Genomic DNA, 54,554 nt, shown 5'->3' on the forward strand with positions numbered 1-54,554 from the left:
CCGGTGAGCCAGCGCAGGATCTCGTCCAGCTCCGCCCTGGTGCGGCCCTTCCGCTCGGCCTTGGCGACGTAGAGCGGATAGATGCTCGCGAAGCTGGCGCGATAGATCCGGTGGCCGGGTGCGGACATGGCCGAACGCTAGAGCGCATTCCGAAAGGTGGGAACCGGTTTTCGGATCGAAACGCGCTCAAGGTCTTGATTCAGGGCCTCATTCTCCCGTTCAGACGGTTCCCTCTGAACGGGAGAGGCTCTGGCGCGCCCGGCCGCCCGCGCCTGCGCGCCTCACGGCGCGGCGGCCGGCGCCGGCGCATTCGCCCGCGTCTTCCACAGCGACCAGCTGACGCCCGCGGCGAGCAGGGCCGCCGTGACGCCCAGCGACACCGGCGCGGGGAACTTCTCCCAGCCCATCAGCTCGGCGAAGAACACCTTGCCGCCGATGAAGATCAGCAGCGCGGCCAGCGCCTGCTTCAGATAGGCGAAGCGGGCCACCACCGCCGCCAGCGCGAAGTACAGCGCCCGCAGGCCCAGGATCGCGAAGATGTTGGATGTGTAGACGATGTAGGGGTCGGTGGTGATCGAGAAGATGGCCGGCACCGAGTCCACCGCGAACACCACGTCGGCCAGTTCGACCATCACCAGCGCCATGAAGAGCGGGGTCGCGAACCACACCAGCCTGCCGCCGGGCCCGGGCAGCTTCACGAAGAAGCGGTGCCCGTGGAAGCCCTCGGTCAGGCGGATCCGCTTGGCGAGCCAGCGGTAGACCGGGCTGTCGTGCGGATCCTTGGGGGTCGAGTCCGCCTTGAACATCTTCACGCCCATGACGATCAGGAAGGCGGCGAAGACCCAGAGGACCCACTCGAAGTTGGACACCATGGCCGCGCCGAAGCCGATCATGATCCCGCGCAGCACGATCACGCCCAGCACGCCCCAGAACAGCACCCTGTGCTGGTAGGCCCGCGGCACGGCGAAGGCGGCGAAGATCGTGGCGATGACGAAGACGTTGTCGAGCGCCAGGCTCTTCTCGATCAGGAACCCGGTCACATATTCGAGCCCGGACTGCCGCCCGAGCTCGAACCAGACCCAGCCGCCGAAGGCGAGGCCCAGCGAGAGGTAGCCGGCGGACAGCAGCAGGCTCTCGCGCACGCCGATCTCGTGCTGGTCGCGGTGAAGGACGCCCAGGTCGAGCGCCAGCAGAAGCGTGACCAGCCCCGCGAAGGCCAGCCACATCCAGAGCGGCTGGCCGAGCACGGCCGCCGTGAGAAGTTCGGTCATTGTCTATTCCGGATGAGGAAAGGGGGAGGCGCGGCCGCGCCGCGCCTCCGGGCCGCGTCAGGCGCGGCCCATGCGGGCCGTCACCGGCACGAGACCCGCTTCCGCCATGAACAGTTCGTCCTTCACCTGCAGCTTGCGGCGCTTCAGGTCCTGGATCACCAGCTCGTCGGGATGCAGCCTGCGCCGCTCGTCCCGGATGCGCTGCTCCAGCTCCCTGTGCAGGCTGCGAAGACGCCAGATTCTGTAGTGGTTCATTGTGCTCCTCCGAATGGAGGCGCGCCCGGGAGCCGGCTGGGCTGCTTAGGGGGGAGAGGCGACCAGACCAGACCCCCAGGCGCACCTGTGCGGTCCGACATCACGATCGACTGCGATCGTCAGAGGGGCCCGGTCCCGCAGCGCCTGAGATTGGGAGGCCCTGTCGGCCCCGCAAGGCCTGCGCCGGAAAATAACCGCGCCCGCCGGGCGGCCGGCGCGGCAGGCGCGGATCGCTCCGCCCTCGACCGCGTTTCCCAGGCTCCACCCGGAGCTCCGCCATGCGCACGAATCTCGCGATCGCCGCCCTGATCTTCCCCATGGTCCAGGCGGTGGTCTTCGGCGCGGCCTTCCTGGCCCTCATGGCCTCGCGCGCCCCCGACGCCCTGTTCCCGCCCGTCATCGCCGGGACCTTCGCCGTGGCCGCGCCGATCGCGGTCGCCCTGGCCCCGCGGCTGCGGTCCCGCGCCTGGCGCCGCCGCCAGGAGTACCCGGCGCTGCGGCTCGTGCGCTGACGTTGGCCGCAGCGGCGCCTAACCCTGCGTGGGGTTCACAGACCCGCCGGCCGGGCCTAGATGCGCGCATGGCCGATTTCGTGATCGCCCCGCCGCCGCTCGCCGTGGTCCCCGTCGCGGGCGGCCAAGGCGGCTTCCCGGTGCGGCGGATCCTCTGCGTCGGCCGCAACTACGCCGCCCACGCGCGCGAGATGGGCGCCGACACGCGCGAGCCGCCGTTCTTCTTCACCAAGCCTGCCGACGCGGTGGTCGCGCCCGGCCGCGATCCCGCCTACCCCTCGCGCACGGCCAACCTGCACCACGAGATCGAGCTGGTGGTGGCGATCGGCCGCCCCGGGCGCGACGTCGCCCCGGAAGAGGCTCTGAGCCTGGTCTACGGATACGCCGTGGGCGTCGACCTCACGCGCCGGGACCTGCAGAACGCCGCCAAGGACAAGGGCCACCCCTGGGACGCGGGGAAGGCGTTCGACGAGTCCGCGCCGATCTCCGCCATCGCCCCGGCGGGCGCCGCGCCGCCGGCCGGCCGCATCTGGCTCTCGGTGAACGGCGACGTGAAGCAGGACGGCCGGCTGGCCGACATGATTTGGAACGTCCCCGAGATCGTGGCCGAGGCTTCGAAGCTGTGGGCGCTGGCGCCCGGCGACCTCGTCTTCACCGGCACGCCCGAGGGCGTCGGCCCGCTGCGGCCCGGCGACCGCGTCGAAGGCGGGGTCGAGGGCGTGGGAACCATCGGCTTCACGGTGGCCGGCGGATGACCTGGACGCTTCACTCGGCCTGGCGCGCGGGCGCGCCCTATCGCGTGCGGATTGGTCTGCAGCTGAAGGGCGCGGCCTACGACTACGCCCCCGTGGACCTGATCCGCGGCGACCAGCGCCAGCCCGGCTACCGCGCCGTGAACGCGCAGGGGCTGACCCCGGCCCTGGTCCTGGACGACGGAACCGTGCTGGCCCAGAGTCTCGCCATCCTCGAGTGGCTGGAGGAGACGATCCCCGAGCCCGCCATCCTGCCCAGGACGCCGCTCGACCGCGCCGTGGTGCGACGGATGGCCGGCATCATCGCCTGCGACATCCACCCCCTGAACAACACCCGCGTCGCCGCCAGCCTGCGCACGCTGGGCGTCCCGGACGAGGTGGTCGTCAGCGACTGGATCCACCGCTGGATCGCCGAGGGCTTCGACGCGCTGGAGCCGCTGGTGGCCGCGCACGGCGGCGCCTTCGCCTTCGGCGACAGCCCGACCATCGCCGACTGCTGCCTCGTGCCCCAGGTCTATTCGGCGCGGCGTTTCAAGCTGGACGTCTCGCCGTGGCCCAAGCTCGTCGCCGCCGCCGACCGGGCGGTCGCGCATCCGGCGTTCGTCGCCGCCCATCCCGACAACCAGCCAGACGCGGTGCCTGCCTGATGCCCCGATCCCTCGATGACCTGAAAGCCCGCAACAAGGCCTGGGCCGCCGGCAAGATCGCGGTGGATCCCGGCTTCTTCAAACGGCTGGAGGGCCAGCAGGCGCCCGAGTACCTGTGGATCGGCTGCGCCGACAGCCGCGTGCCGGCCAACGACATCGTAGGCCTCGACCCCGGCGAACTCTTCGTCCATCGCAACGTGGCCAACCTCGCGCCGCCGCAGGACGCCAACTACCTGTCGGTGCTCCAGTTCGCCGTCGACGTGCTGAAGGTGAAGCACATCCTGGTGGTCGGCCACTACGGCTGCGGGGGCGTGGCCGCCGCGGTCGACGGCCAGCGCCGCGGTCTCGTCGACCACTGGCTGCATCCGATCCGCGAGGTGCACCACGAGCACCGGCACGAACTCCAGGCGCTGCCCGACGAGAAGGCGAAGTGGGACCGCCTCGTCGAGCTGAACGTGATCCGGCAGGTGCGCAACGTCGCCTCGGACGTCTTCGTGCAGGAGGCGTGGAAGCGGGGCCAGTCGCTGTGCGTCCACGGCTGGGTCTACACGCTGGGCACCGGCATCGTCACCGACCTGAACGTCAGTGTCGCCTGCCCCGAGGACCTCGCCGAGTTCTCGGACTGACGCGGACGGCGCGAGGCCGCCGTCGTCTTGACGCCGGCGGACGGCGGCCATTCTTTTGCCGCCAGCGGCGGGTCTGAGGCCCGCCAAGACGGAAACGCTTGGAAAGACCGATGAAAGCGAAGCTCCTGGCCGCGGCCGCCGCGGCCGTCCTGATGTGCGCCGGCCACGCCGCCGCGCAATCCGCCCCCCGACCGGCCCCCGCCGAGCCCAAGGCGTTCATCGAGCGCGCCGAAGCCGAGCTCGCCGCGATGAACGAGTACGCCAACCGCGCCCAGTGGATCCGCGCGAACTTCATCACCGAAGACACCCAGTGGATCGAGGCCAAGGTGGGCGGCGAGCAGAAGGAGCTGTTCACCCGGCTCGCGAAGGAGGCCGCGCGGTTCGACGGGGTCGCCGCCGACGCCGCCACCGCGCGCAAGCTCAAGCTCCTCAAGCTGTTCCTGTCGCTGCCCGCGCCCGACCGCCCGGGCGCGGCCGCGGAGGTGGCGCAGCTCACCACCAAGCTGGATTCCATCTACTCGACCGGCAAGCTCCAGGTCGGCGGCAAGACGCTCACGCTGAACGACGCCGAGGACGTCCTGGCCGAGAGCCGCGACCCGGCCCAGCTCAAGGCCGTCTGGGAAGGCTGGCACGCCGTGGCCACGCCGATGAAGGGCGACTACGCCAAGCTCGCCGGCCTCCTCAACGAGGGCGCCCGCGGCATGGGCTACAAGGACCTCGGCGCCCTCTGGCGCGGCGGCTACGACATGGAGCCCGACGCCTTCGCCGCCGAGGAGGACCGGCTCTGGAAGCAGGTCGAGCCGTTCTACCGCAACCTGCACTGCTACGTGCGCGCCCGGCTCAACGCGAAGTACGGCGACGCCGTCCAGCCGAAGACCGGCCCCATCCGCGCCGACCTGCTGGGCAACATGTGGGCCCAGCAGTGGGGCAACATCTACGACGTGGTGGAGCCGAAGGGCGCGTCCAGCTCGTACAGCCTGGACAAGCTGCTTCCCGAGAAGGGCTACGACGCCGTCCGCATGGTGAAGACCGGCGAGGGCTTCTACACCTCGCTCGGCCTGGCCCCCCTGCCCGAGACCTTCTGGGAGCGCTCGCTGATCACGCGGCCGCGCGACCGCGAGGTGGTCTGCCACGCCTCGGCCTGGAACCTCGACGACCGGAACGACATCCGGATCAAGATGTGCACGAAGGTGAACGCCGAGGACTTCCAGACCGTCCACCACGAGCTGGGCCACAACTACTACCAGCGCGCCTACGCCGATCAGCCGTTCCTGTTCAAGAACGGCGCGAACGAGGGCTTCCACGAGGCCATCGGCGACTTCGTCGCGCTGTCGGCGATCACGCCCACCTACCTGAAGCAGATCGGCGTCCTCGACACCGTCCCCGGCGAGTCCGAGGACATCCCCTTCCTGCTCAAGATGGCGCTCGACAAGATCGCCTTCCTCCCGTTCGGCCTGATGGTCGACAAGTGGCGCTGGCAGGTCTTCGACGGCACGGTGCAGCCCGCGCAGTACAACGACGCCTGGTGGGCGCTGAAGCTGAAGTACCAGGGGATCGCCCCTCCGGGCCCGCGCCCCGCCGACGCCTTCGATCCGGGCGCGAAGTACCACGTGGCCGCCGGGGTGCCGTACGCGCGCTACTTCATGGCCCACATCTACCAGTTCCAGTTCCACCGGGCCGCCTGCGCCCAGGCCGGATGGAAGGGCCCGCTGCACCGCTGCTCGGTCTATGGCGACAAGGCGGTCGGCGAGAAGTTCGACCGCATGATGCGGCTGGGCCAGAGCCAGCCCTGGCCCGAGACGCTGAAGGTCTTCACCGGCGAGACCCGCTCGGACGCCAGCGCGGTGGCGGACTACTTCAAGCCGCTGGACGCCTGGCTCGTGAAGCAGAACCGGGGCCAGCAGTGCGGCTGGTAGCCTGACGGCTCAGGCCAGCTGGCGCTCCCGCACCAGGAGCGCCAGCTCGGTCCGGGACGAGACGTCGAGCTTCTCGTAGAGATTGTGCAGGTGCATCTTCACCGTGCCCTCGGAGATGCCGAGGTCGCGGGCGATCTCCTTGTTGCGGCGGCCCTGCGCCACGAGGCGGGCGACGTCGCTTTCCCGGGGCGTGAGCTCGGCGGCGCGCGCCGGCCCGCCCGCCGGCGTCGCGACGGCGGCCATGACCTGCTTCATCGCCTCGCGGTCGATCCACTGCTCGCCGTCCAGAACCCGCTCGATGCAGCGCATGAGCAGCTCGCCGCCGGCGTCCTTCAGCACCAGCCCGTCCACGCGCAGCGTCACCGCCTCCACCAGCGGTCCCTGGTCGATGCCCGCGGTCAGCAGGATCACCCGCGTCGGCCACCCCTCGGCCCGGGCCTCCCGCAGCAGATCCAGGCCGGACAGCTTCGGCATGTTCACATCGAGGATCGCCACGTCGGGCCGATGCTCGAGAATCGCCGCACGGGCCTGCAGGCCGTCGCCGCAGAGGGCGGCGAGCTCGTAGGGACCGCCCTCGAGGAGGCCGGCCACGCCCTTGAGCATCAGGGGGTGGTCGTCGGCGATCACGACGCTGGGCATCAGGCCATCTCCGCGATCGGAACTTCGATCGTAACGCTCGCGCCCTCGGGAGAGCTCTCGACGGTGAGCCGGCCCTGCAGCGCGCGGACGCGCTCCTGCAGCGAACGCGGCCCCACGCCCAGGGCGGCGAGCTCCTCGTCGCTGTGCAGGCCCGCGAAGCCGAACCCCTGCCCATCGTCGTCGATCTGGACCGTCAGGCCGCCCTCCGTCCCGAGCGTGGTGATGGAGACATGCGCCGCCTGGCCGTGCCGTACGGCGTTCGCCACCGCCTCGCGGACGATCCGGCCGATGTCATAGGCGGTGCGCTCGGTCACCGTCAGGGTCCGGGGAGTCACCTCGGCGGAAACGTGCGTGCTCCAGTGGCGGGACAGCCGCTGGGCCAGGGCGCCCAGCTCCTCGTCCAGCCGCACCATGATGGAGGCCTCGTCCGGACGCCGCGGACGCATGGCCGAGATGAACCCGCGAAGCTCGCGCTGCTCGTCGCCCAGGGCCACCCGGAGCGTCGCGAGCCGGGCCTGGGCCGCGTCCGGAAGCTGCCCGCTGCGAAGCATGGCCTCTAGCTGGAGGCTGGCTCCGGCCAGGAACTGCAGGACGCCGTCGTGGAGGTCGCGCGCCATGCGCATCCGCTCCTCCGAGGCGGCGCTCTCCCGGCGCACCCGCTGGGCCTGCCAGCGGCCGAGGCCGACCGAGACCTGGGCGCCGACCATCGCCCCGACGGCGAGGTCCTCGCTGGCCTGCTCCTCGTGGTCCAGAACCATGATCCAGCCGGATATGGGCTCCGCGTGCACCGGGATCACCAGGGCGTGGTCGAACGACGTCGCGCCGGTGACCGTGGCCGACAGCGGCGAGGCGCCGAGCCTCGCGAAGCCGCCCAGCCGCGACACCGTGCGGCCGGTGTTCCGATCGTAGAGGAAGACCGAGTCGGCCAGTTCGGGATGCACGAGCCACTCGTCCTCCGTCGGCGGCGCCCAGCGCTCGGTGAAGCCGTCGCCATCGGTCTGCACGGCCCGGACGTACGGCTCGTCGTCCTCGGCCCACAGGAAGACCCCGCGGCGCGCCCGGAACACGTTCAGCGCATGGGCGAGCCCTTCGCGGACTGGAGGGTCGGCGTCGTGCGCCGCATCGTTCATGGGATCGGAGAGCCGGGCCAGTTCCTCGACCACGCGCTCCTGGTGGCGCGCGAAGGCGGTGAGCAGGCCGATCACCACCGTGACGGTCCCCAGCCGCACCACGGTGGTCAGGGCGGCGCGGTCGCCGTCTCCCAGCGCGCCCAGCGCCGCGGGGATGAACGCGGCCACCGCGGCGGCGCCCATCGCCAGGGCGCCCCGCGAGCCCCACTGGACCGTGGCGCTCAGCACGAGGAAGAGCAGCGGGCTGAAGAACGGACTGTCCGCGCCCTTGGTCAGGTAGAGGAGCGCGGTGAAGACGGCGAGGTCCACGCAGGCGGGCGCGTAGGGCGCGACCGTGAGCCAGTGGCTGGCCATCCGGCTCCGCAGGGTGAGCAGCAGCGCAAGGCCGTAGACGAGGTAGAGGCCCAGCAGGAGCCGGACCAGCGCCCCGTGGTCGCCCTCCTCGAGGGCGCCCAGCGTCACCGACACCAGCAGGAAGGCGGCCAGCACCGCGCGACCCGCGGCCACCAGCCGCGCGCCCCGCACCGAATAGAGTTGCGCCCCGCTCACCCGCCAGCCCCTCGCGCACCCGGACCAAGGGACGCCTCGCCCCAGCATGACCCATCCGACGGCGCCTGGGCGCCTGACCGAACGATAGGGGTCCGCTCCCGCCGTCACGCCAGATTGTTCGCGCCGGTCCGTCCCAGATAATCGGCCGCCATGCGAGGCAGCAAACTGTCTCAGTCGACGCGCCGAGGCGCGAGGGGATCAGGATGTTGAAGTCTGCAAGGGTGCTTTCGGCGGCGGGGCTTGCCCTGGCCATCCTCGGCGGCGCGTCCGCATCGGCGGCGACGTTCGTGGACTTCACGAAGAAGCCCGGGTCCGGCGCCACGAACGTCCGCTGGATCAAGAACAACACCAGCGGACGGCTGATCACCGGCGGCGCGTCCGCGACGCAGCCCGTGGCCCAGGCCGTGATCTTCAACTTCCAGGAGCCGGACCTGCTGGTCGCGCTGGGCCTGTTCGGGCTGCAGGCCAACTTCGTGCTGGACGGCGCCGCGGTGAACAGCCCGGCCATGACGACCGCCGAAGGCTGGACCCAGGCCGGCGTGACCGGAACCTTCGCGTTCACGCTCAACCAGGCGCTGACGCCGACTCAGATCGCGGCCTCGGGCTGCCAGAACGCCTGCACGAACCTGCTGTCGGGGTCGTTCACGAACGGGATCATCAAGGGCCTCGGCAACGCCGGTTCGTTCACCGTGGCCGACTCGGGGACGCAGTCGGTCAGCTTCACCTCGGACTTCCTGCAGTTTCCGGGCGGCCTGGAGAACATGACGCTGACGCTGGGCTCGGTCGTCGGCTCGCCCAGCATCGGCCACCTGCCGGGCAAGGCGCTCAACACGTTCAAGGCCAGCGCGACCGGATCGTTCGGCTCCGACCCGGGCCCGACCGGGTACGTTCCCGAACCGGCCACCTGGGGGCTGATGATCATGGGCTTCCTGGGCGCCGGCGCGATGATCCGCCGCCGACGCGCGAGCCCGGCCGCCGCCTGATCAGCCCGTCGTCACCGCCTTCCAGATCAGCTGGACCCCGACCGGGATCATCAGCAGGTACACCAGGGTGTAGAAGCGCTCGGCCTGGACGCGGCGGACCAGCCAGACGCCGGCGAAGGTCGAGGCGATCGCCACGGGCAGCAGGACCGCCACCGTGAGGAGGTTCTCGCGGGTGAACTGGCCGAGCGCCGCATAGGCGGGGACCTTCAGCCAGTTCACGGCGGCGAAGAAGATGGCCGTGGTGCCCACCAGCGCCCCCGGCGTCAGCCCCCGCGGCATCACCCACATCTGGAACGGCGGCCCGCCGGCGTGGGCGATCTGGCTCGTGAAGCCGGAAACGACGCCGAACAGGACCCCGACCGCCGGAGGCGAGGACGCGGGCGCCTGGACCCGTCCGCCGCGCGCGATCCACAGCCGGTGCAGCGCGAAGAGGATCGAGATCGCGCCCAGCACGCCCAGGACGGCGGCCGCCGAGACCTTCGCCGCCAGCAGGTAGCCCAGGAGGATGCCGGCCGCCGCGCCCGGCAGCATCACCATCAGCACGCCCCGGTCCCAGTCCCGGCGGAAGGCCCAGACGCTGACGCTGTCCTGCACGATCAGGATGGGCAGCAGGATCGCCGCGGCCTGCACGGGCGAGACCGCCATGGCGAGCAGCGGCATGGATACCGCGCCGACGCCGGAGAACCCGCCCTTGGCGAGCCCCATCAGCGCCACGGCCGGCACGGCGAGCGCGTAGAAGATCGGATCCTGGATCATGCCCCGGGGCGGACGCCGCTCAGGTGAGCTTGATCTCCTTCAGGCGCTCCTGGAGGTAGCCGTCGGCCGTGATCGGCTCGGGGTAGCGATCGGGGTGCTCGGCGTCGATCGTCTCCGGCAGCGTCCGGATCAGGTAGTCCGAGTTGAAGTGCAGGAAGAAAGGCGTCGAGTAGCGCGGGAAGCCCCGCCGCTCGGGCGCCGGGTTGACCACCCGGTGCGTCGTGGATGGCAGCTTGTGGTTCACCAGTCGCTGCAGCATGTCGCCGATGTTGCAGACCAGGCTGCCGGCCGGCGGGTTGATGGCGATCCAGCGCCCGTCGTGGTCCTTCACCTCCAGCCCCGCCTCCTCGGCGCCGAGCAGCAGGGTGATGACGTTGATGTCCTCGTGGGCGCCGGCGCGGATGTGCGGACCGTCCTGCGGCACCGGCGGATAGTGCAGCAGGCGCAGGATCGAATTGCCCACGTCCACCTTGTCGTCGAAGAAGTGGCGCGGCAGGCCGAGGTAGACGCTGATCGCCTCCAGCACCTTCAGGCCCATGGCGTCGAGCGCGTCGTACAGCCACTGCACCGCCTCGCGGAACTGCGGCAGCTCGGCGTCGGGCCAGACGTTGTCGGCCATGTGGTCGCGGAAGCGGTGGCCGGCCGGCAGGTTGCGGCCCACGTGCCAGAATTCCTTGAGGTCGTAGTGGGTGTGGCCCTTGGCCGTCTCGATGCCGAAGGGCGTGTAGCCGCGCTGGCCGCCGACCCCCAGCTTGTACTTGAGCTTCGTCGCCTCGGGCAGGGCGAAGAACGCCTTGATCTGCCCCAGCGCGGCGTCAATCCGGTCCTGCGGCAGGCCGTGGTCGCCGATCACCGCGAACCCCCAGCGGGCATAGCTGTCGCCGAGGTTGCGGCTGAAGGTGTCGAAGTCCCTGTCGAACAGGGTGAAGGAGACGGGCTCGATAGAGTCCTGAAGGTGCAGGGCCTGGCTCATGGCCGCCTTCTACACCCGGGTCCGACCGTCGGCCACTGCGGTGTCGACGCGATGGAAGGGCTCTACACGCGACGGTTCGGCGCGGCGGGCTCCGCGAGCTGGCTCCGCGCCAGGATGCTGATCACGCAGGCGGCGGCGGCGGCGCGGGTGGGCGCCGCGCCCTGCTCGACGCGGCCATCGTCCTTCAGCGCCCGCCACGTCCAGTGCGAGGGGCCGTCAGGGCAGATCGAAAAGGCGAAGGGCTTGAGGTCGGGCATGCTCGTTACTCGCTTGCACAGGGGTCGGGCGCTGCGCCCGGTCACTCGGCTGCGTAGACCAGCGGGTGCGCGTGGGCCCAGAGGTAGGCCCGGTAGGCTTCGAAGCACTGCTCCCCGCAGATCAGCCGCATCATCGCCCCTTCGGCGAGCGGACGCGCGCGGCGTCCGTCCTCCTCGACCAGGGGCGCGAGGGCCTCGGCGTTCCAGGCCCGCGAATGCTCGACGTCCAGGTTGGCGTGCAGCTGGAAGTACTTTCGCGCGATGGGCGGGCAATCGAGGCGCTTCAGGCCGTCGGCGATGCTGGCGACCCGCGTGGGCGCGGTCAGCTCCACGACGCCCAGGGCCCCCACCGACTGGTAGGTGTAGCGGCGCGTCGTCGCGAGCGCGGTCATGGTGTTGGCGAGGGCCAGCGCCTGCCAGCAGGTGCCGTCGATGTCGGGCGCCAGCTCAAGCTCCTCGACGGTCCGCTCGAGCATCGGGCCATGCATGCCGCCGGCCGCGCCGCGCCCCATCTCGTCCCAGTAGTTGCGGGCGAGCTCCAGCTTGGGCCGCTGGGGCAGCTTGACCTGGGTGTACGCCACCAGGTCGTCGAACCCGGCTTCCCCGGCCGCCTCCTGGGTGAGGAACCACTTCATCTGCTCGCGGCTGGCGTTCGTCGCGAGCCAGTCGAACAGCGGATCCCACTGCCCCGGGCCCGAGTCCTTGAGGCTCTCGAACCAGGCGACGAAGGGTTCGGCCTGGGTGGGCACGTTGGCCACCAGCGGGGCGACGTGGCGGCGGAAGGCCTCGATGAAGGCCCCCTCCAGCCGCAGCATCTGGTGTTCCCGCTCCAGCTCAGCCTTCCAGTCGGGCGTGGGCAGGCGCGGCTCGAGCCGCTCGCGGTTCCAGTGTGCGAGGGCCCGGTGCAGGGCCTCGGCGTCGGGTACGCGGGGCGTGAACTCCCCCAGATTCGCCAGTCGCAGGGCCGGAAACATGGTCGTCCTAGAGCTGCTTCGAGGGCCGGTAGAACCCCCCTGGGCACGCCTTGTTCCGACTCTCACGGTCTCCGCGATCGTCAGGACGCCGTTGGCGCCGCCTCCTCTTCCTCGGCCTCCAGGCGGGCCATTTCGGTCTGGATCAGGCGCTCGAAGGTCTCGCGCGAGGCCCGGGTCGCCTCGATGTAGCGGTCCTCCTCGGCATAGGTGGGTTGCAGCCGGCGGAAGAGCGCCTCGTCGTGTTCGCGGAAGATCACCGCCGAGCGCAGCGCCCGCCGGTCCGTGAACCCGAGCCTCACCAGGGCGCGGCGCCCGAAGTTCAGCGCGCTCTCGTAGGTCTCGCGCTCCACATCGTCGGCGCCGGCGGCGAGCAGCTCGTAGGCGTGACGGCGGTCGTAGGCGCGCGCGATCACCGCCAGATCGGGGAAGGCCTCCTTGGCGAGTTCCACCACCTCCTGGGCCTTGGCGCGGTCGTCGATGGCCACGATCAGCAGCCGCGCCTTGTCGGCGCCGGCCTGGCGCAGGAGGTCCAGCCGGCTGGCGTCGCCGTAGTGGACCCGCCAGCCGAACCGCCGGATCAGGTCCAGCTGCTCGATCGAGGAATCCAGCAGGACGACCCGGAAGCCGTTGGCGATCAGCAGGCGGGTGGCGATCTGTCCGAAGCGGCCGAAGCCCGCCACGATCACCTCGGGCGCACCCTCGTCGAACGGCAGCCGCTCGGGCTCGGGCCGCGCGGTGGCCCGGCTCATCACCAGCCGGTCGTAGGCGGTGAAGGCGAGCGGCGTCAGGGCCATCGAGAGCGCGACCACCGCGGTCGCCAGCTCGGCCTCCCCGGCCGTGAACACGCGCGCGCCGGCCGCGAACCCCAGCAGCACGAACGCGAACTCGCCGCCCTGGGCCAGGGCCACGGCGACCATGCCGCATTCGCGCCGGTTCTTGCCCAGGAAGAACCCGGAGCCGAACATCGCCGCGAACTTCGCGACCATCAGGGCCAGGGTCAGGCCGAAGATGAGCACGGGCTGCGCGGCCACGAGGCCCAGGTTCAGCCCGGCCCCCACGGTGATGAAGAAGAGACCCAGGAGCAGCCCGCGGAACGGCTCGATGTCGGTCTCGATCTCGCGCCGGAACTCGCTCTCGGCCAGAACCACGCCCGCCAGGAAGGCGCCGAGCGCCGGCGAGAGGCCCACCAGCTCCATCAGGGCGGCCACCGCCACCACCAGCAGCAGGGCCGAGGCCGTGAAGATCTCGCGCAGGCGGGCCGCGGCGATGAAGCGGAACATCGGGCGCATCAGGTAGCGGCCCCCGACGACGACGATCGCCACCGCGCCGAAGGTGGCCAGCACCCGCACCCACTCCGGCTGGCCGCCCAGCACGCCGGCGTGCGCCGACGGGCCCGCCGCCGCCCCGTCGGCGCTCAGCAGGGGCAGCAGGGCGAACAGCGGGATCACCGCCAGGTCCTGGAACAGGAGGACGCCGAACGAGGCGCGGCCCACGGCCCCCTGGCGCAGGCCCCGCTCCTCCAGGTTCGACAGCACGATGGCTGTCGAAGACAGGGCCAGGATCAGCCCGGCCGCCACGGCCACCGCCGGCGTGGCGCCCAGGGCCAGGACGATCCCGCCGATCACCGCGGCGCTGGTCGTCATCTGCAGCAGGCCCAGGCCGAAGATCGCGTTCCGCATCTGCCAGAGCAGGGCCGGCCTGACCTCGAGCCCGATCAGGAAGAGCAGGATGACCACGCCGAACTCGGCGAAGGCCATCACGTCGGCCGGCTCGCCCACGAGGTCGAGGACGAAGGGCCCCACCAGGGCCCCGGCGATGAGGTAGCCCAGCACCGAGCCCAGCCCCAGCCGCTTGGCGATCGGCACCGAAAGCACCGCGGCCGCGAGGTAGACGAGGGCCTGGGTCAGGGCGTTGTCGGCATGCATCCCGCCACTCTAGACCGGAAAGCAGGCGGTCCGTCCCAAATCATCATTGGGTGAATTATTTTCCGCGACCGGTTCTCAATCGCGCCGTTGCGGCGTATTGGGCGGACATGGCGAACAAGGTGCGCAAGGACGCGGTCGAGGCGCTGCAAGGGCTGCTCTTCGACGGCATGACGATCATGGCGGGCGGCTTCGGGCTCTGCGGCATCCCGGAGAACCTGATCGCGGCGATCCGAGCTTCCGGGGTCAAGGACCTGACCGTGGTGTCGAACAACTGCGGCGTCGACGACTTCGGACTCGGCGTGCTGCTGGCCGGCGGTCAGATCCGCAAGATGATCTCGAGCTACGTGGGCGAGAACAAGCTGTTCGCCGAGCTCTACCTGTCGGGCAAGCTGGAGCTGGAGTTCAACCCGCAGGGCACGCTCGCCGAGCGGATCCGGGCGGGCGGCGCGGGCATCCCCGCCTTCTTCACCAAGACCGGCGTCGGCACCCTGGTGGCCGAGGGCAAGGAGGTCCGCGAGTTCGACGGCGAGCTCTATGTGATGGAGCGGGGCCTCACCGCCGACCTGTCGATCGTCAAGGCCTGGAAGGGCGACGCCGAGGGCAACCTCGTCTACCGGATGACCGCGCGGAACTTCAATCCGATGATGGCCACCGCCGGAAAGGTCTGCGTGGCCGAGGTCGAGCACCTGGTCGAGGTCGGCGCGCTGGACCCCGACCAGATCCACACCCCCGGCATCTTCGTCGACCGGATCCTGCAGGGGACGCACGAAAAGCGGATCGAGCAGCGCACCACGCGCAAGCTGGAAGGAGCGGCGTGATGGCCCAGGACAGCAAGGGTTGGACCCGCGACCAGATCGCCGCCCGCGCCGCGCGCGAGCTGCGCGACGGCTTCTACGTGAACCTGGGAATCGGCATCCCGACCCTGGTGGCCAACTACATCCCCTCGGGCGTCAGCGTCACGCTGCAGAGCGAGAACGGCATGCTGGGCATGGGTCCGTTCCCCACCGAGAACGAGGTCGACGCCGACCTCATCAACGCCGGCAAGCAGACCATCACGGCCCTGCCCTCCAGCTCGTTCTTCTCGTCGGCCGACTCGTTCGCGATGATCCGGGGCGGCCACATCGACCTGTCCATCCTGGGCGCCATGCAGGTGGCCGAGAACGGCGACCTCGCGAACTGGATGGTGCCCGGCAAGATGGTGAAGGGCATGGGCGGCGCCATGGACCTGGTGGCCGGCGTCAAGCGCGTGGTCGTGGTCATGGAGCACACCGAAAAGACCGGCGCGCCCAAGCTGCTGAAGGCCTGCACCCTGCCGCTCACCGGGGCCGGCGTGGTGGACCTGGTGATCACCGACCTGGGCGTCTTCGAGGTGAACCGCGGGAAATCGCCGCTGACCCTGCTCGAACTGGCCGACGGCGTGACCGTCGACGAGGTGCGCGCGAAGACCGAGGCCGCGTTCCGGGTGGCGGAGGGCGTCGGGGCCTAGGGGTCAGCCGCCGGCGCGGGCATCGCGTCGATGCGCAGGCCGCATCGCGGCCTCGCTTGAAGCCTTGCGGGCGCCGTCTCACGTATTGACGCATGGACTTGCCGGACCGGCGAGACGTGAGGAATGCTGCCGACCATGAAGACGCTGACCTTTGCCGCCACCTTGGCCATCGCGGGCCTGCTGGGCTCGACCGCGACCGCCGCCACCAAGACCGCCGTGTTCGCCGGCGGCTGCTTCTGGTCCGTGGAGAAGTTCTTCGAGGCGACCCCGGGCGTGACCTCGGCCGTGTCGGGCTACTCGGGCGGCACGAGCTCGAACCCCACCTACGAGAACCACGCGGGGCACCTGGAGGCGGTGAAGGTCACCTACGACCCGGCGAAGATCAGCTACGCCCAGCTGGTCGACACCTTCTATCACAACATCGACCCCACCGATCCGACCGGGCAGATGTGCGACAAGGGCCCGTCCTACCGGACCGCGGTCTTCACGGCGAACCGCGAGGAGCGCGCCATCGCCGAGGCGGCGCGGGTGAAGTACGAGAAGGAGCTGGGCCGCAAGATCACGGTGACGACCCGCAGCGCGGCGCCGTTCTGGACCGCCGAGGCCTATCACCAGGACTTCGCCAAGAAGAACCCGACCCACTATGGCCGCTACCGTCAGGGCTGCGGCTGGGACCGCACGCTCAGGGTGGTGTGGGGAGCCCGGTAGCCGCGTCGCGCGGCCGCGGGTCCAGGCCCTCGCCGACGAACATCTCGACCCGCCGCTTGCGCTTGTGGTCGAGCCGCACGCTGCCGATCTCGAGGCCCGAGGCGCGGGCGAAGTCGGCCTCCATCTCGGCGCGCCGCCAGCCCTCGTAGCTGACCATCAGCACGCGGCGTCCCAGCTCGCGCGTCAGCGGCGCGGCGGTTTCGGCCTGGTTGCGCGGGCCTTCCATCAGCAGCCAGGCGGTCAGCGGCGGCGCCCCGGCCGCGAAGCGGTCGCGGCCGTAGTAGGCGGTGGCGTAGAAGAGGAAGCGGTTGTTCACGGCGATGGCCGTCAGCCCTGGCTCGCGTTCGGCCCGGTCCAGGATCAGGTCGGCCGTCTGGCTCCAGCCGCGGAGACGCTTGAGGCCGTTGGACAGCCCCACCTTGTCGGCCAGCGCGGGCGAGACCAGCGCCGCGAGGAAGAACGCCGCGATCGCGCCCTGCAGCGCCAGCGCCCCGACCAGCCAACTTCGCGCCCGCCAGCGGACGAGCCAGGCCGCGGCGAGCACCGAACCGGTGAGGTACCCCGCGCCCGACCAGTTGGCGTTGGCGCGGCTGATGAAGGCCTGCGCGGTGACGATCAGGAGCGGCGGCAGCGTGAAGCACAGCAGGGTGATGTCGGCGTCCGACAGCCGCCGGCCGCGCAGGGCGAGGATCACGCCCGCCAGCAGGACGGCCAGCGGGATCGGGCCGAAGACCCCGAACTGCGAGCCCACGAACTCGGCGACCGTCGCGAGGTTGAACAGCTGGACGCCGTTCCAGGCGGCGTTGGAGGCGGTGTGCTGCACGGTGGCGAACTGGTGCGCGGCGTTCCAGAGCACGTTGGGCGCCAGCACACAGGCCAGCGTCGCCAGTCCAGCGGCCAGGGGCGCCCACCTCCAGGCGGCGCGGGCCCGCGTCGAGAGGGCGGCGTGCAGCGCAAGCCCGGCGACTGCGTAGACCGCGGCGTACTTCGACAGGAACGCGAGGCCGAGGGCCACGCCCATCGCCGCCGCGAGGGCGACTCGCCGCCGCCCGCCGGCGTCCAGGAGGTGGATGTAGGCCAGGACGGTTAGACCCAGGAAAAAGAGCAGCGGCGCGTCGGTGGCGGCCACGAGGGCCGAGACCTGCACGCCCGGCATGAGGCCGTAGAGGGCCGCCGCGGCCAGCCCCACGGCGCCGCCGTAGAGCCGGCGGCCGATCAGGAAGACGACGAAGGTGGCCGCGCCCTGGAACAGCACGGCCGACAGCCGCACCCAAGGTTCGGCGTCGCCGCCGATGGCCGTCGTCGCCCAGATCGCCCAGGCGATCATCGGCGGCTTGGAATAGTAGCCGAAGTCCAGCGTCCGCGACCAAAGCCAGTACTGGGCTTCGTCCGGATAGAGCTCGAGCGGCGTCAGGAACAGCGCGCCCAGCCGGGCGAGGGACAGGCCGATCACCAGGACCGCCGCCGCGCGCAGGTCGCTCGCCGCCGCGCGGCCGGCCTCAGGCTGCGTCATACCGCCACTCCGACAGGCCGCGGACGTTAGCGGCTGCCGCCGAAACGCACAAAGACTGATGCGTTTAGGCCGCAGTGTGACGGTCTCGGGCACACCGTAGCAAAACCGTCACCAACAGCCCCGATTTACGCGCTATATGGCGCCGCAAGATCCAGGGGCGCCGGAGGGGAGCCCCGTCGCAGGGATCTCTCTGAAGGGGCTACTGAATGCAGATCAAACTCAGCCGCGCGCTCTGCGCGACCACGGCGCTCGCCACGGGCCTGCTGATCTCGGGCGCGGCGTTCGCGCAGTCCACCGGCACCGCGATCGTCGAGGAACTGGTCGTCACCGGCTCTACCGGCCCGCGTAACCTCGACGGCGCCATCGTGGCGATCGAAGAGCCCAAGTCCCGTGCGGCGATCACCGCCGAGTTCATCAGCCGGCAGACGCCCGGCCAGTCGGTGCTCGACACCATCAACCTGCTGCCGGCCGTCAACTTCACCAACAACGACGCCTACGGCTCGGCCGGCGGCGACTTCGTCATCCGCGGCTTCGACTCGCAGCGGGTCGCGGTGCTGCAGGACGGCGTTCCGCTGAACGACAGCGGCAACTACGCCGTGTTCCCGAACCAGCAGCTCGAGTCCGACCTGATCGAGCGCGTGACGGTGAACCTCGGCACCACCGACGTCGACAGCCCCACGGCCGCGGCCGCGGGCGGCACGATCAACTACGTCACCAAGCGCACGACCCGCGAGTTCGGCGTCCGCGGCGAGCTGGGCTACGGCTCGAACGACATGCAGCGCTACTACGCGACCGTGAACAGCGGCGAGATCGGCCCGTTCGGGACCCGCCTCTGGATCTCGGGCATGTACCAGAAGTACGACCACTTCCGCCCGATCAACTCGCCGCTCCCGGCGCCGGGCGGCATCGAGAAGAAGCAGTTCAACGGCCGTATCGACCAGGACTTCGGCGACGTCGGCCAGGCCAGCCTGATCTTCAACTACAACGAAAACCGCAACAATTTCATCAACCGGATCAACCTGGCCACGTTCCAGCGCCAGGGCGTGACCACCGCGGGCGCGCCGGACACCTCGATCGTGTCGCCCTCGGTCTGCCTGCGTCCGACGCCGGCCGCCGGGACGGCCCAGGTGGACAACTCGGGCACGTTCACCTGCCCGAGCGGCTTCTATGAGTTCCAGATCAACCCCTCGAACACGGGCAACATCCGCGGCCTGTCGAGCTGGAACCTGACCGACCAGATCACGCTGACCTTCGACCCGTCGTTCCAGTACGTGCTGGCCAACGGCGGCGGCTCGCAGATCTTCCCCGAGAACGATCCGCAGCTGCGCGGCAATTCGACGGCGGCCGGCGTCGACCTCAACGGCGACGGCGACATCCTCGACCGGGTCTACCTGTATCGCCCGAACACGACCAACACCCGGCGCTACGGGGTCACCACCTCGCTGATCTGGAAGTTCGACGAGAACCAGAGCGTCCGCGTCGCCTACACCTTCGACCGCGCCAAGCACCGTCAGACGGGCGACGTCGGCTTCATCGACGCCAACGGCATTCCGGAGAACGTCTTCGCGGGCAAGGACGGCCAGGGCCGCCAGGTGACGCTGCCGGACGGCACCAACCTGCGTCGCCGCGACCGCCTCTCGGTCGCCATGCTGAACCAGGTGGCCGCCGAGTACCGGGGCCGCTTCCTGGAAGACAAGCTGCTGGTGAACGTCGGCGTCCGGGCGCCCTTCTTCAAGCGCGACCTGAACAACTACTGCTTCCAGCAGAACACCTTCAACGCCTACTGCACCACCCAGGTGGGCACGCCGGTCGCCGGCACCAACGACGGCACGGGCCGCCCGCTGGTGACCTTCCCGGCCGCCACGCTGAACTCCTCCGCGACGCTGCGCTACGGCAACCCGCGGTCGTTCAAGCGCAAGTACGACGACGTCCTGCCGAACCTGGGCGTCAGCTACGACTTCACCGACAACCTGTCGGCCTACGCCAGCTACGCCGAGACCATCTCGGTGCCGCGCACCGACGACCTGTACGACCAGATCCTGGTCGACCCGGGCCCGGAAACCTCGAAGACCTATGACCTCGGCGTCCGCTACCAGGACAGCATCTTCATGGTGTCGGCCGCGGTCTACATGACCGAGTTCAAGAACCGCATCGAGCGGGTTCTCGACGAGCCGTCCGGCGTGGCGTTCTCGCAGAACGTCGGCGACGTGGACAACAAGGGCTTCGACTTCCAGGTCGGCTGGAAGCCTGCCGACGAGTTCAGCTTCTACGCCTCGTACTCGTTCATCGACTCCGAGATCCAGAACGACATCCCCAACGCCGTGGCGGGCGTGCTGCCCACCAAGGGCAAGCAGGTGTACGAGACGCCGAAGCACCAGGGCGGCGCCCGCGTCCAGTACGACCCGATGGACTGGCTGAGCCTCGGCGCGCAGGTGAAGTGGGTGGGCGACCGCTACACCAACCTCGTGAACACCGAGAAATTCCGCGGCTACCAGCTCGTGGACTTCGACGTGCGCTTCAAGCTGACCAGCCTGCCGTCCATGGAAAGCGTGGGCCTGAAGGACACCTACCTGCAGCTGAACGTCCGGAACGCGTTCAACGAGCGCTACCTGGGCGACATCACGCCGAACCTGACCGGCACGGCCCTGGGCCAGCCGGGCTACCGCCGCAGCTTCATCGCGACGCTGCACTTCGAGTTCTAGGCTCGAAGCCGGATCGAAGCTGGAAGGGGCGGCCGCGGCGACGCGGCCGCCCTTTTCGCTGCGCGCTTGACGCAGGGGACGGCGGGGGCCATCTGCGCACGCCTTTGGGAGACGTGACCCACGATGAGCTTCGTCGTTCCGCCCGAGTGGGCGCCGCACCGCGCCATGTGGCTGGGTTTCCCCAGCCACGCGGAGCTGTGGCAGGACGACCTCGCGGCCGCGCAGGGCGAGGTCGCGGCGCTGGCGCGCGCCCTGGCCGGCCCGGGCGGGGAGCGGGTGCGCCTGATGACGGGGCATCCCGACGGCGAGGCGGCGGCCCGCGCGATGCTGGCCGGCGTCGACGGGATCGAGATCGTCCCCGGCCGCTTCGGCGACATCTGGCTGCGCGACACCGGCCCCATCTTCGCGGACGGCAGGGCGCTCGCCTTCCGCTTCAACGGCTGGGGCGGGAAGTACGCCCTGGAGCACGACGACACGGTCGCGCAGCAGATCGCCGAGGCGGCCGGCGCGCCGCTCGTCGCCCACGACTTCATCCTGGAAGGCGGGGCGGTCGACCACGACGGCCGCGGCACGGTGCTCACCACCGACCAGTGCCTGCTGAACCGCAACCGCAACCCCGGCTGGACCGCCGCCGAGGCCGAGGCCGCGCTGGCGCAGAGCCTCGGCGCGCGCAAGGTGCTCTGGCTGGGCGAGGGCCTTCGCAACGACCACACCGACGGTCACGTGGACAACCTGGCGCGGTTCGTCGCGCCGGCCACGGTCGCCGTGCCCGTGGCCTGGGGGCGGGGCGACCCGAACGCCGAGGCCTACGACGACGCCGCCCGCCGCCTCTCGGGCATGACCGACGCCGACGGCGAGACGCTGAAGGTGGTGCGCATCCCCTCGCCGGGCTGGATCGACGGCGAGGACGGCCCCATCCCCGCCAGCCACATGAACTTCCTCATCGCCAACGGGGCGGTGATCGTGCCGATCTACGAGAAGCAGCCGGGCGACTTCGCCGTGGGCGTGCTGAAGGAGGTCTTCCCCGACCGCGCGGTGATCGGCCTGCCCTCCTCCGCCATCCTCACCGGCGGCGGGTCCTTTCACTGCATCACCCAGCAGGAGCCGGCCTGATGCCCCGCACGATCAAGGTGGCCGCCATCCAGACCTCGTACGGCGAGGACCTGGCGGCCAACATCGAGAAGACGAAGGACTTCGTCCGCCAGGCGGCCGCCGGCGGCGCGCAGGTGGTCCTGCCGTCCGAGCTGTTCCAGGGGCCCTACTTCTGCGTGGCGCAGGAGGAGCGCTGGTTCGCCACCGCCCATCCTTGGCGCGAGCACCCCTGCGTGACGGCGCTGGCGCCGCTGGCGGGCGAGCTGGGGGTCGTGATCCCGATCTCGATCTTCGAGCGCGAGGGCCCGCACTACTTCAACAGCCTGGTGATGGCCGACGCCGACGGCTCGCTCATGGGCGTCTACCGCAAGAGCCACATCCCCGACGGCCCCGGCTACATGGAGAAGTACTACTTCCGGCCGGGGGACACGGGCTTCAAGGTCTGGGACACCCGCTTCGGCCGCCTGGGCGTCGGGATCTGCTGGGACCAGTGGTACCCGGAGTGCGCGCGGGCCATGGCCCTGATGGGCGCGGAGGTGCTGTTCTACCCCACCGCCATCGGCTCCGAACCGCACGACCCGACGCTGGACACCGCCGCCCCCTGGCGGCGGGCGATGCAGGGCCACGCCGTCTCGAACGTGATCCCGGTGGTGGGCGCGAACCGCACCGGCTTCGAGCCCTGGGCCGGCTATCCCAACGGCGGCCAGCAATTCTACGGCTCCAGCTTCATCGCCGACCACCGCGGCGACCTGGTCGCCGCTCTGGGCCGCGAGGACGAGGGGGTGCTCGCCGCCGAGTTCGACCTGGACTACCTGGCCACGCACCGCGCCGCCTGGGGCTTTTTCCGCGACCGCCGCACCGACCTCTACGGCGCGCTGACGCAAGCCCGCCCGGCATGATCGAGACCGATCGCCTGATCCTGCGCGCCTTCCGAGAGGAAGACCGCGCGCCCATGGCCGCGATCAACGGCGACCCGCGCGTGAACGAGTGGCTGGGCGGCCCGATCGGCCGCGAGCAGTCCGACGCCTTCGTCGACCGCGTGAACGCCCAGATCGCCGCCGACGGGTTCGGCTTCTATGCCGCCGAGCGGAAGGCCGACGGCCGGCTCATCGGCATGATCGGCATCCGCCGCAACGTCAGCCCTCCGGCCCCCACGGCCATCGAGCTGGGCTGGCGCCTGTCGCCCGAGGCGCAGGGGACCGGTCTCGCCACCGAGGGGGCGCAGGCCTGCCTGGACTGGGGCTTCGCCAATCTCGACACCGACGAGATCCTGGCCTGGACGGCGTCCACGAACGTCCGCTCCCAGGCCGTCATGCGCCGGATCGGCATGGCCGCCGATCCCTCGCGGGATTTCGTCCACACCGGCCTGCCCGAGGGCCATCCGCTGCGCCAGCACGTGGTCTTCGCCGCCAGGCGCCCCTGACGGCGCAAGCGCCGGACGGAGGGGGCCGGCCGCGCGTCGCATTTGCCGCCGAAACACGGATCGGCTAGAGGAGGCGACCTTGCCCGCAGGCCGCACGCCCGGCGCGGCGCACAGCAGATTTTCGAAGGTTCCCGATGACCACCACGACCCCGCAGGCCCCGGGCCAACTCTCCGGCAACGTCCTGTTCTATTCGAAGCCCGAGCCGCTGGCGAAGGAACTGCACTCCAACCTCGGCGTGAAGCGCATGGACGGGCCGTTCGGCTTCGCCAAGGCCGGCCACGCCATCCCGCTGACCGTGGGCGAGTTCCCGCTGGCCGCCGTCACCGGCCCGATCATCTTCGTGGGCGAGGAGAAGCTCCCGATCGCCGTCATGGGCCTGAACGCCGGCGAGAACATGTTCGTGAAGGACGACGGCACCTTCGAGAGCGGCATCTACATCCCGGCCTACGTGCGCCGCTATCCGTTCGTCTTCGCCAACGACGAGCAGAACAAGCAGATGGTGCTGTGCATCGACCGCAACGCCGAGTTCATCACCGACAAGGGCTATGACATGGCCTTCTTCGAGGCCAACGGCGAGCCGACCGAGTACACGAAGAACTGCATCGAGTTCTGCAACAACTTCGAGGTCGAGCGGCAGCGCACCATGAGCTTCGTGCAGCTCCTGAAGGACCTGGACCTGTTCGAGACCAAGGAAGCCACCTTCACGCCCGCCAACCCCGACGGCACGGCCGGCGAGCCGCAGAAGATCGCCGAGTACTTCGGCGTGTCGGAAGAGAAGCTGAACAAGGTGCCCGCGGCCAAGTTCGTGGAACTCCGCGACAACGGCGCGCTCGGCCAGATCTACGCCCACATCCACAGCCTCGTGGGCTGGGACCGCCTGATCGCCCTGGCCATGACCAAGGCCGCCGAGCAGCAGCCCGCCGCCAACCTGAACTAAGGGGCCGGCCGCCCTCTCCCTCCAGGCTTTCGAGCGCCCCCCAAGGGCGAGGTCGAAGCCGGAGGGGGCTTCAGCGCGTGAAGACGCTCCGCGTCAGGCAGGAGAAGACCAGCCGCCCGGCTTCGTCGAGCAGGTCGTGCTGGGCGATGACGATGCCCTTGTCTTCGCCCACGGGGTCCTTCGCCATCACCGTCATCCGCCCGCGGAGCAGTTCTCCGGCGGGCGGGTTGCGCATCCAGCGCAGGGCGTCCACGCCCAGCCGCTTGGTCTGGGGCCAGTCGGTCGCCGCGATCGCGTCGAGCCGCGCCCAGATCGCAAAGACCATGGCGTCGGGCGCGCCGCGGTCCGCGCTCCACCCCGGCGTGAACGCGGACACGAATGTCTTCAGCGCCTCGGGGTCGACGGCGGCGACGCCGAGGTTCTCGACCTGGCCGATCGAGAGATCGTCGAAGGATGCAGGCAACGGCGGACTCCAGCCGGGACAGGGATTCGCCGATCATGGCGGCCCCGTCTGCGCTGTCGAGCCGCTTTGCGTCCGGGCATCCGCAGGCCATATAGCGGCGGTACAATCGGGGTCCGGGCTCTGAGGTGACGATGCGCTTGCTGCTGGGCGGACTTCTCGCCCTTCTCTTCTCCGGCCTCGCGCTCGCCGCGCCCGTCAACACCGGCCACCTCGTGGCCGAGCTCGTGCCGGCGACCCAGGGCGTGGCGCCGGGACAGACGGTCCACATCGCGCTTCGCCAGCAGATCCAGAAGGACTGGCACACCTACTGGCGTAACGCCGGCGATTCCGGGGAGGCGACCTCGGCCGCGTGGACGCTGCCGGCCGGCTGGACCGTCTCGGACTTCACCTGGCCCACGCCCGAGCGCCTGCCGTTCGGTCCGCTCGTGAACTACGGCTACAAGGGCGAGGTCCTGCTCCCCGTCTCCGTGACGGCGCCGGCCAACGCGCGTCCCGGCGAGACGGCCCGGCTGACCGCCAAGGTCCAGTTCCTGGTCTGCGCCGACATCTGCGTGCCCGAGAACGCCACGCTCACGCTCGACCTTCCCGTCACCGAACAGCCGGCCCCCGCCGACGCCCAGTGGGGCGGCAGGATCGCCCGGACGCTGGCCGAGGCGCCCAAGCCGGCGGGCCTGACGGCCGCCTTCCGGAAGGAGGGCGACGTCGTGAAGCTGGCCATCGTCGGACCGGCCCTGAAGGGCGCCGATGTCGCCGGGGCCTACTTCTTCCCGTTTTCGGGCTCGGTCATCGATCACGCCAAGCCGCAGGCCGTGGAGCGCGGCCCCGAGGGACTGACGCTGACGCTCACGCCCGGGTTCGCCTTCCAGACCGGCGCGCCCGACCAGATCGGCGGCGTGCTCGCGCTCGAAGGGCGCGCCTACGAGGTCGCCGCCGCGGCCGGCCCCCTGCCGGCGGCCGCCGGCGGCCTGGGTTCGCCCGCGGCGAAGCCGGACGCCCCCGACCTCGGCCTCGTGGCCGCGGCGTTCGGCGCCCTGCTGGGCGGCCTCATCCTGAACCTCATGCCGTGCGTCTTCCCGGTGCTGGCCATGAAGGCGGCCTCGCTCGCGGGGCACGGCGGCGAACAGGCCGCGGCGCGAAGCCAGGGCCTGGCCTTCGGCGCCGGCGTGCTCACCACCTTCCTGGCGCTGGCGGGGCTGCTGATCGCGCTCCGGGCCGGCGGCTCGGCCGTCGGCTGGGGCTTCCAGCTTCAGGACCCGCCGGTGGTCGCCGCGCTCGCGCTGCTGATGCTGGCCGTAGCGCTCAACCTGTCGGGCGTGTTCGAGATCGGGACCTCGCTGCAGGGCGTGGGGTCGGACTTCGCGTCCAGGGGCGGCCTCGCCGGCTCGTTCTTCACGGGCGTGCTGGCGGTGGTGGTGGCGGCGCCCTGCACGGCGCCCTTCATGGGCCCGGCCCTGGGCTGGGCGCTGACCCAGCCGCCCGCGGCGGCCCTCGTGGTGTTCCTCGCGCTCGGCGTCGGCTTCGCCCTGCCGTTCGTGGCCCTGGCCTTCGCGCCCGCCCTGGTGCGCGCGATGCCACGGCCCGGTCCGTGGATGGACGTGTTCAAGAAGGTCCTCGCCTTCCCGATGTACGGCGCCGTGGCGTGGCTGGTGTGGGTGCTCACGGTGCAGGTGGGCCCCGACGCCGTGCCGCGCATCCTGGGCGCCGGCATCGTGCTGGCCCTGGCGCTCTGGATCGCCGGCGCCGCCCAGCGGCGGAGCGCAATCGGCGGGCGGGCCGCCGCGCTGGCGACCGGGGCGGCGGGGCTCGCGGCCGTGGCGATCGTCGGCGGCGCCTTCTGGCCCGCCTACGCGGTGGCGTCGGGCGAGCCGTCCGGCTCGGCGAAGCTCGAGGACCAGGGCTACACGCCCGAGAAGCTCGCGGCCCTCCAGGCGGAGGGGCGGCCCGTGCTGGTGAACTACACGGCGGCCTGGTGCGTGAGCTGCCAAGTCAACGACCGCGTGGCGTTGTCCACCCAGGCGGTGTCGGAGGCGCTGAAGCGCAACAACGCCGTCTACCTCAAGGCCGACTGGACGAAGCGAGATCCGGGCATCGCCGCCGAGCTCGCCCGTTTCGGCCGCGCGGGCGTGCCGCTCTATCTCGTCTATGGCGCGAAGGGCGACGAGCCCGTAATCCTGCCCTCGCTCCTCACCGAAGGCATGGTCGTCAAGGCCATCGACGCCGCCGGCCGGAGCTAGTGGCCGCCCGCGTTCCCGGAGCGAAGCATGTTCGACCGCCGCGCCCTGATCGTCGCCGCCATCGCGCTGACGGCCGCGCCGGGCCTCGCGGCCGCGGCGCCCGTCCTCGGGCAGCCCGCCCCGGCCTTCACCGCCCTCGACGCCGCCGGCAAGCGCCGGTCGCTGGCCGAGTTCCGCGGCCGGACCGTGGTGCTGGAGTGGACCAACAACGGCTGCCCCTATGTTCAGAAGCACTACAACTCGGGGAACATGCAGGCGCTGCAGAAGCGGGCCACCGCGGACGGCGTCGTCTGGCTGACCATCATCTCGTCGGCCCCCGGCTTCCAGGGGTACCTCACAGGCCCGCAGGCGCGCAGGTGGAAGACCAGCGCCGGGGCCCATTCCAGCGGCGTGCTGCTGGACCCGTCGGGCGCGGTCGGGCGCGCCTACGACGCCAAGGCGACGCCGCACATGTTCGTCATCGATAAGGCCGGCCGCCTGGCCTACATGGGCGGCATCGACGACCGGCCCTCCTCGGACCCGGCCAGCCTGGAGGGCGCGAAGAACTACGTGGCCGCGGCCCTGGCGGACCTGAAGGCCGGCCGCCCGGTGGCCGAAGCCGCCAGCCGGCCCTATGGGTGCGCCGTGAAGTACGCCACGGCCGAGTGACGGCCGCCGCCTGGAGCCTCACCCGTTCAGACGGAGCCGTCCGAGCGGGAAAATGAGGCTCTGGAATCAATAACTTGAGCGCGTTCCGATCCGAAAACCGGTTCCCGCTCTTCGGAACGCGCTCCAGATCGAGGTGACCGCTTGAGACAGATCGACGCCGCCTGGGGGGCCCTCGCCGCCGCCGCGCGGGGCGCTGCGGACCGCCGCATCGAGGGGCTGTTCGCGACCGAGCCGGATCGGCTGGAGCGCCTGACGCTGGAGGCGGCCGGGCTCATCCTCGACCTCTCGAAGCAGCCCTGGTCGCGGGCCGACGTGGAGACGCTGCTGGACCTCGCCCGGGCCGCTGACGTCGAAGCCGCCCGCGCGCGGCTGTTCGCGGGCGAGATCGTCAATGTGAGCGAGGGCCGGCCGGCGCTCCACATGGCGCTGCGCGCCCCCGATGGCGCGGACCTGAGGGCCGAGGGGGAGCCGATCTCGGGCGAGGTCGAGGCGGTGCGGAACGCCATGCGCGCCTTCGCCGAGGCCGTCCGGTCGGGCGCGAAGCGGGGCTGCACCGGCCGGCCGTTCCGCGCCATCGTGCACATCGGCATCGGCGGGTCGGACCTCGGCCCCCGGCTGGTGTGGGAGGCCCTGAAGCCGCTGGACCCGCAGATCGAGCTGCGGTTCGTGGCAAACGTCGATCCGGCCGAGCTCGCCCAGGCGCTGACCGGTCTCGATCCGGCCGAGACCCTGCTGGTCACCGTCTCCAAGACCTTCACCACCCTCGAGACCCTGACCAACGCCGAGGCCGCCCGGGCCTGGCTCCGCGCGGCCCTGGGAACCGCCTCGGATTCGCACCTCGTCGCCGTCTCGGCCGCGCCGGACAAGGCCCAGGCCTTCGGCGTTCCGGCGGACCAGGTCTTCGGCTTCTGGGACTGGGTCGGCGGACGCTATTCGGTCTGGTCGTCGGTGGGCCTGTCCTGCGCCGTGGCCCTGGGCTGGGATGCGTTCTCCGCCTTCCACGCCGGAGCGTGGGCGATGGACCGGCACTTCCAGTCGGCGCCGCTCCCGCGCAACGCGCCGGTGCTGCTGGCGCTGGCGCACGTGTTCAACCGCAACGGACTGGGCCGCCCGATCCGGGCCGTCGTGCCCTACGCCCAGCGCCTGCGCCTGTTCGCGCCGTTCCTGCAGCAGCTCGAGATGGAATCGAACGGCAAACGGGTGACGGCCGACGGCCGGCCCGTCGCGCACGCCACCGCCGCCAGCGTCTTCGGCGACGCGGGCACCAACGGCCAGCACGCGTTCTTCCAGCTGCTGCACCAGGGCACGGACGTCGTGCCCATCGACATCCTGGCGGTGCGCGAGGGTTCCGAGGGCGACCCGGCCGCCCAGCGCAAGCTGCTCGCGAACGCGGTCGCCCAGGCCGAGGCCCTGATGGTCGGCCGGCCCGCCGCCGAGACCCCGGACGCCCACCGCGCCTTCCCCGGCGACCGGCCCTCCAGCTTCATCCTGCTCGACCGCCTCGACCCCGCCCGCCTCGGCGCGCTCATCGCGCTCTACGAACACAAGACCTTCGTCGAGGGCGTGCTCTGGGAGATCGACAGTTTCGACCAGTGGGGCGTGGAGCTGGGCAAGACCCTGGCGACCCGCGTGCTGGCCGAGCTCGAGGGCGGCGCGGCGGGGGCGCACGACCCGTCCACCGCCGCCCTGATCGCGCGGTTGAAGTCCTGAGCCCTCACAGGCCAATCTCCCCGCCATGACCTTCGCCACGGCCGCGGCCGGCAACCGGACCGGCGCACGCGACCATATCGTGGACGTGCTGATCGCCGAGCGGGCTCCCCGGCTGTCGGGCAGCCCGGCGTGGCCGCTGCTCCGGCCGCTGCTCTACGCCCTGCTCGACTACGCCAAGGCGCGGCGGATGGCCGACGCGATCGCGCCCATGCCCGGCCGCGCCGCGCTGGACCACGTCTCGGACCTGCTGGCGCTCGACGTCAGGGCGACCGGCCTCGACCGCGTGCCCGCGGAGGGCCGGGTCGTCGTGATCTGCAACCATCCGACCGGCATCGCCGACGGCGTGGCCGTGTTCGACGCCCTGAAGCGGTTGCGCCCCGACATCTGCTTCTACGCCAACGCCGACGCGCACCGCGTCGTCCCGCAGTTCGGCGAGGTGCTGATACCGGTCGAATGGGTCGAGTCCAAGCGGACCCGCGACCGCACGCGCCTGACGCTGCAGCTCACCAAGGCGGCCCTCGACGCCGGACGCTGCCTGGTGATCTTCCCCGCCGGGCGGCTGGCGCGCCGCGCGGCGGACGGCCGGCTGGCCGACCCCACATGGATGTCCTCGGCCATATCGATCGCGCGCCGCCACGAGGCCCCTGTCGTGCCCATGCACGTGGCCGGTCCCTGGTCGACGCTCTTCCACCTGTTCCACGGCCGCTCGGACGAGCTGCGCGACATCACCCTGTTCCACGAACTGCTCAACAAGCGCGGGCGCGCCTTCTCGCTCACCGCCGGTCCGCTGATCCCGCCCGTGGCGCTCGAGGGCGACCCCGTGCGGGTCACCGAGCGCCTCAAGGCGTATGTCGAGCACACGCTGCCGGCCGATCCGGCGCGGCCGTTCGCATGAGGCTTCCCGACGAGGCGGCGACGTCGCGCCTGGGCGCGGCCGTGGCGGCGCGCCTTCGGCCCGGCGAGGCGGTCTGCCTCTCGGGCCCGCTGGGCGCCGGCAAGTCGACCCTGGCCCGCGCGCTGGTCCGAGCGCTCACGACCCCCGACGAGGATGTCCCCAGCCCCACCTTCACCCTCGTCCAGTTCTACGAGGGCCCGAGGCTTGCGGTCGCCCACTTCGACCTCTACCGCCTGACCTCGCCCGACGAGGCCTACGAGATCGGGCTGGACGAGGCGCTGGAGGACGGCGCGGCGGTGATCGAATGGCCCGAGCGGCTGGAGGGCGCCCTGCCGCCGGACCGACTCGATATAGAGATCGCCCTCGCCGCGGACGGCGGCCGTGAAGCCCGGTTCGTCCCGCACGGCGCCTGGGAAGGACGCGTGGAAGGATTGGCGACGTGAGTTCGGACCGCGAGGCCCTGAAGCGCGAGTTCCTGCGGGGCGCAGGGCTCGCCGACGCGCGCCGCGAACCCCTGAGCGGCGACGCCTCGACGCGCGCCTACGAGCGGCTGCACACGGGCCGGGGCACGCTCATCTTCATGGACCAGCCCCCGTCGCTGGAGACGGCGCCCTGCCCGCCCGACGCCACGCCGCAGCAGCGGGCGGCGCTGGGCTACAACGCGCTCGCGCGCCTGGCCGCCGGACGGGTCGACGCCTTCATCGCCACCGCCGGGTGGTTGCGCGCACAGGGCCTTTCGGCGCCGGCCGTCGTCGCCGCCGACGCCGCGGCGGGCCTGGCGGTCCTGGAGGACCTCGGGGACGACCTGTTCGCCCGGCTGATCGAGGGCGGGCAGGACGAGGCCCCCCTGTACGATGCGGCGATCACCGCCCTGGCGCGCCTGCACGAGGCCTCGCCCCCCGACGTCCTCAGCTACGACGGCGCCGAGTGGCCGCTTCTTACCTATGACGAGACGGCGCTCGCCACCGCGGACGGCATCTTCGTCGAATGGCTGCCGAAGCTGCTTCCCCGGCTCGCCTTCGGCGCCGACGCCGTCGACGACTGGAACGCCGTGTGGGCCCCCATCCGCGCGTACGGCGCCGCCAGCGCCAGCGTCTTCTGCCATCGCGACTACCACGCCGAGAACCTCCTCTGGCTGCCCGAGCGCGCAGGCCCTGCCCGGGTGGGCCTCATCGACTTCCAGGACGCGGTGAAGGCGCACCCGGCGTGGGACCTCTCCATGCTGCTGCACGACGCCCGCCGGCAGGTGACGCCCGAGCGCGAGGCGGCCTGCCTGGAGCTCTATTTCCGGCTTCGGCCCGAGCTGGACCGGGCGACGTTCCTCGCCGACTTCCACAGCCTGGGGGCGCTCAACATCGTGCGCATCCTGGGCATCTTCGCCCGCCTCACGACCCGTGACGGCAAGCCGCGCTACGCCGCCCTGATGCCGCGGCTCTGGGGCTATCTCGACCGCTGCCTGGCCGACCCGGCGCTGGGCGGGCTGAAGGCCTGGCTCGAGCGCCATGCGCCCGCCGAGGCGCGCGCGTGACCGCGGCGGGACCGACCACCGCCATGGTGCTGGCCGCGGGCCTCGGCACCCGGATGCGGCCGCTCACCGACACCCGGCCCAAGGCCCTCGTGCCGGTGGCGGGCAAGCCGCTCATCGACCATGTCCTCGACCGCCTGCGGGACGCCGGGGTCACGCGGGCCGTCGTCAACGTGCATCACTTCGCCGACCAGATGGAGGCGCACCTCGCCGGCCGCCGCGACCTGGAGGTGCTGATCTCGGACGAGCGGGCCCAGCTGCTGGACTCCGGCGGCGGCATCCGCCACGCGGCCGACAAGCTGGGGCGCGACCCCATCTTCCTGGCCAACATCGACTCGCTGTGGCTCAACCGCGGCCGGCCGCCGCTGGAGCTCCTCAAGGCCGCCTGGAACCCCGCGGAGATGGATCTCCTGCTGCTGCTGGTGGCGCGCGGCAACGGCATCGGCTTCGAGGGACCGCTGGGGTTCTTCATGGACGCGGCCGGGCGGCTTACCCATTCCGGCGATCCGGACGTCGTCACGCCCTACGTCAACATCGGCTTCGGCATCATGGACCCCAAGGTCCTCGACGGGGAGCCCGACGCGGCGTTTCCGATCCACCCCACCTGGCGCCGCCTCCAGGCCGCCGGACGGCTCCACGGCGCGGTGATGGAGGCGCCGTGGATGCACGTGGGGGATCCCGCCGCCCGCGACGCCGTGGAAGCCGAGCTCGCGCGGGAGGGCGGCGTCTCGTGACCGCCTTCTTCGAACAGCCGGGGCCACGGTGGTTCAACATCCCCGCGCACCGGCCGTTCGCGGAAGACCTGGCGCGCGGCCTGTACGAGGCGCTCATCCCCCAGGGGCCCGAGGCCCTGGCCGACGCCGTGATCCTCACGCCCACGCGGCGCGGCGCGCGCGCCCTGGCCGACGCCTTCCTGCACGCCGCCGGCGGCCAGGCCGTCCTGCCGCCGCAGATGCGCCCGCTCGGCGACCTGGAAGCCGGCGAGCCGCCGTTCGAGCCCGGGGATCTGGCGCTGGACCTGCCCGCCGCCATCGATCCCCTGCGCCGCCGCTTCGAGCTGGTGCGGCTGGTCGCCGAGCTGGCCGAGCATGTGCCCGGCGGGGTCGGCAGCGCGGGCCAGGCGCTCGATCTGGCCGACGCCCTGGGCGGCTTCCTCGACGGCCTCCAGATCGAGGAGGTGGATGTCCGGCGCGCCCTCGCCGGCGCCGCGCCCGCCGAGCTCGCCGCGCACTGGGAGGTCTCCCGGCGCTTCCTCGACCAGGCGCTGGCGCTCTGGCCCCGGCGGCTGGAGGCGCTGGGCGTCGTCGACGTGAGCGAACGGCGCGTCCAACTTCTGCGCCGCCTGGCCCAGGCCTGGACCGACCGGCCGCCGAAGGGGGTGCTCGTGGCCGCCGGCTCCACGGGGACCGCGCCCGCCACTCGCGCGCTCATGATCGCCATCGCCGCCGCGCCGCGGGGCGCCGTGGTGCTGCCGGGGGTCGACCTGAACCTCGCCGACAGGGCCTGGGCCAAGATCGACGTCCAGCACCCGCAAGGGGCCCTGAAGCGCCTGCTGGAAACCGCGGAGGTCGCGCGGGGCGACGTCCGAACGTGGCCCGCCTCGGCGTCCGAGACGCCGGCGCAGCGCTGGCGGCGCCGGGTGGTCAACGAGGCGCTCCGGCCGGCGGAGGAGACCGCCGACTGGCTGCACGTGATCGAGGACCTGCGCCGCGAGGACAGGGACGCGGTGGCCGAGGCGCTGAGGGGCCTCTCGCTCATCGCGGCGCGCACCGAGGAAGACGCCGCGACCGCCGCCGCCCTCCTGCTGCGCGAGGCGCTCGAGACCCCGGACCGCACCGCCGCCCTGGTGACGCCCGACCAGCGGCTGGCCCGCCGGGTCACCGCCAAGCTCGCCCGCTGGGGCGTGGTCCCGGACTCCTCCGCCGGCGAGAGCCTGGCGGGCTCGCCCTGCGGCGCCCTGGCCGCCCTGCTCGCGCGCGCCGCCGTGGATCCCGTCGACCCGGTGGTCCTGCTGGGCCTTCTGAAGCATCCGTTCAGCCGCCTGGGCGATGCGGCGCGGCTGGAGCGCTACGGCCTTCGCGGCCCGCGGGCCCGCACCTGGGACGCCCTGTTCGAGCGCCTCCGCGGCAGGGCCGACGAGGCGATCCCCCTGGCCGAGCGCCTCGCAGCCCTCGTCGGCGGCCTCGCCTGGCCCGGCGAGGTCGACGCGCCGTCGGCAGCCGCGCGCCGGATCGTCGCCGCCATGGAGGCGCTGGCCGCCGACGGGGAGGGACGCACGGGAGACCTCTGGGGCGGGCACGCCGGCGAGGCGATGTCGCGCCTGCTCTCGGGCCTGATCCGGGAGGGCGAGGACCTGCCGCTCGTGACGCCGCGCCAGTTCGCCGATCTGCTGCAGCGCCTGATGGACGGCGAGACCGTCCGGATCGGGGGCGCGACGCACCCGCGGCTTCGAATCCTGGGCGCCATCGAGGCCCGGCTGGTGCGCGCCGACCGCCTCGTCGTGGCGGGCCTGGAGGAGGGCGTCTGGCCCGCCGCCGCGCCGACCGACCCCTTCCTCTCGCGGCCCATGCGCAGCGACCTTGGCCTGCCCTCGCCCGAGCGGCGCATCGGGCTCGCGGCCCACGACTTCGCCCAGGCGGTCTGCGCGCCCGAGGTGGTCCTGCTGCACACCGAACGGCGCAACGGCCAGCCCACCGTGAAGTCGCGCTGGCTCTGGCGGCTGGAGACCCTGGCCAAGGGTGCGGAGCTCTCCATACCCGGCCGGCCCGAGGTGATGGAGTGGGTCCGGGCGCTGGACGCGCCGGGCCCCTACGAGCCGGTGAAGCGCCCCTCGCCCAAGCCGCCCGTCGAGCATCGGCCTCGCGAGCTCTACGTCACGCGGATCGAGACCCTGACCCGGGACCCCTACGCCGTCTGGGCGCGCGACATCCTGGGGCTTCGCCTGCTGGAACGGCCCGACGAGGAGATCGAGGCCCGCGCGCGGGGCACGGCGATCCACGCGGCCTTCGAGCGGTTCGTCACCGACTGGCCGGGCGACCTGCCGCCGGACGCCGCGGCGATCTTCCGCGATCTCTATCTGGACGAGCTGAAGGCGGCCGGCATGCCGCTCGACGCCCTGGCGCGCGAGGGCCCGCTGGCGGGCGAGGCCGCCGCCTGGGTCGCGGACCTGGAGCGCCGCCGGCGCGCCGACGGCCGCGTCCTGCACGTGGAGCGGCGGGGTCAGGCCACGCTGGACATCGACGGCCGCCCCTTCGTCCTCGCCGCCAAGGCCGACCGCATCGAGGTCTCGCCCGACGGCCTGGCGCACGTGATCGACTACAAGACGGGACGCGCGCCGACGAAGAAGATGGTCGAGACCGGCTTCTCGCCGCAGCTCACCCTCACGGCGGCCATCCTGGAGCGCGGCGGCTTCGCCGACATCGGCCGCGCGACGGCCGGAGAGCTCACCTACCTCGAGATCAGCGGCCGCCGTCCCCAGCCTGGGCGCGAGGAGGTGCGGGCGGCGCCGCATGGCGACGGCGACAAGGTGCTGGTGACCCGTCAGGCCGTGGACGACGCCGTCGAGGGCCTGGAGCGGCTGATCCGCCGCTACGACGACCCTTCGGTCGGCTACACCTCGCGCACCGCGCCGCAGTTCGTGAAGAGCTACGTCTCGGACTACGATCACCTGGCCCGGGTCTTCGAGTGGTCCACCAGCGGCGAGGACGACGACGAATGACCGTGGTCGATCTCTTCCCGCCGGAACGCGACGACCAGCTGGAGGCGGCCGACCCCACGCTGTCGGTGTTCGTCACCGCGAACGCCGGGTCGGGCAAGACGAAGACGCTGATCGACCGGGTGGCCCGCCTTCTGCTGGCCAAGGCGAAGCCCGAGACGATCCTCTGCGTCACCTACACCAAGGCCGCCGCCTCCGAGATGCAGCGGCGGCTGTACGACACGCTCGGCGGCTGGTCGGTGGCGAGCGACGCGAGGCTGCGCCAGGAACTGGGCGAGCTGCGCTCGCGCCCGCCGGCCAGCTTCGACGCCCAGGACCTCTCGGAAGCCCGCAGCCTGTTCGCCGCCGCGCTCGAGACCCCGGGCGGCCTGAAGATCCAGACCATCCACGCCTTCTGCGAGAAGGTCCTGAAGCGCTTCCCGCTCGAGGCCGGCGTCCCGCCGGGCTTCCGGGTCATGGACGACGCCGACTCCGCGGCGGTCGCCGCCGCCGCGCGCAAGCTCGTGGCGCACCACGTGCTGAACGTGCCGGGCGACCTCGCCGACGCCTATGGCCGCCTGGCGGTCTCGCTCGACTTCCGCCGCTTCCAGGCGATGTTCGCCGAGTTCGAGGCCCGGCGCGGGGAGCTGCGCGAGTTCTTCGAGGGCCGGGGCGGCCTGGACGGCGCGGTCGCCTGGGTCTGGCGCACGGTCGACGTTCCCGAGGGCACGGATCCCGAGGCGCTGGCGGCCCAGGCGATGGCCCGCATCGACCGCGACCTCTACCGCCGCTGCGCCGAGGCGCTGCGAGGGGGCGGCAAGCCGGGCAAGCAGGATACCGACCGGGCTGCAGCCCTGGCGGCGCTCGCGGCCGCAGAGTCGCCCTCGCTGGAGGACGCCGTCGCGCTGCTGTTCACCAAGGACGACGAGCCGCGGAAGTGGGTCGAGACGGCCAAGCGCCTGCAGGACGAGCCGGCGCTGCGCACCTTCCTGCTCGCCGAGCAGGAGCGCCTGCACGCCGTCCGGGAGCGCATGCGCGCGGCCAAGGTGGGGCACGACAGCGTCGACGCCCTGAAGCTCGCCCACGCCTATCTCGAGGCCTACCGGATCGAGAAGGACGCCTGGGGCGCGCTGGACTTCGCCGACCTCGTCGAGAAGACCTGCGCCCTGCTGCGCGACAGGCCGGCCGCCGCCTGGGTGCTCTACAAGCTGGACGGCGGCGTCGATCACATCCTGCTGGACGAGGCGCAGGACACGGCGCCGGAACAGTGGGCGATCATCGACGCGCTCACCGAGGAGTTCTTCTCGGGCGAAGGGCCGCGCGAGGCCCGGCGGGTCGACCGCGGCGTCTTCGTGGTCGGCGACCGCAAGCAGTCGATCTACTCGTTCCAGGGGGCCCGGCCCGAGCTCCTGTCCGAGAAGTACCTGGCCTACCGCGAGCGCGCGGCCGGGGCGGGGCGGCGGGTGCGGCGCATCGACCTGCTGAAGTCCTGGCGTTCCACCCGCGAGGTGCTGCGCTTCGTGGACGCGGTGTTCACGCCGCCGCACCTGTCCGACGCCGTGCAGCCGGGCGATCCCGTCCGCCACCAGGTCGCCCCGCCCCGTGCGCCCCACCACGGCTGCGTCGACCTCTGGGACATGGAGGTGGACCGCAAGGGGCCCGAGCGCGACGCCTGGGACCTGCCGCTGGACGTGGAGGCGGAGGACAGCGCGAACAAGAAGCTCGCCCGCCGCATCGCCGGCGAGATCCGGCGGCTGATCGCCGACGGCGAGGCGGTCCACGACCCGCGCCTGCGCGAGCTCAGGCCGGCCACCGCCGGCGACGTGCTGATCCTGGTCCGCCGCCGGGGCGCCTTGTTCGAGGAGATCCTGCGCGCGCTCAAGCAGGCCGGATTGCCGGTGGCCGGCGCCGACCGGCTCTCGCTGTCCAGCCACATCCTGTTCGACGACCTGCTGGCGCTGGCGCGCTTCGCGCTCTTCCCCGGCGACGACCTGACCCTCGCCGCGCTGCTCAAGAGCCCCTTCTGCGGCCTGGACGACGACAGCCTGTACCGCCTCGCCCACGGGCGCGAGCGCCGCCTGTGGAGCACGCTGCGCGCGCGCGCCGGCGAAGACGCCCGCTGGTCCGAAGCCGCCGGCTTCCTGCGCCTGGTCCTCGACACGGCGAAGTCGGCGAGGCCGTTCGAGTTCTTCGTGCGGCTGATCGACCATGTCGGGCCGGACGGCCGCTCGATGCGGCAGCGGCTTCTGACCCGCCTGGGGCCCGAGGCGGCCGACGCGCTGGACGAGTTCCTGAGCCAGGCGATGGCCGCCGAGGAGCGGGGCGCGCACGACCTGGAGAGCCTGGCCGACGCGCTCTCGGGTCTCGAGATCGTGGTGAAGCGCGAGATGGAGGGCGCGCGCGACGAGGTTCGCGTGATGACCGCGCACGGCGCCAAGGGCCTGGAGGCGCCCATCGTCATCCTGCCCGAGACCAATCTCGCCAACACCCAGCGCGGGTCGCCCCTGCTGCGCGTCGACCGGGGCGCGGAGGGCGTGGGCTTCCTGTGGTGCCCCCGTTCGGCCGGCGACTGCCCGCCCACCGGGGAGGCGCGGCGCCTGCGCCGCGAGCGCGAGGAGGCCGAGGCCTACCGGCTGCTCTACGTGGCCCTGACCCGCGCCCGCGACCGCCTGATCCTCTGCGGCCGGCGGGCCGAAAGCACGAACGAGGCCAAGCTCGCGGGCTGGTGGGGCGCCGTGCGCGACGCCCTGGGCCACGCCGGCGTCGCCGAGGAGGTGAGCGAACTGCAGCACGAGGACGGCGCCCGCTTCCGCCGTTTCGGCCCCGACCCCGAGCGCCTTCGCCCTGCGCCGGCCTCCGGGTCGTCCCTGGCCCCGGCGCCGGCCTGGACCGCCGCGCCGGCCGCGCCCGAGGCCTTCGCCCGCTACGCCTCGCCGTCGGACCTCGGCGCCGACGCCACGTCGGCCTCCGCCTCCCCCCTCGCGGAAACCGCCGGCCTGGGCCGTTTCCGCCGGGGCGACCTGATCCACCGCCTCCTGCAGCTCCTGCCCGACCTGCCGCCGGGCGAGTGGGCCGCGGGGGCCCGGGCCCTGCTCGCGCGGGAAGCCGATCTCACCGACCCGCAGCGGGCCGAGATGGCCGCCGCCGCCCTCTCGGTGCTCGAGGACCCCCGCTTTGCCGAGGTTTTCGGGCCGGGCTCGCGCGCCGAGGTGGCGATCGCCGGGACCGCCGCCGCCCTGCCGCCCAACCTGCGCATTTCCGGCCGCATCGACCGACTGGTCACCCTGGCCGACCGGGTGCTGGTGGTGGATTTCAAGACCAACCGGCCCTCGCCGGCGGCCATCGAGGCCGCCGATCCCGCCTACCTGCGGCAGATGGCGCTCTACGCCGCGGTGTTGTCCGAGATCTTCCCCGGCCGCCTGATCGAGGCCGCCATCGTCTGGACCGACGGGCCGAAGCTGATGCCGGTTCCAGAAAAGCTGATCGCCGACACCCTTGCCGAGCTCCGCCGTGCCGGTTGATACAGGACCTGACCCCGCCTACATGGCCGAACCTAGAGGCGGATCGGCGTTGCCGTTTCAGCCGCGCGACAGGAGTTTCCCGATGAGCACCGTGAAGGTCACCGACGAATCCTTCCAGACCGACGTCCTGGCGTCCGAGCAGCCCGTGCTCGTCGATTTCTGGGCCGAGTGGTGCGGCCCCTGCAAGCAGATCGCCCCCGCGCTCGAGCAGCTCTCCGACGAGCTGGCCGGCAAGGTGAAGATCGCCAAGCTCGACATCGAGCAGAGCCCCACCACGCCCTCGCGCTACGGCGTCCGCGGCATCCCCACCATGATGCTGTTCAAGGGCGGCCAGATGGCCTCGATGAAGGTCGGCGCCATGCCCAAGCAGAAGATCCTGGAGTGGCTCACCGAAGCCGGCGTCGCGGCGTAAGGCGCGAAGCACTCTCCACCGTGGTGCGCAGGGTCCCCCTTCCCTGGTAGGAAGGCAGGGGTCTGCGCTCCGCCCTCGCCGACGATCAGCTCGGCCAGGTCTCGGGGCTCATGGCGAGCACCTCGCCGGCGAAATGCAGGCCGCCGCAGATCAGGACGTGCGGCGCAGGGCCCTCGATCTCCAGCGCCCGCGCCACCCCGTCCGACACATTGGCCGCCGTCTCGGGGCTCAGCCCGGCCCGCACGGCCGCGGTGACGAGCTCGTCGGCGCTGGCCGCGATGGCCGAGTCGAAGGTGGTGCAGATCACCCGCGGCCGCATCTCGGCGAAGGGCCGGAAGAAGCCCTCCGCGTCCTTGCGGGCGAACATGCCCGTGACCAGCACCAGCGGGCGTGGGTCGCGATCGACGATCCGGCTCGCCGCCTCGGCCAGCGCCCGGCCGGCGTGCGGGTTGTGCCCCCCGTCGAGCCAGAGGTCGGCGCCGCGCGCCTTCGCCAGCTCGGCCAGCGGTCCCGCGGTCAGCCGCTGCATCCGCGCGGGCCAGACCGCGCTCGCGACGCCGCGGCCCAGCACCTCGTCCGACAGGCTGGGGTCGAAGGTCAGGGCCGCCGCCACGGCCACGCCCGCATTGCCGAACTGGTAGCCGCCGAAGAGGCTGGGGGCCGGAAGGTCCAGCAGCCGCTCGGGCATCTGCACCAGCAGGCGCCCCCGTTCTTCCCAGGCGTCGAAGTCGCGGCCCATCAGGAGCATGGGAGCCATGCGGTCGTCGGCCTCGCGCTCGATCATCTCCAGCGCCTCGTCCATCTGGCGCGCCACCACCACCGGACGGCCGTGCTTGACGATCCCGGCCTTTTCCCATGCGATCTTCGGCAGTCCCGGCCCCAGCATCTCGAGGTGGTCGTAGTCCACCGGCGTGATGACGCTCACCGCCGGCGCGTCGAACACGTTGGTGGCGTCGAAGCGGCCGCCCAGGCCCACCTCCACCACGCAAAGATCCGCCGGCGTCTCGGCGAAGGCCAGGAAGGCCAGAACCGTGGTGATCTCGAAGAAGCTGATCGGCTCGCCGCCGTTGGCCGCCTCCACGCGCTCGGTCAGCGCCAGCAGGTGCTCGTCGGTGATGAGGTTGCCCGCCAGGCGGATCCGCTCCGCGAAGCGGACGAGATGGGGCGACGTCAGGGCGTGCACGCGCAGGCCGGCCGCCTCGCCGATGGCGCGCAGGTACGCCACCGTCGAGCCCTTGCCGTTGGTGCCGGCCACATGGATCACCGGCGGCAGCCTGCGCTCGGGATGGTCCAGCGCCGCGAGCAGCCGCTCGACGCGGCCCGTCGAGAGGTCGATCAGCGTCGGGTGATTGGCCCGCAGCCGCTGGATCACCGCATCCGAGGCGCGGATCGGATCGTGGCCGGGGTCGGACGGAAGGGTCATGCCGCGATCCTTCCTCTCTGGGGGAGGCGCAGGGCGTCGCAGGTCCGATGGGAACGGGGTGTCGCCCCGGACGCGAGCCGCCGGGGCCATGGGCCCCCTCCCGCTTCGCGAGCTCCCCCAGGGGGGGAGCGTTCACACGTCATCACGCCGCCCTGGAACGCTCGCGCCCCATCATGAGGGTGCCGAGGATCGAGCTCAGCTTTTCGGGGATGTCCTTGCGCTCGACGACCTGGTCGATCATGCCGCGCTCCACGAGGAACTCGGACTTCTGGAAGGTCGGCGGCAGGGTCTCGCGGATCGTCTGCTCGATCACGCGCCGGCCCGAGAAGCCGATCGTGGCGTTGGGCTCGGCCAGATGGACGTCGCCGAGCATGGCGTACGAGGCGGTCACGCCGCCCGTGGTCGGATCCGTCAGCACGACCACGTACGGCAGGCCGGCCGCCTTCACCTCGTTCAGCGCCAGGGTGGTGCGGGCCATCTGCATCAGGCTGAGCGTGCCTTCCTGCATGCGCGCGCCGCCCGAGGCGGTGAAGATCACCAGCGGGACCCCCCGCCTCACGGCTTCCTTGGCCGCCACCACGAAGGTCTCGCCCGCGGCCATGCCGAGCGACCCGCCCATGAAGGTGAAGTCCTGCACGATCACCACGGCCGGCTGGCCCTGGATGTGGCCGTAGCCGCTGGCCATCGAGTCCTGCTCGCCGGTGGCCTTCCGCGCCGCCGCCAGGCGCTCGGCGTAGGGGGTGGTGTCCGGGAACTTCAGCGGGTCGTCGGCGATCACCGGGGTCGCGATCCGCTCGTACTTGCCGTCGTCGAAGGTGTAGGTCAGGCGCAGCTTGGCGCCGATGCGCATGTGGTTGCCCGAGGGCGTCACCCAGAGCGCCGCCTCGAGGTCGGGGCGATACAGCATCTCGCCGGTGTCCGGGCACTTCACCCAGAGGTTCTCGGGCGTGTCCTTCTTGGTCAGCCCGCGCACGCCGGGCGCGATCCGCGAGAGCCACCCCCGCCGACGCTCGGTGTTGGGCGCTCGGCCCGGCTTGTCGTTTCGCTGTTCCGCCATCGCCATGGTCTTCAGGCCGGGACCCGCCGCGCGAGGCGCACAGCCTTAGCCAGCGCACCCACTTTGGAAAGCACCCGGCCGGTCACGTCTTCGTTCAATTCCACTGCTTCGGCCACCTCGTCCACAAGCGCCGAGCCCACCACGACCGCGTCGGCGACCCTGGCGACCGCCTCGGCGCGCTCGGGCGTCTTGATGCCGAAGCCGACCGCCACGGGCAGGCCGCTGGCCTTGCGCACGCGCTCCACGTGAGGCGCCACGGCCGCCGCGTCGGCTTCCTTCACCCCCGTCACGCCCGCCACCGACACGTAGTAGACGAAGCCCGAGGTGCGCCGCACGACCACCTGCAGCCGGGCGTCGTCGGTCGTGGGCGTCGCCAGCCGGATCAGCGAGATGTCGTGGGCGTCGAGCGCGTCGGCCAGGGGATCCGCCTCCTCGGGCGGGCAGTCGACGATGATCAGGCCGTCCACGCCGGCCGCCGCGGCGTCCCGCGCGAAGGCCTCGACGCCCCAGGTCACCAGCGGGTTCATGTAGCCCATCAGGATGACCGGCGTGTCGGCGTCGGCGGCGCGGAAGGCGGCGATGGCCCCCAGCGTCGCCTTGAGCGTCATGCCCTTCGACAGGGCCCGCTGGGCCGCGCGCTGGATCGGCGGGCCCTCGGCCATGGGATCCGAGAAGGGGAACCCCACCTCGATGAGGTCGGCGCCGGCGGCGGGCAGCCCCTTCAGGATGGCCAGCGCCGTCTCGGCGTCGGGATCGCCCGCCATCACGTACGGCACGAACGCCGCGCGTCCTTCCGCCTTCAGGTCGGCGAAGCGCTTCTCGATCCGCGACTTGCTCAAATCGTCCGCCCCAGGTGCGCGGCGACGGTGTTCACGTCCTTGTCGCCGCGGCCCGACAGGTTCAGCACGACGACCCCGCCCTTGCCCACCTCGCGGGTGATCTCGGGCAGGCGCGCCAGGGCGTGCGAGCTCTCGATCGCCGGCAGGATCCCCTCCAGCTTGGAGAGCAGCATGAAGGCGTCCAGCGCCTCGGCGTCGGTGGCCGTGAGATAGGTCGCGCGGCCCACGTCATGCAGCCAGGCGTGCTCGGGGCCGATGCCGGGATAGTCCAGCCCGGCCGAGATGGAATGCGCTTCCTCGATCTGCCCTTCGCGGTCCTGCAGCAGGTAGGTCATGTTCCCGTGCAGCACGCCCGGGCGGCCCCCGTTGATCGCCGCCGCGTGCCGGCCGCTGTCCATGCCGGACCCCGCCGCCTCGACGCCGAAGATCTTCACGCCCTCGTCGTTGAGGAACGGATGGAACATGCCGATGGCGTTCGAGCCGCCGCCCACGCAGGCGACCAGCGCGTCGGGCAGCCGCCCCTCGACCTCCAGGATCTGCTCGCGCACTTCGCGGCCGATGATCGACTGGAAATCGCGCACCATCACCGGGTACGGGTGCATGCCCGCGGCCGAGCCGATCAGGTAGTAGGTGTCGTGGACGTTCGTGACCCAGTCGCGGAGCGCCTCGTTCATGGCGTCCTTGAGGGTCGCCGAGCCGCTCGTCACCGGCCGCACCTCGGCGCCCAGCAGGTTCATGCGGAAGACGTGCGGCTTCTGCCGCTCGACGTCGACGGCGCCCATGTAGACCACGCAGGGCAGCCCGAAGCGGGCGCAGACGGTGGCGGTGGCCACGCCGTGCTGTCCGGCGCCGGTCTCGGCGATGATCCGGGTCTTGCCCATCCGCATGGCCAGCAGGATCTGGCCCATGCAGTTGTTGATCTTGTGCGAGCCGGTGTGATTCAGCTCCTCGCGCTTCAGGTAGATCTTCGCGCCGCCGAAGTGCTCGGTCAGGCGGGCGGCGAAGTACAGCGGCGAGGGCCGGCCCACGTAGTGGCTGAGGAAGCCCGCGAGCTCGGCCTGGAAGGCGGCGTCCGCCTTGGCCGCCGCGTAGGCCGCGTCGAGGTCGTGGACCAGCGGCATCAGCGTCTCGGGGACGTATTGCCCGCCGTAGTCGCCGAAGCGCCCGCGGGCGTCGGGGTAGGCGGCGTAGTCGTTCGGGCGAGTGGGCGCGTTCATGGTCGGCGGAGGCGTCTCAGGCGCGGCGGACAGCGTCGAGGAACGCCGTGATCAAGGCCGGGTCCTTTAGTCCGGGACCGCGCTCCACGCCAGAGGAAACGTCGACGATGGGCGCGCCCGACGCGGTGATCGCCTCGGCCACGTTCCAAGGGTTCAGGCCGCCCGCCAGGAACCACGGCTTCTGGAAGCGTCGGCCCTTCATCAGGGTCCAGTCGAACGCCACGCCCCGGCCCCCCGGGCGATCGGCGTCCTTCGGCGGCTTCGTCTCGAACATGAGGTGGTCGACCACCGGCTCGTAGGCCGCCGCCGCCGCCAGGTCGCCGGCCTCGGCGACGGGCAGCACCTTGATCACGCCCGCGCCGGTCCGCCCGAGCACCTCGCGCACACGCCCCGGGGGCTCGTGGCCGTGCAGCTGGATCAGGTCCGGCGCCAGGTGGCGGGTGATCGCGTCGAGCTCGTCGTCGCTGGGGTCGACCGTCACGGCCACCAGCCTGACCCCCTTGGCCCGCGCCGGGGGAGCCAGGCGCGCAGCCGCGTCCGGCGCGATGTTCCGCGGGCTCCTCTCGAAGAACATGAAGCCCAGGAAGGACGTGCGCCCGTCCAGCGCCGCCTGCACGGCCTCGGGGGTCGTCACGCCGCATATCTTCGTCTGAGCCGCCATGGGCGGGGATTAGGGGCGCGGGCGGGCGTTGCGCAAGGGCCGCGGGCGGGCCAACGTTCCGCCCATGACGGGCGATACCGGCAGCGCGGCGGCGGAAGACATCCTCTGGCCCACATGGCGGCGGCTCATACGGGCGCTGCCCGTGTCCCGCATGCCGTGGGAGTGGATCACGTCGCCCAGCATGTGGCGGCTCTTCGGGGCGGACTTCCTGACGGGCCTGCTTCGCAACCGCACCACCCGCAGCGTCTTCGCGGTGCTGGAGCCGCTCAGTCCAGGCGACCTGCGCCGGATCCACGCCCTGGCCCTCGTGAACCACCGGCGGCACGAAGCCGTGTCGCGCTGGTTCGCCATCGGCTTCGTCACCCTGCCGGCCTCGGCGGCGCTGACGCTTTCCGAGCTCGCGCCCGACACGCTGAGGGCGATCGCCGCCGCCGAGGGGCCGGCGCGCTGGTACTTCTGGATGGCCTACGCCGCCGTCGCCGTGGCGCTCTACCTGATGTTCGCCTGGCGGGCGCGCCAGCTGCTCACCCTGGTGGAGCTGATGCTGATCCAGCGGGGCGTGGACCTGCGCGACGATGCGGCCGCCGACGAAAGCCCGATCGAGACGCCGATCGGCGGCTAGGTCCGGAACAGAGCCGCCTCCGACCGGTTGTCACCGGCCACGGAGGACCACATGCAGACTCGAACCAACGGCCAGTACGGCCAACTCGCCGCCGGCGCCGCCATCGGCCTCGCCGCCGGCCTCGCGCTTCCCCTCGCCCGCAAGGCGCTGATGCAGGCGCCCTCCGCGGCCACCGGAGACTGGGCCGAGGCGCTGAAGGCCGAGCACAGGCTGGTCGAGAAGGCCTTCGAGGCGGCGCTCGCGACCACCGAAGACGACGTGATGAAGCGCGACATGCTGCTCGCCAAGATCGCCTATGCGCTCACCAAGCACGCGATCCAGGAGGAGAACGTCATCTACCCGGCCATGATGCAGCACGGCCAGCAGGACCAGGCCCGCGCGCTCATCGAGGACCACGGCCGCATCAAGACCTTCATCTTCGAGCTGCGGAACATCGACGCCGGCGACGTGATGTGGCGCTCGACGCTGCAGGGCTTCTACGACGACCTGCGCACCCACATCCGGGAGGAGGAGGACGTGATCTTCCCCGCCTTCCATGCCGCCCTGCCCGAGGCCGAGAGCGCCCGGCTGACGGCCATGATGAACTGGGAAGGCTTCAAGGTCGCCTGATACCGGGCCGGAGAGGCCCGCCCGGCCCGGCCGCGCTACTTCGCCTTCAGGAGGTCGCGGATCTCCGCCAGCAGCGCCTCCTGGGGCGGCGGGGCCGGCGGAGCGGCTTCCGCCGGCGGCGGGGCGCGGCGCATGGCGTTGACCGCCTTCACCAGCAGGAAGACCACCCACGCGACGATCAGGAACTTGATGCCGGCGTTGATGAGGGCGCCGTACTGGATCGCGACCAGTTCGACCGCCTCGGTGGCGGGATCGTCGGGCTTCAGCACCCAGGCCAGCTTGGAGAAGTCCACGCCCGACGTCAGCAGGCCGATCGGCGGCATCACCACCTGGTCCACCAGCACCTTGACGATGTCGTTGAAGGCCGCGCCGACAATGACGCCGACCGCCAGGTCGACCACATTGCCGCGCGCGATGAACTCGCGGAACTCCGAGACCATGCCCATGATGCGCTCCCTTGGCCGGGCGCAGGGGCGGCTCCCCTCACGCCGTTCGCCGAAACAGGAACCGCGTCGCCGGGCGCGTCAAGCCGACGTCAGGCAGCGGGCGGCGGGCCGCGCTCGGTCCTGAGCAGGTCGCGGATCTCGGTCAGCAGGCGCTCCTGAGGCGGCGGGGCCGGCGGGGTCACCGGCTTGCCCGACGTCTCGACCTCCCAGCGCCGCACTGCGTTCATGCCCTTCACCATCCAGAACACCACCCAGGCCACGATCAGGAACTTCAGCGAGACGTTGATGAAGTGGCCGTACTTCACCGCCACCAGTTCGTTGGCCTTGGTCAGGGGATTGTCGGCCTTCAGCACCCACTGAAGGTTGGCGAAGTCGAAGCCCGACAGCAGAAGGCCGATAGGCGGCATCACCACGTCGTCCACCAGGCTCTTGATGATGTCGTTGAACGCCGCGCCGACGATGACGCCCACCGCCAGGTCGGCGACGTTGCCCCGCGCGATGAACTCGCGGAATTCCGTGAACACGCTCATGCGAACTTCCCCGGGTTGAGGTCAGAAGGGGGAACCGCGGAAATCACGAGGATCTGCGGAGGTCCCGCGCGAACGGGCCTTCCTGCGCATCTCCGCGCTCTGCGGTTCAGGGATGGGGGCTTGCGGCGGGCGCAAGCTCGGGCGCTAGCGCTCGTCCTCGACGTTGAGGCGCTCGCGCAGCTCCTTGCCGCTCTTGAAGAAGGGGACGTGCTTGGCGCGGACGTCCACCGGCTCGCCCGTACGGGGGTTGCGGCCCGCGCGCGCGTCGCGAGAGCGGACCGAAAGCGCGCCGAAGCCGCGCAGCTCGACCCGGCCGCCCTCTTCCAGGGCCTGGATCATCCGCTCGAGGATCACGCCCACCACGCGCTCGATGTCGCGCTGCGTGAGGTGCGGGTTCTCCTCCGCGAGCTTCGCGATGAGTTCGGACTTGATCATTATCCCCTCGAACCGGCGCGACCATGGCCGAGGCACGGTCGCGGATCAAGGCGCAAAACGGCGACTTCGCCCCTGTGGTGAAGCTTGTTCCGCGAGTTGCGTTCAACTTTCGCGCGCGAGGCGAAAAAGGACACGGCGGGCCGGTTTCCCGGCCCGCCGTGCTGGAGACGGTCTTTCGACGTCGTCCTATTCCTTCTGGGCCTTCTCGCGCAGCGCGGCGCCCAGGATGTCGCCCAGCGAGGCGCCCGAGTCGGACGACCCGAACTGCTCGATGGCTTCCTTCTCTTCCGCCATCTCCAGCGACTTGATGCTGAGCGAGATGCGGCGGGCGGCCTTGTCGACGTTGGTCACCTGGGCGTCGACGCGGTCACCCACGGCGAAGCGCTCGGGACGCTGGTCGGCGCGGTCGCGCGACAGGTCGGACTTGCGGATGAAGGCCGTCATCGGCGCTTCCTCGTCGCCGAACTTCACCTCGATGCCGCCCGAGGTGACCTCGGTGACGGTCGTGGTGACGGTCTGGCCCTTGCGGAAGGTGTCGCCCTGGAGCGGGTCGCCGGACAGCTGCTTGATGCCGAGCGAGATGCGCTCCTTCTCGACGTCGACGTCCAGCACGCGCGCCTTGACGGTCTCGCCCTTGACGTACTTGGCGATCGCCTCCTCGCCGGGCGTGGCCCAGTCGAGGTCGGAGAGGTGCACCATCCCGTCGATGTCGTTGTCGAGGCCGATGAACAGGCCGAACTCGGTGGCGTTCTTGACCTCGCCCTCGACGACCGTGCCGATCGGATGCTCGGCGACGAACTTCTCCCAGGGGTTCTGCAGGGCCTGCTTGAGGCCCAGCGAGACGCGGCGCTTGGACGGATCCACGTCGAGCACAACGACGTCGACTTCCTGAGACGTCGAGACGATCTTGCCGGGGTGGACGTTCTTCTTGGTCCACGACATTTCCGACACGTGCACCAGGCCCTCCACGCCCGGCTCCAGCTCCACGAAGGCGCCGTAGTCGGTGATGTTGGTGATGCGGCCGGTGAACTTCGCGCCCACCGGGTACTTGGCTTCCACGCCGTCCCACGGGTCGGACTGGAGCTGCTTCATGCCGAGGCTGATGCGCTGGGTGTCCGGGTTGATCTTGACGATCTGGACCTTCACCGTGTCGCCCACCGCCAGCACCTGGCTCGGGTGGTTGACGCGCTTCCAGCTCATGTCGGTGACGTGCAGCAGGCCATCGATGCCGCCCAGGTCCACGAACGCGCCGTAGTCGGTGATGTTCTTGACCACGCCTTCGCGGACTTCACCCTCTTGCAGCTGGCTGACCAGCTCGGTGCGCTGCTCGGCGCGGGCTTCTTCCAGGATGGCGCGGCGCGACACGACGATGTTGCCGCGCGGGCGGTCCATCTTGAGGATGGCGAAGGGCTGTTCCTTGCCCATCAGCGGGCCGACGTCGCGCACCGGACGGATGTCCACCTGGCTGCCGGGCAGGAACGCCGAGGCGCCGCCCAGGTCGACGGTGAAGCCGCCCTTCACGCGGCCGACGATGACGCCCATCACCGGCTCGTTCTTCTCGTAGACGCCTTCCAGACGCGTCCAGGCCTCTTCGCGGCGGGCCTTCTCGCGGCTGATCACCGCCTCGCCCATGGCGTTCTCGACACGCTCCAGGAACACCTCGACGGTGTCGCCGGCCTTCAGCGGCGGCTTGTCCTCGCCGGGGGCGGTGAATTCCTTCAGCGGCACGCGGCCTTCGGTCTTCAGACCGACGTCGACGATGGCGAAGTCCTTCTCGATGGCCACGACCTTGCCGTGGACCACTTGGCCTTCCATGAAATCGCGCCCGCCGAGGGACTCGTCGAGCAGCGCGGCGAAGTCGTCGCGCGAGGGGTTGAGGCTCAGATCGTCAGCCATGAGTTCTTTCGTTCGAAAATGATCGGGGCCCACGCAGCCTGAGGCCGGTGGTCCCTACCGGGTTGGAGGTTGAACCGAAGACGCGGGAGACACCCCGCGCGGTGACGTTTGCCCGCAGCTGTCCGAGGGAAAGGCGCGGTTGGATTTGCCCTACCGGCCGGACGTCCCTTCGGAAGCCTGCCAGCGAGCGCGCGCCGCCTCGACGATGCGGCGGGCCGCATCGGCGGCCTGCTCTATAGTCATTTCGGTCGTGTCGAGCAACTCCGCGTCCGGCGCCTGGGTCATCGGCGCGGCGTCGCGGGCTCCGTCGCGTTCGTCCCGCCGCCGGATGTCGGCGAGCACGTCCGCATAGCCGACGGGCTCGCCCTGGCCCGAGAGCTGCTTCCAGCGGCGCTCGGCCCGGACCTCGGGCGTGGCGGTCACATAGAGCTTGGCCGGCGCCCCCGGGCAGATCACGGTGCCGATGTCGCGGCCGTCCAGGACGGCGCCGCCGGGCTGCCCCGCGAAGTCCCGCTGGAAGGCGAGCAGCGCGTCGCGGACCTGCTGGTGCACCGCCACGCGGCTGGCCAGTTCGCCCGCCGCCCGGGTGCGCAGCGCCGGGTCGCCGAGCTGCGCCGCGGACAGGCCCGCGGCCACGGCCGCCGCCGCCGCCGCATCGTCGAGGTCGCCCCCGGCCCGTTCCGTCAGCACGCCCACGGCGCGGTAGAGCAGGCCCGTGTCCAGCACCGGCAGGCCGAAGAGATCCCCCAGCCGCGCCGCGACCGTCCCCTTTCCCGACGCCGCCGGACCATCCACCGCAATAACGAAGGGCGTCATCCTCTCCCCCCGTGCAGCGAAGCGGAACGGAGAGGGAGAGGGTTCGTCAGGCGCGGCATCATGCCTCGCCGATGTCGGCGCCGAGGCCGCGCATCAGGTCCACGAAGCCCGGGAAGCTGGTGGCGATCATGCCGGGTTCGTCGACGCGCACCGGCGCCTCGGCCGCGAGACCCAGGACCAGGTGGCTCATGGCGATCCGATGGTCGCCGTGCGTGGTGACCAGCGCGCCGCCGCCGACGCCGTGGTTGGCGCGCACGGCCCCCACCACCGTCAGCGCGTCGGGCTCCTCCTCGACGCCGGCGCCGCAGGCGGCGAGCCCGGCGGCCATCAGGGCGATGCGGTCGCTCTCCTTCACCCGCATCTCGCCGATGCCGCGCATGGCCGTGCGCCCACTGGCGAAAGCCGCCGCCACCGCCAGGATGGGGTATTCGTCGATCATCGACGGCGCCCGCTCGGGCGGCACGTCGACGCCCTCCAGGGCGGAGTGCCGCGCGGTGACGTCGGCCACCGTCTCGCCGCCCTCGTCCCGGACGTTCGTGACCGACAGGTCCGCGCCCATCTCGCCCAGGGTGTCCAGCAGGCCGATGCGCGAGGGGTTCAGCAGCATCCCCTGCACCGTCACCTCCGAGCCCGGGACGATCAGCGCCGCCACCAGCGGGAAGGCCGCCGACGACGGGTCGCCCGGCACATGGATCCGCGTCCCCTTCAGCGCCTGGCCGGCTGGCAGCACGATGTGACGCCCATCCTCCGCGTCCCGCACCTCGATCTCGGCGCCGAACCCGCGCAGCATCCGCTCTGTGTGGTCGCGCGTCGCCTCGGGCTCGATCACCTCGCAGCCCTGGCCGTTCAGGCCCGCCAGGAGCACCGCCGACTTCACCTGCGCCGAGGGCTCGGGCAGCGTGTAGGCGATCGGCTTCAGGTTCCCGCCCCGCAGGGTCAGCGGCAGCCGCCCGCCATCGCGGCAGATCCAGGTCGCGCCCATCTGGCCGAGCGGCTTCAGCACGCGGTTCATGGGCCGGCCGCGCAGCGAGCCGTCCCCGGTGAAGGTGGCCGCGATCGGGAAGCCTGCCGCGGCGCCCATGATCAGGCGCACGCCGGTGCCCGCATTGCCGCAGTCGATGACGTCGGCCGGTTCGGAGAACCCGCCGCGCCCCTCCACGCGCCAGCGACCCTCGCCCAGCCGCTCCACGCCGGCGCCGAACGCCGCCATCGCGGCGGCCGTGCGGCGCACGTCGTCGCCTTCCAGCAGGCCTTCGATCTCGGTGACGCCGCTCGCCAGCGCACCGAGGATGAGCGCGCGGTGGCTGATCGACTTGTCCCCGGGCGCGCGCACGACGCCCCTCAAGGGGCCGCCCCGCCGGGCGGTCAGTTGGGCCGCCGACATATCTCGAAAATGCGCCTTTCGCTGAGGGCTGGACGTGCGGGCGATTGCTTTGACAGGCGCTTCCGCGCGTGGCAAGGGACGCCGCCTTTCCGCCGAACATCCTAATCTTAGAGGGTCGCCGCCTTTGGCCAATCCCGAGCTGGGCACCAAGCAAATCTGCCCCACCTGCCAGGCTAAGTTCTACGATCTGAACAAGCGTCCCGCGCACTGCCCCAAGTGCCAGAGCGAGTTCGATCCCGACGAGGCCGTCCGCAACCGCCGCGTCCGCGCGCGCACGATCGTGCCCGAGGACGACCAGGTCGAGGATCAGGTCGCGGCCAAGGAGACGGACGACGAGGAAGAGGAAGAAGAGGTCGTCACGCCGGAACTGGACGAAGTGGCCGACGAGCCGCCGCTGGCCACCGACGACGACGAGGACGAGGCCGAACCCGCCGCCGCGGGCGTCGGCGAGGATCTGGGCGAATTCGCCGACGACGACGAAGTCGAGGACGCCGACGACGTCCCGTTCCTCGAGGACGAGGACGAGGACGACTTCGACGAGTCCGAGATCGAGGGCCTTCCTGACGAAGGCGACGAGGACTGAGCGAGAGGGCGGCCTGCGGGCCGCCCTTTTCGTTTCAGGGCCGCCCCGCGACGTGCGTCAAAAAAAGCCTGTAGAGCGGGCTTGATCGCGGGAACCGGTTTGAATAGGTTCCGCGCCTTCCTGGGGCCCCGGCCTCCGGAAGACCCGACCTCGGGGCTATAGCTCAGTTGGTAGAGCGCTTGAATGGCATTCAAGAGGTCAGCGGTTCGACTCCGCTTAGCTCCACCATGGAGGCCCGCCGGCGACCCCGGCGGGCCTTCGCCGTTTCAGGCGGCGCCGAAGTCGCCGCGCCGGAAACGGTCGGGCATCGAGTCGCGGAACGGGTACATGTCGAAGAAGGGCTGCGCCTCGGCCAGCGCCTGGCGCACGGACGGGCGCGTCAGCAGCCGCTCGAAGTAGGCGTCCAGCGTCGCGAGCGTCTTCGGCCAGGGCGCCACCACGCCCGAATAGAACAGCGCCGGCGCGGCCGCGCAGTCGGCGATCGTGAACGCGTCCCCGGCCGCCCACGTCCGGCCGGCGAGGCGGCCGTCCAGCATGGCGTAGGACATGGCCAGCGTCGCGCGGGCGTCCGGCAGCGCGCGGGGGTCGCGCTCGGCCTCCGGGCGAAGGATGTCGGCGACGAACGCCTGCATCGGCGTCATCACATAGGCGTCGAAGAGCCGGTCCATCAGCCGCGCCTCCAGCGCGGCCTCCGCCTCGGCGGGGATGAGGCGGGCGCCGTCCGGCGCCAGCCGCTGGGCGTACTCGAGCTGGATGCTGGTTTCCGGGACGACCCGCTCGCCGTGCTGCAGAAGCGGGATCTTGGCGGTCGGCCAGAGCGCGGCGTAGGCCGCCCGGGCGTCCGGGTCCATCAGGTCGGGCGTGCGGGTCTCGAACGGCACGCCCAGTTCGCGCAGCCCGATGGTGAGCTTCTGGCAGTAGGACGACAGCGGGTGGAGGTGAGCGATCAGGCGCATCGGCGGCCTTCCGGACGTCGCGCCGTCGCCCGGCGCTGGCCGTCCCGGTTCTGGCGCCTGCCGTCCCGCGCGCCTAGAGCAAGAGATCGCGTTCTCGCGGCGAACCGGCTCCCAACCTCGCCGAACGCGCCCCAGCGATTTGGTCACAATCCTGGATTGCTTCTGCAACTGCAGGCTAGGCGAAGCTTGCAATCATGCTATGCAGGGTTGCCTGCGCCCAGCACCCCCCTTTTTCGCCTGGCGCGGGTCGGCCCGGGGCGCTCCGTCGGGGGAGCTCCGGGCCACGGGGAAAGACCGGCGGTTGCGCGGCCTCGACGGCGCGGACTAAATGCCGGCCATGCGGACATCCCTTCTGCGCCTCGCGCCCCTTCTCGCCGGTTTCGCCGCGCTCTCGGCCTGCGACCAGCCGAAGTTCCGGGACAAGGGCGATGCGGCGACGCCGGCCGCCGAGGCTCCCGCCGCCGCCGGCGCGCCCGCGGCGCGGGTGATCCCGACCAGGGCCGAGGCGGTCCCGGCGGTCCCCGCCTGGGCTGCGGCGCACATGGGCAAGCCCCTGCGGGCCCAGTTCCCCAAGACCGGCGTCTGCAAGGGCAACACCGACGTCGTGGATGTCCGCTTCACGGGCCAGCCGTCGGGCGTGCAGATCCTGGGCTGGGGCTGGGATGTGCCGAAGGCGGCGCGGGTGTCCCGCGTGGTGCTGGTCGACGTCGGCATGAAGATCGTCGGCGCCGGCGAGGGCGGCGCGCCCCGGCCTGACGTGCCCACCGCCCTGCCCGAGATTTCGGACCCCAACGCCGGCTGGACCGCCGTCACCCAGGCCGCGGGCCCGCTCGACGCCTATGGCGTCGTGGGCGACGGCGACGCTGTGTGCGCGCTGGGCCACATCGAATTCTGATCCGCGGGCATGGCGCCGCCCGCCTCAACCCGTGACGCGCTGAGCCGGGCGCCGTGGTTCGCCGCGGCGGTGTTCTCGGCCCTGGCCGCCGTCGCGTTCGCCTGGCCGAGCTGGCCGGGCTTCATGTCGTACGACAGCCTGCTGGCCTACGAGCAGGCCCGCTACGGCGTCGGCACCAGCCTCTGGCCGCCGCTGCACACCTACATGTTCGTGGTCAGCCGCGCGGTGGGGGCCGACACCTGGGGCGTCCTCCTCTTCCAGACCTTTGCGCTGCTGTTCGGCGCGGCGCTGGTTCTGCACAGCCTGGTCGCCCGCCGGCTTCTGGCCTGGACGCTCTGGGCGCTGTTCACGGGGGGCCTCGTCTTCTTCCCGACCCTCCTGGGGTCGATGATGGCGCAGTGGCGCGACGTGCCCACCGGCGGGTTCGCCGTCCTCGGGCTGGGTCTCTGGCTGCAGGCGGCGCGCGCGCGCTCATGGCCGCTCCTCGCCCTCGCCGTCGTGGCCTTCGGGCTTTCGGTGGGGCTCCGCTACAACGCCCTGGTGCTTGTCGCCCCGGCCCTCCTCCTGATGGTCTGGCGGCCCTTCCTGGCGAACGCCGCGCCGCTGGCGGCCCGCACGGCGACGCTGGCGCTGGTCGTCGCGAGCCTGGGCCTCGCCTGGGCCTCGACCCAGTGGCGCCTTCCCGACCTGGTGCGGATGCCCGACGCCCGGAACATCGCCGGCACCCAGCTCTTCGACGTGATCGGCGTCTCGGCCTGCGCCGGGGTCAACTACCTGCCCCGCGGCGTCACCAACGGCCAGCCGATCACGGTCGCCCAGATCCGCCGCGCCTACGACCCGCGGCATCTCCTGCTCACGCTGAAGCCCAAGCCCGGGGTCCCGAAACTGATGGAAACCGACGCCGGCGGCCAGGTGGGCCGGGTCTGGACGCAGCTCGTCACCGCCGAGCCGGCCTGCTACCTGGCGCATCGCTCGGCGGTCGCCGCCGAGCAGATGGGCATGCTGAAGTCCGAGGTCTTCTATCCGGTGCACGGCGGCATCGACGCCAACCCCTTC

53 protein-coding genes and 1 tRNA gene (1 of these 54 running past the window's edge) are annotated in these 54,554 nt (G+C 71.6%); 30 read left to right on the top strand and 24 right to left on the bottom strand.

Annotated elements, in window-relative coordinates:
* The 3 genes from JNK30_RS03705 to JNK30_RS03715 form a co-directional block, all read right to left on the bottom strand.
* On the bottom strand, positions 1–128 hold a 128-nt coding region (locus JNK30_RS03705), incomplete at its 3' end, for a DUF2200 family protein (RefSeq protein ID WP_293480420.1).
* A 153-nt stretch (positions 129–281) separates the two neighbouring features.
* Positions 282–1,271: a TerC family protein gene (locus JNK30_RS03710; protein ID WP_293480299.1), complete on the bottom strand. Its 990-nt coding sequence runs from the start codon at positions 1,269–1,271 to the stop codon at positions 282–284.
* 57 nt (positions 1,272–1,328) lie between these two features.
* On the bottom strand, positions 1,329–1,526 hold the full coding sequence (locus JNK30_RS03715) for a YdcH family protein (RefSeq protein WP_293480301.1): 198 nt from the start codon (positions 1,524–1,526) through the stop codon (positions 1,329–1,331).
* Between the two features lie 278 nt (positions 1,527–1,804).
* Here JNK30_RS03715 and JNK30_RS03720 point away from each other — a divergent pair, with 278 nt between their 5' ends.
* The 5 genes from JNK30_RS03720 to JNK30_RS03740 all read left to right on the top strand — a co-directional run bounded on the left by JNK30_RS03720 (position 1,805) and on the right by JNK30_RS03740 (position 5,979).
* The gene (locus JNK30_RS03720) at positions 1,805–2,038 is read left to right on the top strand and encodes a hypothetical protein (protein ID WP_293480303.1); all 234 of its coding nucleotides are present in this window, start codon (positions 1,805–1,807) and stop codon (positions 2,036–2,038) included.
* Positions 2,039–2,106: 68 nt separating this feature from the next.
* Complete coding sequence (locus JNK30_RS03725; protein WP_293480305.1) at positions 2,107–2,793, top strand: fumarylacetoacetate hydrolase family protein; 687 nt, start codon at positions 2,107–2,109, stop codon at positions 2,791–2,793.
* Complete coding sequence (maiA, locus tag JNK30_RS03730) at positions 2,790–3,437, top strand: maleylacetoacetate isomerase (protein ID WP_293480307.1); 648 nt, start codon at positions 2,790–2,792, stop codon at positions 3,435–3,437. The genes JNK30_RS03725 and maiA overlap by 4 nt, the downstream gene beginning before the upstream one ends.
* Positions 3,437–4,063: a carbonic anhydrase gene (locus tag JNK30_RS03735; protein WP_293480309.1), complete on the top strand. Its 627-nt coding sequence runs from the start codon at positions 3,437–3,439 to the stop codon at positions 4,061–4,063. The genes maiA and JNK30_RS03735 overlap by 1 nt, the downstream gene beginning before the upstream one ends.
* Positions 4,064–4,173: 110 nt before the next feature.
* Positions 4,174–5,979 carry a M2 family metallopeptidase gene (locus JNK30_RS03740; protein WP_293480311.1) on the top strand — a complete coding sequence of 602 codons (1,806 nt, stop codon included), beginning with the start codon at positions 4,174–4,176 and terminating at the stop codon, positions 5,977–5,979.
* 9 nt (positions 5,980–5,988) lie between these two features.
* Here the strand turns inward: JNK30_RS03740 and JNK30_RS03745 are convergent, their stop codons facing one another.
* Both JNK30_RS03745 and JNK30_RS03750 read right to left on the bottom strand, forming a co-directional pair.
* Complete coding sequence (locus JNK30_RS03745; RefSeq protein ID WP_293480313.1) at positions 5,989–6,618, bottom strand: response regulator transcription factor; 630 nt, start codon at positions 6,616–6,618, stop codon at positions 5,989–5,991.
* Positions 6,618–8,297 carry a sensor histidine kinase gene (locus tag JNK30_RS03750; protein ID WP_293480315.1) on the bottom strand — a complete coding sequence of 560 codons (1,680 nt, stop codon included), beginning with the start codon at positions 8,295–8,297 and terminating at the stop codon, positions 6,618–6,620. Before JNK30_RS03750 ends, JNK30_RS03745 begins: the two co-directional genes overlap by 1 nt.
* Positions 8,298–8,500: 203 nt before the next feature.
* On the opposite strand from JNK30_RS03750, the gene JNK30_RS03755 reads away from it, so the two are divergent.
* Positions 8,501–9,280, top strand: a complete 780-nt coding sequence (locus JNK30_RS03755) for a PEP-CTERM sorting domain-containing protein (protein ID WP_293480317.1) — start codon at positions 8,501–8,503, stop codon at positions 9,278–9,280.
* Here JNK30_RS03755 and JNK30_RS03760 read toward each other — a convergent pair whose 3' ends face one another.
* From JNK30_RS03760 to JNK30_RS03780, 5 genes are all read right to left on the bottom strand, one after another.
* A complete protein-coding gene (locus JNK30_RS03760; RefSeq protein WP_293480319.1) occupies positions 9,281–10,036 on the bottom strand; it encodes a sulfite exporter TauE/SafE family protein in 756 nt (251 codons plus the stop codon).
* Between the two features lie 19 nt (positions 10,037–10,055).
* Positions 10,056–11,009: a 2-oxoglutarate and iron-dependent oxygenase domain-containing protein gene (locus JNK30_RS03765; RefSeq protein ID WP_293480320.1), complete on the bottom strand. Its 954-nt coding sequence runs from the start codon at positions 11,007–11,009 to the stop codon at positions 10,056–10,058.
* A gap of 62 nt (positions 11,010–11,071) precedes the next feature.
* Complete coding sequence (locus JNK30_RS03770) at positions 11,072–11,266, bottom strand: hypothetical protein (RefSeq protein ID WP_293480322.1); 195 nt, start codon at positions 11,264–11,266, stop codon at positions 11,072–11,074.
* Between the two features lie 41 nt (positions 11,267–11,307).
* Positions 11,308–12,240 carry an iron-containing redox enzyme family protein gene (locus JNK30_RS03775; RefSeq protein WP_293480324.1) on the bottom strand — a complete coding sequence of 311 codons (933 nt, stop codon included), beginning with the start codon at positions 12,238–12,240 and terminating at the stop codon, positions 11,308–11,310.
* Positions 12,241–12,320: 80 nt separating this feature from the next.
* Positions 12,321–14,165, bottom strand: coding sequence for a monovalent cation:proton antiporter-2 (CPA2) family protein (locus JNK30_RS03780; protein ID WP_293480326.1), 1,845 nt, complete (start codon positions 14,163–14,165; stop codon positions 12,321–12,323).
* Between the two features lie 107 nt (positions 14,166–14,272).
* Here JNK30_RS03780 and JNK30_RS03785 point away from each other — a divergent pair, with 107 nt between their 5' ends.
* The 3 genes from JNK30_RS03785 (at position 14,273) to msrA (ending at position 16,359) form a co-directional block, all read left to right on the top strand.
* On the top strand, positions 14,273–14,983 hold the full coding sequence (locus JNK30_RS03785; protein WP_293480328.1) for a CoA transferase subunit A: 711 nt from the start codon (positions 14,273–14,275) through the stop codon (positions 14,981–14,983).
* A complete protein-coding gene (locus JNK30_RS03790; RefSeq protein WP_293480330.1) occupies positions 14,983–15,651 on the top strand; it encodes a 3-oxoacid CoA-transferase subunit B in 669 nt (222 codons plus the stop codon). The genes JNK30_RS03785 and JNK30_RS03790 overlap by 1 nt, the downstream gene beginning before the upstream one ends.
* A 135-nt stretch (positions 15,652–15,786) precedes the next feature.
* The gene (gene msrA / locus JNK30_RS03795; protein ID WP_293480332.1) at positions 15,787–16,359 is read left to right on the top strand and encodes a peptide-methionine (S)-S-oxide reductase MsrA; all 573 of its coding nucleotides are present in this window, start codon (positions 15,787–15,789) and stop codon (positions 16,357–16,359) included.
* On the opposite strand, the gene JNK30_RS03800 is transcribed toward msrA, so the two are convergent.
* Entirely contained in the window at positions 16,334–17,872 is a 1,539-nt protein-coding gene (locus JNK30_RS03800; protein ID WP_293480334.1) for a glycosyltransferase family 39 protein, read from the bottom strand. The genes msrA and JNK30_RS03800 overlap by 26 nt on opposite strands.
* Positions 17,873–18,078: 206 nt before the next feature.
* Between JNK30_RS03800 and JNK30_RS03805 the strand changes: the two genes are divergently transcribed.
* The 5 genes from JNK30_RS03805 to JNK30_RS03825 all read left to right on the top strand — a co-directional run bounded on the left by JNK30_RS03805 (position 18,079) and on the right by JNK30_RS03825 (position 24,027).
* Complete coding sequence (locus JNK30_RS03805; RefSeq protein ID WP_293480335.1) at positions 18,079–20,574, top strand: TonB-dependent receptor; 2,496 nt, start codon at positions 18,079–18,081, stop codon at positions 20,572–20,574.
* A 123-nt stretch (positions 20,575–20,697) separates the two neighbouring features.
* Positions 20,698–21,687: an agmatine deiminase family protein gene (locus tag JNK30_RS03810; protein WP_293480336.1), complete on the top strand. Its 990-nt coding sequence runs from the start codon at positions 20,698–20,700 to the stop codon at positions 21,685–21,687.
* Positions 21,687–22,565: an N-carbamoylputrescine amidase gene (aguB, locus tag JNK30_RS03815; RefSeq protein WP_293480337.1), complete on the top strand. Its 879-nt coding sequence runs from the start codon at positions 21,687–21,689 to the stop codon at positions 22,563–22,565. The genes JNK30_RS03810 and aguB overlap by 1 nt, the downstream gene beginning before the upstream one ends.
* Positions 22,562–23,089, top strand: a complete 528-nt coding sequence (locus JNK30_RS03820; RefSeq protein WP_293480338.1) for a GNAT family N-acetyltransferase — start codon at positions 22,562–22,564, stop codon at positions 23,087–23,089. Before aguB ends, JNK30_RS03820 begins: the two co-directional genes overlap by 4 nt.
* A gap of 134 nt (positions 23,090–23,223) precedes the next feature.
* Positions 23,224–24,027 (top strand): SapC family protein, encoded by an 804-nt coding sequence (locus tag JNK30_RS03825; RefSeq protein WP_293480340.1) that lies wholly within the window; start codon positions 23,224–23,226, stop codon positions 24,025–24,027.
* Positions 24,028–24,097: 70 nt separating this feature from the next.
* Here the strand turns inward: JNK30_RS03825 and JNK30_RS03830 are convergent, their stop codons facing one another.
* Positions 24,098–24,490, bottom strand: coding sequence for an acyl dehydratase (locus JNK30_RS03830; protein WP_293480342.1), 393 nt, complete (start codon positions 24,488–24,490; stop codon positions 24,098–24,100).
* Positions 24,491–24,621: 131 nt separating this feature from the next.
* Between JNK30_RS03830 and JNK30_RS03835 the strand changes: the two genes are divergently transcribed.
* The 10 genes from JNK30_RS03835 to trxA all read left to right on the top strand — a co-directional run bounded on the left by JNK30_RS03835 (position 24,622) and on the right by trxA (position 39,129).
* Positions 24,622–26,724 carry a protein-disulfide reductase DsbD gene (locus tag JNK30_RS03835; protein ID WP_293480344.1) on the top strand — a complete coding sequence of 701 codons (2,103 nt, stop codon included), beginning with the start codon at positions 24,622–24,624 and terminating at the stop codon, positions 26,722–26,724.
* A gap of 27 nt (positions 26,725–26,751) precedes the next feature.
* Positions 26,752–27,372 carry a thioredoxin family protein gene (locus JNK30_RS03840; protein ID WP_293480346.1) on the top strand — a complete coding sequence of 207 codons (621 nt, stop codon included), beginning with the start codon at positions 26,752–26,754 and terminating at the stop codon, positions 27,370–27,372.
* A 141-nt stretch (positions 27,373–27,513) separates the two neighbouring features.
* Positions 27,514–29,082, top strand: a complete 1,569-nt coding sequence (pgi, locus tag JNK30_RS03845; RefSeq protein WP_293480348.1) for a glucose-6-phosphate isomerase — start codon at positions 27,514–27,516, stop codon at positions 29,080–29,082.
* A 25-nt stretch (positions 29,083–29,107) separates the two neighbouring features.
* Positions 29,108–29,977: a 1-acyl-sn-glycerol-3-phosphate acyltransferase gene (locus tag JNK30_RS03850; RefSeq protein WP_293480350.1), complete on the top strand. Its 870-nt coding sequence runs from the start codon at positions 29,108–29,110 to the stop codon at positions 29,975–29,977.
* Entirely contained in the window at positions 29,974–30,420 is a 447-nt protein-coding gene (gene tsaE, locus JNK30_RS03855) for a tRNA (adenosine(37)-N6)-threonylcarbamoyltransferase complex ATPase subunit type 1 TsaE (RefSeq protein WP_293480352.1), read from the top strand. The genes JNK30_RS03850 and tsaE overlap by 4 nt, the downstream gene beginning before the upstream one ends.
* Positions 30,417–31,505 (top strand): N-acetylmuramate/N-acetylglucosamine kinase AmgK, encoded by a 1,089-nt coding sequence (gene amgK / locus JNK30_RS03860; RefSeq protein WP_293480354.1) that lies wholly within the window; start codon positions 30,417–30,419, stop codon positions 31,503–31,505. Before tsaE ends, amgK begins: the two co-directional genes overlap by 4 nt.
* On the top strand, positions 31,502–32,236 hold the full coding sequence (locus tag JNK30_RS03865) for a nucleotidyltransferase family protein (protein WP_367118729.1): 735 nt from the start codon (positions 31,502–31,504) through the stop codon (positions 32,234–32,236). The genes amgK and JNK30_RS03865 overlap by 4 nt, the downstream gene beginning before the upstream one ends.
* A complete protein-coding gene (addB, locus tag JNK30_RS03870) occupies positions 32,233–35,220 on the top strand; it encodes a double-strand break repair protein AddB (RefSeq protein WP_293480355.1) in 2,988 nt (995 codons plus the stop codon). The genes JNK30_RS03865 and addB overlap by 4 nt, the downstream gene beginning before the upstream one ends.
* On the top strand, positions 35,217–38,717 hold the full coding sequence (gene addA / locus JNK30_RS03875) for a double-strand break repair helicase AddA (protein ID WP_293480356.1): 3,501 nt from the start codon (positions 35,217–35,219) through the stop codon (positions 38,715–38,717). The genes addB and addA overlap by 4 nt, the downstream gene beginning before the upstream one ends.
* Positions 38,718–38,799: 82 nt before the next feature.
* Positions 38,800–39,129 (top strand): thioredoxin, encoded by a 330-nt coding sequence (trxA, locus tag JNK30_RS03880; protein WP_293480358.1) that lies wholly within the window; start codon positions 38,800–38,802, stop codon positions 39,127–39,129.
* A gap of 85 nt (positions 39,130–39,214) precedes the next feature.
* Here trxA and JNK30_RS03885 read toward each other — a convergent pair whose 3' ends face one another.
* The 5 genes from JNK30_RS03885 to JNK30_RS03905 form a co-directional block, all read right to left on the bottom strand.
* A complete protein-coding gene (locus JNK30_RS03885) occupies positions 39,215–40,552 on the bottom strand; it encodes a folylpolyglutamate synthase/dihydrofolate synthase family protein (protein ID WP_293480360.1) in 1,338 nt (445 codons plus the stop codon).
* A gap of 142 nt (positions 40,553–40,694) precedes the next feature.
* Complete coding sequence (gene accD, locus JNK30_RS03890) at positions 40,695–41,615, bottom strand: acetyl-CoA carboxylase, carboxyltransferase subunit beta (protein WP_293480361.1); 921 nt, start codon at positions 41,613–41,615, stop codon at positions 40,695–40,697.
* Between the two features lie 5 nt (positions 41,616–41,620).
* Positions 41,621–42,448 (bottom strand): tryptophan synthase subunit alpha, encoded by an 828-nt coding sequence (gene trpA / locus JNK30_RS03895; RefSeq protein WP_293480363.1) that lies wholly within the window; start codon positions 42,446–42,448, stop codon positions 41,621–41,623.
* A complete protein-coding gene (trpB, locus tag JNK30_RS03900) occupies positions 42,445–43,665 on the bottom strand; it encodes a tryptophan synthase subunit beta (protein WP_293480365.1) in 1,221 nt (406 codons plus the stop codon). Before trpB ends, trpA begins: the two co-directional genes overlap by 4 nt.
* Positions 43,666–43,681: 16 nt before the next feature.
* A complete protein-coding gene (locus JNK30_RS03905; protein ID WP_293480367.1) occupies positions 43,682–44,326 on the bottom strand; it encodes a phosphoribosylanthranilate isomerase in 645 nt (214 codons plus the stop codon).
* Positions 44,327–44,390: 64 nt separating this feature from the next.
* Between JNK30_RS03905 and JNK30_RS03910 the strand changes: the two genes are divergently transcribed.
* Both JNK30_RS03910 and JNK30_RS03915 read left to right on the top strand, forming a co-directional pair.
* On the top strand, positions 44,391–44,948 hold the full coding sequence (locus JNK30_RS03910; RefSeq protein WP_293480369.1) for a hypothetical protein: 558 nt from the start codon (positions 44,391–44,393) through the stop codon (positions 44,946–44,948).
* A 51-nt stretch (positions 44,949–44,999) separates the two neighbouring features.
* Positions 45,000–45,557, top strand: coding sequence for a hemerythrin domain-containing protein (locus JNK30_RS03915; RefSeq protein WP_293480371.1), 558 nt, complete (start codon positions 45,000–45,002; stop codon positions 45,555–45,557).
* Positions 45,558–45,592: 35 nt separating this feature from the next.
* Here JNK30_RS03915 and mscL (JNK30_RS03920) read toward each other — a convergent pair whose 3' ends face one another.
* From mscL (JNK30_RS03920) to aroA, 6 genes are all read right to left on the bottom strand, one after another.
* On the bottom strand, positions 45,593–46,003 hold the full coding sequence (gene mscL, locus JNK30_RS03920) for a large-conductance mechanosensitive channel protein MscL (protein WP_293480373.1): 411 nt from the start codon (positions 46,001–46,003) through the stop codon (positions 45,593–45,595).
* 89 nt (positions 46,004–46,092) lie between these two features.
* Complete coding sequence (gene mscL, locus JNK30_RS03925; protein WP_293480375.1) at positions 46,093–46,533, bottom strand: large-conductance mechanosensitive channel protein MscL; 441 nt, start codon at positions 46,531–46,533, stop codon at positions 46,093–46,095.
* A 144-nt stretch (positions 46,534–46,677) separates the two neighbouring features.
* Positions 46,678–46,968, bottom strand: coding sequence for an integration host factor subunit beta (locus tag JNK30_RS03930; protein WP_293480377.1), 291 nt, complete (start codon positions 46,966–46,968; stop codon positions 46,678–46,680).
* Between the two features lie 186 nt (positions 46,969–47,154).
* Positions 47,155–48,864 (bottom strand): 30S ribosomal protein S1, encoded by a 1,710-nt coding sequence (gene rpsA, locus JNK30_RS03935; protein WP_293480379.1) that lies wholly within the window; start codon positions 48,862–48,864, stop codon positions 47,155–47,157.
* Positions 48,865–49,014: 150 nt separating this feature from the next.
* A complete protein-coding gene (gene cmk, locus JNK30_RS03940) occupies positions 49,015–49,680 on the bottom strand; it encodes a (d)CMP kinase (RefSeq protein ID WP_293480381.1) in 666 nt (221 codons plus the stop codon).
* 58 nt (positions 49,681–49,738) lie between these two features.
* A complete protein-coding gene (gene aroA, locus JNK30_RS03945; RefSeq protein WP_293480383.1) occupies positions 49,739–51,064 on the bottom strand; it encodes a 3-phosphoshikimate 1-carboxyvinyltransferase in 1,326 nt (441 codons plus the stop codon).
* A 124-nt stretch (positions 51,065–51,188) separates the two neighbouring features.
* Between aroA and JNK30_RS03950 the strand changes: the two genes are divergently transcribed.
* Complete coding sequence (locus JNK30_RS03950; protein ID WP_293480385.1) at positions 51,189–51,647, top strand: TIGR02300 family protein; 459 nt, start codon at positions 51,189–51,191, stop codon at positions 51,645–51,647.
* Between the two features lie 152 nt (positions 51,648–51,799).
* Positions 51,800–51,875, top strand: a tRNA-Ala gene (locus tag JNK30_RS03955).
* A 38-nt stretch (positions 51,876–51,913) separates the two neighbouring features.
* Here the strand turns inward: JNK30_RS03955 and JNK30_RS03960 are convergent.
* Positions 51,914–52,603 (bottom strand): glutathione S-transferase family protein, encoded by a 690-nt coding sequence (locus JNK30_RS03960; RefSeq protein WP_293480387.1) that lies wholly within the window; start codon positions 52,601–52,603, stop codon positions 51,914–51,916.
* A gap of 337 nt (positions 52,604–52,940) precedes the next feature.
* Between JNK30_RS03960 and JNK30_RS03965 the strand changes: the two genes are divergently transcribed.
* Positions 52,941–53,498, top strand: a complete 558-nt coding sequence (locus JNK30_RS03965) for a hypothetical protein (protein WP_293480389.1) — start codon at positions 52,941–52,943, stop codon at positions 53,496–53,498.
* Positions 53,499–53,507: 9 nt separating this feature from the next.
* Positions 53,508–54,554: the 5' portion of a hypothetical protein gene (locus JNK30_RS03970; RefSeq protein WP_293480391.1), read on the top strand. Its footprint extends 315 nt past the window's final position; the window shows 1,047 of its 1,362 coding nt (coding positions 1–1,047); its start codon is at positions 53,508–53,510; its stop codon lies off the right edge, out of view.

Source organism: Phenylobacterium sp. (assembly GCF_016793225.1).
Taxonomy (GTDB): Bacteria; Pseudomonadota; Alphaproteobacteria; order Caulobacterales; family Caulobacteraceae; genus Phenylobacterium.

What these genes read in the sequence shown, in the direction of transcription:
- JNK30_RS03710 (WP_293480299.1), bottom strand. Translation starts at nt 1,271, where the DNA reads ATGACCGAACTTCTCACGGCGGCCGTGCTCGGCCAGCCGCTCTGGATG.
- JNK30_RS03715 (WP_293480301.1), bottom strand. Translation starts at nt 1,526, where the DNA reads ATGAACCACTACAGAATCTGGCGTCTTCGCAGCCTGCACAGGGAGCTG.
- JNK30_RS03720 (WP_293480303.1), top strand. Translation starts at nt 1,805, where the DNA reads ATGCGCACGAATCTCGCGATCGCCGCCCTGATCTTCCCCATGGTCCAG.
- JNK30_RS03725 (WP_293480305.1), top strand. Translation starts at nt 2,107, where the DNA reads ATGGCCGATTTCGTGATCGCCCCGCCGCCGCTCGCCGTGGTCCCCGTC.
- maiA (WP_293480307.1), top strand. Translation starts at nt 2,790, where the DNA reads ATGACCTGGACGCTTCACTCGGCCTGGCGCGCGGGCGCGCCCTATCGC.
- JNK30_RS03735 (WP_293480309.1), top strand. Translation starts at nt 3,437, where the DNA reads ATGCCCCGATCCCTCGATGACCTGAAAGCCCGCAACAAGGCCTGGGCC.
- JNK30_RS03740 (WP_293480311.1), top strand. Translation starts at nt 4,174, where the DNA reads ATGAAAGCGAAGCTCCTGGCCGCGGCCGCCGCGGCCGTCCTGATGTGC.
- JNK30_RS03745 (WP_293480313.1), bottom strand. Translation starts at nt 6,618, where the DNA reads ATGCCCAGCGTCGTGATCGCCGACGACCACCCCCTGATGCTCAAGGGC.
- JNK30_RS03755 (WP_293480317.1), top strand. Translation starts at nt 8,501, where the DNA reads ATGTTGAAGTCTGCAAGGGTGCTTTCGGCGGCGGGGCTTGCCCTGGCC.
- JNK30_RS03760 (WP_293480319.1), bottom strand. Translation starts at nt 10,036, where the DNA reads ATGATCCAGGATCCGATCTTCTACGCGCTCGCCGTGCCGGCCGTGGCG.
- JNK30_RS03765 (WP_293480320.1), bottom strand. Translation starts at nt 11,009, where the DNA reads ATGAGCCAGGCCCTGCACCTTCAGGACTCTATCGAGCCCGTCTCCTTC.
- JNK30_RS03770 (WP_293480322.1), bottom strand. Translation starts at nt 11,266, where the DNA reads ATGCCCGACCTCAAGCCCTTCGCCTTTTCGATCTGCCCTGACGGCCCC.
- JNK30_RS03775 (WP_293480324.1), bottom strand. Translation starts at nt 12,240, where the DNA reads ATGTTTCCGGCCCTGCGACTGGCGAATCTGGGGGAGTTCACGCCCCGC.
- JNK30_RS03780 (WP_293480326.1), bottom strand. Translation starts at nt 14,165, where the DNA reads ATGCATGCCGACAACGCCCTGACCCAGGCCCTCGTCTACCTCGCGGCC.
- JNK30_RS03785 (WP_293480328.1), top strand. Translation starts at nt 14,273, where the DNA reads ATGGCGAACAAGGTGCGCAAGGACGCGGTCGAGGCGCTGCAAGGGCTG.
- JNK30_RS03790 (WP_293480330.1), top strand. Translation starts at nt 14,983, where the DNA reads ATGGCCCAGGACAGCAAGGGTTGGACCCGCGACCAGATCGCCGCCCGC.
- msrA (WP_293480332.1), top strand. Translation starts at nt 15,787, where the DNA reads ATGAAGACGCTGACCTTTGCCGCCACCTTGGCCATCGCGGGCCTGCTG.
- JNK30_RS03800 (WP_293480334.1), bottom strand. Translation starts at nt 17,872, where the DNA reads ATGACGCAGCCTGAGGCCGGCCGCGCGGCGGCGAGCGACCTGCGCGCG.
- JNK30_RS03805 (WP_293480335.1), top strand. Translation starts at nt 18,079, where the DNA reads ATGCAGATCAAACTCAGCCGCGCGCTCTGCGCGACCACGGCGCTCGCC.
- JNK30_RS03810 (WP_293480336.1), top strand. Translation starts at nt 20,698, where the DNA reads ATGAGCTTCGTCGTTCCGCCCGAGTGGGCGCCGCACCGCGCCATGTGG.
- aguB (WP_293480337.1), top strand. Translation starts at nt 21,687, where the DNA reads ATGCCCCGCACGATCAAGGTGGCCGCCATCCAGACCTCGTACGGCGAG.
- JNK30_RS03820 (WP_293480338.1), top strand. Translation starts at nt 22,562, where the DNA reads ATGATCGAGACCGATCGCCTGATCCTGCGCGCCTTCCGAGAGGAAGAC.
- JNK30_RS03825 (WP_293480340.1), top strand. Translation starts at nt 23,224, where the DNA reads ATGACCACCACGACCCCGCAGGCCCCGGGCCAACTCTCCGGCAACGTC.
- JNK30_RS03835 (WP_293480344.1), top strand. Translation starts at nt 24,622, where the DNA reads ATGCGCTTGCTGCTGGGCGGACTTCTCGCCCTTCTCTTCTCCGGCCTC.
- JNK30_RS03840 (WP_293480346.1), top strand. Translation starts at nt 26,752, where the DNA reads ATGTTCGACCGCCGCGCCCTGATCGTCGCCGCCATCGCGCTGACGGCC.
- JNK30_RS03850 (WP_293480350.1), top strand. Translation starts at nt 29,108, where the DNA reads ATGACCTTCGCCACGGCCGCGGCCGGCAACCGGACCGGCGCACGCGAC.
- tsaE (WP_293480352.1), top strand. Translation starts at nt 29,974, where the DNA reads ATGAGGCTTCCCGACGAGGCGGCGACGTCGCGCCTGGGCGCGGCCGTG.
- addA (WP_293480356.1), top strand. Translation starts at nt 35,217, where the DNA reads ATGACCGTGGTCGATCTCTTCCCGCCGGAACGCGACGACCAGCTGGAG.
- trxA (WP_293480358.1), top strand. Translation starts at nt 38,800, where the DNA reads ATGAGCACCGTGAAGGTCACCGACGAATCCTTCCAGACCGACGTCCTG.
- JNK30_RS03885 (WP_293480360.1), bottom strand. Translation starts at nt 40,552, where the DNA reads ATGACCCTTCCGTCCGACCCCGGCCACGATCCGATCCGCGCCTCGGAT.
- accD (WP_293480361.1), bottom strand. Translation starts at nt 41,615, where the DNA reads ATGGCGATGGCGGAACAGCGAAACGACAAGCCGGGCCGAGCGCCCAAC.
- trpB (WP_293480365.1), bottom strand. Translation starts at nt 43,665, where the DNA reads ATGAACGCGCCCACTCGCCCGAACGACTACGCCGCCTACCCCGACGCC.
- JNK30_RS03905 (WP_293480367.1), bottom strand. Translation starts at nt 44,326, where the DNA reads ATGGCGGCTCAGACGAAGATATGCGGCGTGACGACCCCCGAGGCCGTG.
- JNK30_RS03910 (WP_293480369.1), top strand. Translation starts at nt 44,391, where the DNA reads ATGACGGGCGATACCGGCAGCGCGGCGGCGGAAGACATCCTCTGGCCC.
- JNK30_RS03915 (WP_293480371.1), top strand. Translation starts at nt 45,000, where the DNA reads ATGCAGACTCGAACCAACGGCCAGTACGGCCAACTCGCCGCCGGCGCC.
- mscL (WP_293480373.1), bottom strand. Translation starts at nt 46,003, where the DNA reads ATGGGCATGGTCTCGGAGTTCCGCGAGTTCATCGCGCGCGGCAATGTG.
- mscL (WP_293480375.1), bottom strand. Translation starts at nt 46,533, where the DNA reads ATGAGCGTGTTCACGGAATTCCGCGAGTTCATCGCGCGGGGCAACGTC.
- JNK30_RS03930 (WP_293480377.1), bottom strand. Translation starts at nt 46,968, where the DNA reads ATGATCAAGTCCGAACTCATCGCGAAGCTCGCGGAGGAGAACCCGCAC.
- rpsA (WP_293480379.1), bottom strand. Translation starts at nt 48,864, where the DNA reads ATGGCTGACGATCTGAGCCTCAACCCCTCGCGCGACGACTTCGCCGCG.
- cmk (WP_293480381.1), bottom strand. Translation starts at nt 49,680, where the DNA reads ATGACGCCCTTCGTTATTGCGGTGGATGGTCCGGCGGCGTCGGGAAAG.
- aroA (WP_293480383.1), bottom strand. Translation starts at nt 51,064, where the DNA reads ATGTCGGCGGCCCAACTGACCGCCCGGCGGGGCGGCCCCTTGAGGGGC.
- JNK30_RS03960 (WP_293480387.1), bottom strand. Translation starts at nt 52,603, where the DNA reads ATGCGCCTGATCGCTCACCTCCACCCGCTGTCGTCCTACTGCCAGAAG.
- JNK30_RS03965 (WP_293480389.1), top strand. Translation starts at nt 52,941, where the DNA reads ATGCGGACATCCCTTCTGCGCCTCGCGCCCCTTCTCGCCGGTTTCGCC.